The sequence below is a fragment of the Pectobacterium araliae genome (assembly GCF_037076465.1).
GTDB lineage: Bacteria > Pseudomonadota > Gammaproteobacteria > Enterobacterales > Enterobacteriaceae > Pectobacterium > Pectobacterium araliae.
Map to the genome: position 1 here is coordinate 2,304,763 of NZ_AP028908.1, position 57,671 is coordinate 2,362,433.

General features: G+C 49.6%; 50 protein-coding genes and 4 pseudogenes (2 of these 54 only partly in view). 22 read left to right on the forward strand and 32 right to left on the reverse strand.

Features of this window, described 5'->3' with window-relative positions; genetic code table 11:
- Both AACH44_RS10435 and AACH44_RS10440 read right to left on the reverse strand, forming a co-directional pair.
- Nucleotides 1–418 carry the 5' portion of a mannosyl-3-phosphoglycerate phosphatase-related protein gene (locus AACH44_RS10435; RefSeq protein ID WP_338659588.1) on the reverse strand. 407 nt of this gene lie to the left of the window's left edge, so 418 of the gene's 825 nt are visible here — the first part of the coding sequence; the start codon lies at nucleotides 416–418; the stop codon falls past the left edge of the window.
- A gap of 202 nt (nucleotides 419–620) precedes the next feature.
- A pseudogene (locus AACH44_RS10440) lies at nucleotides 621–959 on the reverse strand (helix-turn-helix domain-containing protein); the annotation flags it as partial.
- A 227-nt stretch (nucleotides 960–1,186) separates the two neighbouring features.
- Here AACH44_RS10440 and pptA point away from each other — a divergent pair.
- Nucleotides 1,187–1,417: a tautomerase PptA gene (gene pptA / locus AACH44_RS10445; RefSeq protein ID WP_261849746.1), complete on the forward strand. Its 231-nt coding sequence runs from the start codon at nucleotides 1,187–1,189 to the stop codon at nucleotides 1,415–1,417.
- Between the two features lie 69 nt (nucleotides 1,418–1,486).
- Here the strand turns inward: pptA and AACH44_RS10450 are convergent, their stop codons facing one another.
- The 4 genes from AACH44_RS10450 to AACH44_RS10465 form a co-directional block, all read right to left on the reverse strand.
- Nucleotides 1,487–2,998, reverse strand: coding sequence for an aspartate aminotransferase family protein (locus AACH44_RS10450; protein ID WP_338659589.1), 1,512 nt, complete (start codon nucleotides 2,996–2,998; stop codon nucleotides 1,487–1,489).
- 9 nt (nucleotides 2,999–3,007) lie between these two features.
- Nucleotides 3,008–4,390 carry a diaminobutyrate--2-oxoglutarate transaminase gene (locus tag AACH44_RS10455; protein WP_261849775.1) on the reverse strand — a complete coding sequence of 461 codons (1,383 nt, stop codon included), beginning with the start codon at nucleotides 4,388–4,390 and terminating at the stop codon, nucleotides 3,008–3,010.
- A gap of 401 nt (nucleotides 4,391–4,791) precedes the next feature.
- The gene (locus AACH44_RS10460; RefSeq protein ID WP_338659590.1) at nucleotides 4,792–6,087 is read right to left on the reverse strand and encodes a glycoside hydrolase family 10 protein; all 1,296 of its coding nucleotides are present in this window, start codon (nucleotides 6,085–6,087) and stop codon (nucleotides 4,792–4,794) included.
- 5 nt (nucleotides 6,088–6,092) lie between these two features.
- On the reverse strand, nucleotides 6,093–6,380 hold the full coding sequence (locus AACH44_RS10465) for a VF530 family protein (RefSeq protein ID WP_338659591.1): 288 nt from the start codon (nucleotides 6,378–6,380) through the stop codon (nucleotides 6,093–6,095).
- A 272-nt stretch (nucleotides 6,381–6,652) separates the two neighbouring features.
- Here AACH44_RS10465 and AACH44_RS10470 point away from each other — a divergent pair, with 272 nt between their 5' ends.
- The 4 genes from AACH44_RS10470 (at nucleotide 6,653) to AACH44_RS10485 (ending at nucleotide 8,259) form a co-directional block, all read left to right on the forward strand.
- Nucleotides 6,653–6,937, forward strand: coding sequence for a DUF1778 domain-containing protein (locus AACH44_RS10470; RefSeq protein ID WP_261849750.1), 285 nt, complete (start codon nucleotides 6,653–6,655; stop codon nucleotides 6,935–6,937).
- Complete coding sequence (locus AACH44_RS10475) at nucleotides 6,928–7,410, forward strand: GNAT family N-acetyltransferase (protein ID WP_261849751.1); 483 nt, start codon at nucleotides 6,928–6,930, stop codon at nucleotides 7,408–7,410. The genes AACH44_RS10470 and AACH44_RS10475 overlap by 10 nt, the downstream gene beginning before the upstream one ends.
- A 179-nt stretch (nucleotides 7,411–7,589) precedes the next feature.
- Entirely contained in the window at nucleotides 7,590–7,808 is a 219-nt protein-coding gene (locus AACH44_RS10480) for a DUF7661 family protein (RefSeq protein WP_261849752.1), read from the forward strand.
- A gap of 184 nt (nucleotides 7,809–7,992) precedes the next feature.
- The gene (locus AACH44_RS10485) at nucleotides 7,993–8,259 is read left to right on the forward strand and encodes a DUF3811 domain-containing protein (protein ID WP_425606639.1); all 267 of its coding nucleotides are present in this window, start codon (nucleotides 7,993–7,995) and stop codon (nucleotides 8,257–8,259) included.
- Between the two features lie 133 nt (nucleotides 8,260–8,392).
- On the opposite strand, the gene AACH44_RS10490 is transcribed toward AACH44_RS10485, so the two are convergent.
- The 3 genes from AACH44_RS10490 to AACH44_RS10500 form a co-directional block, all read right to left on the reverse strand.
- Entirely contained in the window at nucleotides 8,393–8,869 is a 477-nt protein-coding gene (locus AACH44_RS10490) for a GNAT family N-acetyltransferase (RefSeq protein WP_261849753.1), read from the reverse strand.
- 269 nt (nucleotides 8,870–9,138) lie between these two features.
- Nucleotides 9,139–9,534 carry a cytochrome b562 gene (locus AACH44_RS10495; RefSeq protein WP_338659592.1) on the reverse strand — a complete coding sequence of 132 codons (396 nt, stop codon included), beginning with the start codon at nucleotides 9,532–9,534 and terminating at the stop codon, nucleotides 9,139–9,141.
- A gap of 275 nt (nucleotides 9,535–9,809) precedes the next feature.
- Entirely contained in the window at nucleotides 9,810–10,238 is a 429-nt protein-coding gene (locus AACH44_RS10500) for an OsmC family protein (protein WP_261849755.1), read from the reverse strand.
- 336 nt (nucleotides 10,239–10,574) lie between these two features.
- Between AACH44_RS10500 and AACH44_RS10505 the strand changes: the two genes are divergently transcribed.
- The 4 genes from AACH44_RS10505 (at nucleotide 10,575) to AACH44_RS10520 (ending at nucleotide 18,356) form a co-directional block, all read left to right on the forward strand.
- Nucleotides 10,575–11,264, forward strand: a complete 690-nt coding sequence (locus AACH44_RS10505; protein ID WP_261849756.1) for an expansin EXLX1 family cellulose-binding protein — start codon at nucleotides 10,575–10,577, stop codon at nucleotides 11,262–11,264.
- 266 nt (nucleotides 11,265–11,530) lie between these two features.
- Nucleotides 11,531–12,907, forward strand: a complete 1,377-nt coding sequence (locus AACH44_RS10510) for an SrfA family protein (RefSeq protein WP_261849757.1) — start codon at nucleotides 11,531–11,533, stop codon at nucleotides 12,905–12,907.
- 2 nt (nucleotides 12,908–12,909) lie between these two features.
- A complete protein-coding gene (locus tag AACH44_RS10515) occupies nucleotides 12,910–15,897 on the forward strand; it encodes a virulence factor SrfB (protein ID WP_338659593.1) in 2,988 nt (995 codons plus the stop codon).
- A complete protein-coding gene (locus AACH44_RS10520; protein WP_338659594.1) occupies nucleotides 15,894–18,356 on the forward strand; it encodes a putative virulence factor in 2,463 nt (820 codons plus the stop codon). Before AACH44_RS10515 ends, AACH44_RS10520 begins: the two co-directional genes overlap by 4 nt.
- A gap of 330 nt (nucleotides 18,357–18,686) precedes the next feature.
- On the opposite strand, the gene AACH44_RS10525 is transcribed toward AACH44_RS10520, so the two are convergent.
- Both AACH44_RS10525 and AACH44_RS10530 read right to left on the reverse strand, forming a co-directional pair.
- A complete protein-coding gene (locus AACH44_RS10525; RefSeq protein WP_261849760.1) occupies nucleotides 18,687–20,006 on the reverse strand; it encodes an ABC transporter substrate-binding protein in 1,320 nt (439 codons plus the stop codon).
- Nucleotides 20,007–20,115: 109 nt separating this feature from the next.
- Nucleotides 20,116–21,411, reverse strand: a complete 1,296-nt coding sequence (locus tag AACH44_RS10530; protein ID WP_261849761.1) for a Gfo/Idh/MocA family oxidoreductase — start codon at nucleotides 21,409–21,411, stop codon at nucleotides 20,116–20,118.
- A gap of 496 nt (nucleotides 21,412–21,907) precedes the next feature.
- Between AACH44_RS10530 and ogt the strand changes: the two genes are divergently transcribed.
- From ogt to uspE, 3 genes are all read left to right on the forward strand, one after another.
- Nucleotides 21,908–22,441, forward strand: a complete 534-nt coding sequence (ogt, locus tag AACH44_RS10535; RefSeq protein WP_261849762.1) for a methylated-DNA--[protein]-cysteine S-methyltransferase — start codon at nucleotides 21,908–21,910, stop codon at nucleotides 22,439–22,441.
- 266 nt (nucleotides 22,442–22,707) lie between these two features.
- On the forward strand, nucleotides 22,708–23,454 hold the full coding sequence (gene fnr, locus AACH44_RS10540) for a fumarate/nitrate reduction transcriptional regulator Fnr (protein WP_005968491.1): 747 nt from the start codon (nucleotides 22,708–22,710) through the stop codon (nucleotides 23,452–23,454).
- A 189-nt stretch (nucleotides 23,455–23,643) separates the two neighbouring features.
- Nucleotides 23,644–24,594, forward strand: a complete 951-nt coding sequence (gene uspE / locus AACH44_RS10545; protein WP_261849763.1) for a universal stress protein UspE — start codon at nucleotides 23,644–23,646, stop codon at nucleotides 24,592–24,594.
- Nucleotides 24,595–24,731: 137 nt separating this feature from the next.
- On the opposite strand, the gene pntB is transcribed toward uspE, so the two are convergent.
- Nucleotides 24,732–26,120, reverse strand: coding sequence for a Re/Si-specific NAD(P)(+) transhydrogenase subunit beta (pntB, locus tag AACH44_RS10550; protein ID WP_103860658.1), 1,389 nt, complete (start codon nucleotides 26,118–26,120; stop codon nucleotides 24,732–24,734).
- Nucleotides 26,121–26,130: 10 nt separating this feature from the next.
- Nucleotides 26,131–27,660, reverse strand: coding sequence for a Re/Si-specific NAD(P)(+) transhydrogenase subunit alpha (gene pntA / locus AACH44_RS10555; RefSeq protein WP_261849764.1), 1,530 nt, complete (start codon nucleotides 27,658–27,660; stop codon nucleotides 26,131–26,133).
- Between the two features lie 580 nt (nucleotides 27,661–28,240).
- Between pntA and ydgH the strand changes: the two genes are divergently transcribed.
- The gene (ydgH, locus tag AACH44_RS10560) at nucleotides 28,241–29,194 is read left to right on the forward strand and encodes a DUF1471 family protein YdgH (RefSeq protein WP_261849765.1); all 954 of its coding nucleotides are present in this window, start codon (nucleotides 28,241–28,243) and stop codon (nucleotides 29,192–29,194) included.
- 79 nt (nucleotides 29,195–29,273) lie between these two features.
- On the opposite strand, the gene kdsA is transcribed toward ydgH, so the two are convergent.
- The 6 genes from kdsA to hemA all read right to left on the reverse strand — a co-directional run bounded on the left by kdsA (nucleotide 29,274) and on the right by hemA (nucleotide 34,640).
- On the reverse strand, nucleotides 29,274–30,128 hold the full coding sequence (kdsA, locus tag AACH44_RS10565; RefSeq protein WP_261849766.1) for a 3-deoxy-8-phosphooctulonate synthase: 855 nt from the start codon (nucleotides 30,126–30,128) through the stop codon (nucleotides 29,274–29,276).
- A 75-nt stretch (nucleotides 30,129–30,203) separates the two neighbouring features.
- On the reverse strand, nucleotides 30,204–31,013 hold the full coding sequence (gene sirB1, locus AACH44_RS10570) for an invasion regulator SirB1 (RefSeq protein ID WP_261849767.1): 810 nt from the start codon (nucleotides 31,011–31,013) through the stop codon (nucleotides 30,204–30,206).
- Nucleotides 31,014–31,015: 2 nt separating this feature from the next.
- Nucleotides 31,016–31,417, reverse strand: a complete 402-nt coding sequence (locus AACH44_RS10575; RefSeq protein ID WP_338659227.1) for a SirB2 family protein — start codon at nucleotides 31,415–31,417, stop codon at nucleotides 31,016–31,018.
- 5 nt (nucleotides 31,418–31,422) lie between these two features.
- Entirely contained in the window at nucleotides 31,423–32,268 is an 846-nt protein-coding gene (prmC, locus tag AACH44_RS10580; RefSeq protein ID WP_261849769.1) for a peptide chain release factor N(5)-glutamine methyltransferase, read from the reverse strand.
- Entirely contained in the window at nucleotides 32,268–33,350 is a 1,083-nt protein-coding gene (gene prfA / locus AACH44_RS10585) for a peptide chain release factor 1 (RefSeq protein ID WP_261849770.1), read from the reverse strand. Before prfA ends, prmC begins: the two co-directional genes overlap by 1 nt.
- A gap of 33 nt (nucleotides 33,351–33,383) precedes the next feature.
- A complete protein-coding gene (hemA, locus tag AACH44_RS10590) occupies nucleotides 33,384–34,640 on the reverse strand; it encodes a glutamyl-tRNA reductase (RefSeq protein WP_261849771.1) in 1,257 nt (418 codons plus the stop codon).
- 232 nt (nucleotides 34,641–34,872) lie between these two features.
- Here hemA and lolB point away from each other — a divergent pair, with 232 nt between their 5' ends.
- The 3 genes from lolB (at nucleotide 34,873) to prs (ending at nucleotide 37,457) form a co-directional block, all read left to right on the forward strand.
- Entirely contained in the window at nucleotides 34,873–35,496 is a 624-nt protein-coding gene (gene lolB, locus AACH44_RS10595) for a lipoprotein insertase outer membrane protein LolB (protein WP_261849772.1), read from the forward strand.
- Between the two features lie 3 nt (nucleotides 35,497–35,499).
- Nucleotides 35,500–36,372 (forward strand): 4-(cytidine 5'-diphospho)-2-C-methyl-D-erythritol kinase, encoded by an 873-nt coding sequence (gene ispE, locus AACH44_RS10600; protein WP_261849773.1) that lies wholly within the window; start codon nucleotides 35,500–35,502, stop codon nucleotides 36,370–36,372.
- A gap of 137 nt (nucleotides 36,373–36,509) precedes the next feature.
- Entirely contained in the window at nucleotides 36,510–37,457 is a 948-nt protein-coding gene (gene prs, locus AACH44_RS10605; RefSeq protein ID WP_005968468.1) for a ribose-phosphate diphosphokinase, read from the forward strand.
- A 149-nt stretch (nucleotides 37,458–37,606) separates the two neighbouring features.
- Here the strand turns inward: prs and ltrA are convergent, their stop codons facing one another.
- Nucleotides 37,607–38,995, reverse strand: a complete 1,389-nt coding sequence (gene ltrA, locus AACH44_RS10610) for a group II intron reverse transcriptase/maturase (protein ID WP_338659228.1) — start codon at nucleotides 38,993–38,995, stop codon at nucleotides 37,607–37,609.
- Between the two features lie 533 nt (nucleotides 38,996–39,528).
- Nucleotides 39,529–39,798: a stress-induced protein YchH gene (ychH, locus tag AACH44_RS10615; protein WP_261850207.1), complete on the reverse strand. Its 270-nt coding sequence runs from the start codon at nucleotides 39,796–39,798 to the stop codon at nucleotides 39,529–39,531.
- A gap of 318 nt (nucleotides 39,799–40,116) precedes the next feature.
- Here ychH and pth point away from each other — a divergent pair, with 318 nt between their 5' ends.
- The 3 genes from pth to AACH44_RS10630 all read left to right on the forward strand — a co-directional run bounded on the left by pth (nucleotide 40,117) and on the right by AACH44_RS10630 (nucleotide 43,333).
- A complete protein-coding gene (pth, locus tag AACH44_RS10620) occupies nucleotides 40,117–40,704 on the forward strand; it encodes an aminoacyl-tRNA hydrolase (RefSeq protein WP_261850206.1) in 588 nt (195 codons plus the stop codon).
- Nucleotides 40,705–40,833: 129 nt separating this feature from the next.
- Nucleotides 40,834–41,925, forward strand: coding sequence for a redox-regulated ATPase YchF (ychF, locus tag AACH44_RS10625; RefSeq protein WP_261850205.1), 1,092 nt, complete (start codon nucleotides 40,834–40,836; stop codon nucleotides 41,923–41,925).
- A gap of 214 nt (nucleotides 41,926–42,139) precedes the next feature.
- Nucleotides 42,140–43,333, forward strand: a complete 1,194-nt coding sequence (locus AACH44_RS10630; protein WP_261850204.1) for a tyrosine-type recombinase/integrase — start codon at nucleotides 42,140–42,142, stop codon at nucleotides 43,331–43,333.
- A 220-nt stretch (nucleotides 43,334–43,553) separates the two neighbouring features.
- On the opposite strand, the pseudogene AACH44_RS10635 reads toward AACH44_RS10630, so the two are convergent.
- Nucleotides 43,554–44,584, reverse strand: a pseudogene (locus AACH44_RS10635) (IS630 family transposase).
- Nucleotides 44,585–44,738: 154 nt separating this feature from the next.
- Here AACH44_RS10635 and AACH44_RS10640 point away from each other — a divergent pair.
- Entirely contained in the window at nucleotides 44,739–45,773 is a 1,035-nt protein-coding gene (locus AACH44_RS10640; protein ID WP_261850241.1) for an IS110 family transposase, read from the forward strand.
- Nucleotides 45,774–46,296: 523 nt separating this feature from the next.
- Here the strand turns inward: AACH44_RS10640 and AACH44_RS10645 are convergent.
- The 10 genes and pseudogenes from AACH44_RS10645 to AACH44_RS10690 all read right to left on the reverse strand — a co-directional run bounded on the left by AACH44_RS10645 (nucleotide 46,297) and on the right by AACH44_RS10690 (nucleotide 55,859).
- Entirely contained in the window at nucleotides 46,297–47,625 is a 1,329-nt protein-coding gene (locus AACH44_RS10645) for an aspartate aminotransferase family protein (RefSeq protein ID WP_261849552.1), read from the reverse strand.
- Between the two features lie 17 nt (nucleotides 47,626–47,642).
- Entirely contained in the window at nucleotides 47,643–48,404 is a 762-nt protein-coding gene (locus AACH44_RS10650; RefSeq protein ID WP_261849553.1) for an ABC transporter ATP-binding protein, read from the reverse strand.
- Nucleotides 48,401–49,198, reverse strand: coding sequence for an ABC transporter ATP-binding protein (locus AACH44_RS10655; RefSeq protein ID WP_261849554.1), 798 nt, complete (start codon nucleotides 49,196–49,198; stop codon nucleotides 48,401–48,403). Before AACH44_RS10655 ends, AACH44_RS10650 begins: the two co-directional genes overlap by 4 nt.
- Nucleotides 49,195–50,070 (reverse strand): ABC transporter permease, encoded by an 876-nt coding sequence (locus AACH44_RS10660; RefSeq protein WP_261849555.1) that lies wholly within the window; start codon nucleotides 50,068–50,070, stop codon nucleotides 49,195–49,197. The genes AACH44_RS10655 and AACH44_RS10660 overlap by 4 nt, the downstream gene beginning before the upstream one ends.
- Nucleotides 50,067–51,023, reverse strand: a complete 957-nt coding sequence (locus tag AACH44_RS10665) for an ABC transporter permease (RefSeq protein ID WP_261849556.1) — start codon at nucleotides 51,021–51,023, stop codon at nucleotides 50,067–50,069. Before AACH44_RS10665 ends, AACH44_RS10660 begins: the two co-directional genes overlap by 4 nt.
- Nucleotides 51,024–52,556, reverse strand: a complete 1,533-nt coding sequence (locus AACH44_RS10670; protein ID WP_261849557.1) for an ABC transporter substrate-binding protein — start codon at nucleotides 52,554–52,556, stop codon at nucleotides 51,024–51,026.
- Nucleotides 52,557–52,821: 265 nt separating this feature from the next.
- Nucleotides 52,822–53,046, reverse strand: a pseudogene (locus AACH44_RS10675) (Tn3 family transposase); the annotation flags it as partial.
- Nucleotides 53,047–53,050: 4 nt separating this feature from the next.
- Nucleotides 53,051–53,842: pseudogene (locus AACH44_RS10680) on the reverse strand (Tn3 family transposase); the annotation flags it as partial.
- 121 nt (nucleotides 53,843–53,963) lie between these two features.
- Entirely contained in the window at nucleotides 53,964–55,028 is a 1,065-nt protein-coding gene (locus AACH44_RS10685; protein ID WP_261849559.1) for an MBL fold metallo-hydrolase, read from the reverse strand.
- A gap of 237 nt (nucleotides 55,029–55,265) precedes the next feature.
- Nucleotides 55,266–55,859 carry a hypothetical protein gene (locus AACH44_RS10690; protein WP_261849560.1) on the reverse strand — a complete coding sequence of 198 codons (594 nt, stop codon included), beginning with the start codon at nucleotides 55,857–55,859 and terminating at the stop codon, nucleotides 55,266–55,268.
- A gap of 498 nt (nucleotides 55,860–56,357) precedes the next feature.
- Between AACH44_RS10690 and AACH44_RS10695 the strand changes: the two genes are divergently transcribed.
- Both AACH44_RS10695 and AACH44_RS10700 read left to right on the forward strand, forming a co-directional pair.
- A complete protein-coding gene (locus AACH44_RS10695; RefSeq protein ID WP_261849561.1) occupies nucleotides 56,358–57,239 on the forward strand; it encodes an RNA ligase family protein in 882 nt (293 codons plus the stop codon).
- Nucleotides 57,240–57,244: 5 nt separating this feature from the next.
- Nucleotides 57,245–57,671: the 5' end (the start) of an AAA family ATPase gene (locus AACH44_RS10700; RefSeq protein ID WP_338659230.1), read on the forward strand. It continues 719 nt past the right edge of the window; only the first 427 of its 1,146 coding nucleotides appear in the window; its start codon is at nucleotides 57,245–57,247; its stop codon lies beyond the right edge, outside the window.

Here is a 57,671-nt window from a genome sequence, read left to right on the forward strand (position 1 = left end):
GCGCACGTCGGGCATCTTGCTCGCTTAACCCTGTGGCATCGGCTATTTCTGCGTGGCTCATATCGCCAAATCCTTTGAAGCGAAAACCGGATGTACGCAGTTGCTCTAACTGAGTACGGATGACGGAATATCCTGAGCCGATCCTTTTTCTTGGATAATCAGGATGCGCTTGCCATGCCTGCGGTAGCACCACAACGGCACCGTTTTCCGCAATATAGGGATACTCATCCAGCCCTAACGCCCGCTGTAAACGTTCAACTTCCGCCGCTGTTTTACTGGTGGTGATAATCAGCGGTATTGCCTCGTTTGCCAGTCGCATCAGCCACGGTTGTGCGGCATCCCATCGGTAAGTTTCATGGTCGAGCAGTGACCCATCGAGGTCGCTGAAAATAATCAGCGTCGTATTGCACTTTTTCATAAGTTCTCCATGTTTTATCTTGGATAAACAGAGAGTAACGATGGATGAGTAACGTTAATCAGAAAGGGCGTGTGTCTGTCAGTGAGGTGTTGTGTTTGCAGTATCGATGAGTGTGATCATAATCACATTTTAAGGATAGGTGGCGATCTGTATCTTCACCAATAGCATAATGATCTGGCTATTTCTTTGTACAAGACAGGGATTAGCGGAAGCTGCTTTTATCCTGAAACGTTTTGCGCCAGTCGGTCGGACTAACGCTAAAACGCTGTTTAAACTGCTGGCGAAATGTCACCACTGACTGAAACCCTGCACTATCGGCAATTGCTTCGATTGAATGGGACGTCGATTCCAACAATACCTGACTATGGCGAAGTCGTTCCGCGGTTAACCAGTCGCTGACCGTCATGCCCGTAGCACGGAAAAAATGTCGGGTAAATGTCCTGCGACTCATCTGCACTTGGTACGCCAGTGCATCCAAAGAGTAAGGGGAACGGAGATGGCCTCGTAGATAATCCAGCAGCTGATTGATTTTGCTATCTCTTATTGTTCCTATATCAGGGTAACGGGTCGCGCTGTTACGCGCCGAATAGGAGCAGTATAAGAATCAGGCAGATCGCTAACAGTGGCCTGAATGACACACTTCGATGGGTTTAGGCCAATTTATCTCAAATGGATTGTTTATCATCAGGCGGAGCATCCTATTGCTGTCTTCACGCACAATGGCTATCTTAACCAACGTACTGTTTCATCACTGAAAAGGACTCTCCCATGCCCCATATTGATGTCAAACACTTCCCAAGAAACTTATCTGAAGAAGAGAAGAAAGTCATCGCTGAAGATCTCGCGGCGGTTTTGAAGACGCATTTCGGCTCTTCTGACGACTCGCTTTCTGTGGCGTTTAACGAAATTCAGCGCGAACGCTGGAAGGATGACGTTTACGATCCGCTTATCAAGCCACATTTAGATACGCTGGCGAAAAAACCGGGATATTCGTATTAAAAAACACGGAGTAAAAAGCCGATAACACATTGAGTATTATCGGCTTTAATGATGCAGTAGAGCAGGGGATTACGCTGTCAGCAGTTGCTGGGCTGTACTTTCAACCAGAGCCAGCAGGACTTTGACATCATCCAGATTGACCGTTGGGTTCAGTAACGTCAGCTTCAGGCAGGTAACGCCGTTAAATTCGGTGACGCCTACGTTGGCTCGCCCTGACGCTAGCAGAGCATCGCCAATGCGTTGGTTAAGCAACGCAATCGCCGCATCGGCCGCTGTCGCCAACGGCTGTGGGCGGAAACGGAACAGCACACTTGCCAGCTGTGGCTGCATCACCAATTCCAGCGAGGCATGTTCATCCACATACTGTGCAACCTGTTGTGCCAGCGTGACGCCGTGATCGATGATCGCCGCGTACTGCTGTTGGCCTAGTGCTTCCAGACCCATCCACAGTTTCAGCGCATCAAAACGGCGCGTCGTCTGCAATGATTTTGACACCAGATTCGGTACGCCCTGTGCTTCGTCGAACTCAGAGTTCAGGTAAGCCGCTTGATAGCGCATCAGCTCATAATGGCGTGCTTCTTTCAGCAAGAATGCGCCACAGCTGATGGTCTGGAAGAATTGTTTATGGAAATCTAACGTAATGGAATCCACTAGCTCAATGCCGTCCAGATAATCACGATACTTCTCTGACAGCAGCAGTGCGCCGCCCCAGGCTGCATCAACGTGTACCCAAATTTGGTGTTCCGCTGCCAGTGTTGCAATCGCCCGCAGAGGGTCGATCGCGCCTGCGTCGGTCGTACCGGCTGTCGCGACAATGGCCAGAATCTGCTCGCCGTTAGCCTTGGACTGCGCCACTTTCTCTGCTAAATCGTTCAGATCCATCCGCGCGAAGCGATCGGTTTTCACCAGCGTAACGCATTGATAACCCAAACCCAGTAAAGCCATGTTCTTTTGCACCGAGAAATGGGCATTTTCAGAACAGAACACTTTAATTTTCTTCAGGTTACCAACCAATCCATCTTGCTGGATCGAATGACCCTGACGGGCAAAGAAGGCATCACGCGCCAGCATCAGCCCCATCAGGTTACTTTGGGTGCCGCCGCTGGTGAATACGCCAGCATCGCCAGACTGATAGCCGACCTGAGTACGCAGCCACTCAATCAGCTTCATCTCAATGATGGTCGCTGACGGGCTTTGATCCCAAGAATCCATGCTCTGGTTGGTGGCGTTAATTAACACTTCAGCTGCCTGACTAACCACCAGACTCGGGCAGTGCAGGTGAGCGACACACTGTGGATGATGTACCGACAGGCTGTCTTTCAAAAAGTACTCAATCGCACGCTCGATAGCGGCCTGGTTACCCAGCCCCTGAGGATTAAAATCCAGCACGATGCGTTCACGCAGTTCAGCAACGCTTTTCCCCTGATACATCTCAGGCTGTTGCAACCACTGCATGACGGCCTGGCTACTCTGCGCGATCGCGTCCTGATAGGCTTCGATACTCTGTGCAGAAGCGGCCAGAATCGGGTTGATTTTTGTTTCCACTGCTTCTGTTTTCACTAATTGGGACATCGTGGTCATTCGCTCCACTTAGACTGGCTTCACGCCAGCAGACAGCAGGGCGTTTTCAAATTTATCCAGGAAGATTTCCAACTCAGCATTACTGATCAGCAGGGATGGCAATAGACGCAGAACGCAACCATTACGGCCACCGCGCTCCAGAATCAGGCCTGATTCAAAGCATTTTTTCTGTAACAGAGCAGACAATTCGCCATCAGATGGGTAGCACCCCATGTGATCCTGCGCTTCGTCAGGCTTAACCATCTCAATCCCGATCATCAAACCCAGACCGCGAACGTGGCCGATCACGGGATAACGTTTTTGCAGTTCAGCCAGTTTAGCCTTCAGCCATTCACCTTGCTCGGCGACTTTATTGGCTACCTGATTGTCTTTGAGGTATTTCAGCGTCGTCAGACCCGTTGCCATCGCCAGTTGGTTACCGCGGAAGGTGCCAGTATGGTGACCCGGCGCCCAGGCGTCGAACTGCTTTTTGATACCCAATACAGCTAATGGCAGGCCGCCACCGACTGCTTTAGACATCACGATAATATCTGGCTCAATACCCGCGTGTTCAAAGGCGAAGAATTTACCGGTACGTGCAAAGCCCGCCTGAACTTCGTCGATGATCAGCAGGATACCGTGTTCCTGCGTTACTTTACGGATGCGCTGCAACCACTCGGCAGGCGCAGGATTAACGCCGCCTTCACCTTGAACGGCTTCCAAAATGACCGCCGCGGGTTTGCGTACGCCACTCTCAACGTCGTTGATCAGGTTTTCAAAATAGTAGGTTAATGCTTTAACGCCAGCATCACCGCCAATACCCAGCGGGCAGCGGTACTGATGTGGATAAGGCATAAACTGGACTTCAGGCATCATGCCATCGACCGCTTCTTTCGGTGAAAGGTTACCGGTTACTGACAGCGCACCATGCGTCATGCCGTGGTAGCCACCGGAGAAGCTGATCACACCAGCACGACCGGTGTATTTCTTGGCCAGCTTCAGCGCGGCTTCGACCGCATCGGCGCCAGAAGGGCCGGTAAACTGGAGGCAATACTCTTTGCCCTGACCAGGTAATAAGGAAAGCAGATATTCGGAGAACTGATCTTTCAACGGCGTTGTCAGATCTAGTGTATGTAACGGCAAGCCGCTAGTAATGACACGTTGGATGCTTTGCAGCACGTCAGGATGATTATGCCCAAGCGCCAGCGTTCCCGCTCCGGCCAGACAATCAAGATATTGATTATTCTCAACATCGGTGATCCACACACCTTCGGCTTTCGCAATTGCCAGAGGCAATTTGCGTGGATAACTCCTCACGTTCGATTCAAATTCAGCTTGTCTTGCCAAATAGGTTTCATTGTTTCCGTTTAATGAATTCGCACCTAAACTGTCAATACGGACTTTATCCGTCATCATATCTCTCCTACAACCGTGTGCTCGCTGGCAATCACAGTTGAATAAATGAATTAAACATGTAACTGCTATAAGAAAAACGCGGCCAATATAGGGTTTTTCAGTCACCGACTCAATGATTTATTTCGTTTCGAAACCTTTATTTTTTTACATAAAAATCAACTGGTTGAATAATTAATGACTATTCATGATGCCATGGTTATCTTACATGCTTATTAAATACGCAAAAAAATCCGCCTGCCGCGGAATTTTTGAGCCGAAAAGGTGGTAACGAGTGGAGTAAACAACACTTTTAGCGAGGAAAAACGGTGTGAAAACCACAGGCGAGGGGGAACGATATGTTGCTTTCTGTCTATATAAAGACTGATGCAGAGATTTTGGATGCCTCTGCACCCGTTCCGTTAAATAGGATTCCAGCGATTTCTAAGATAATTAACCGCTTCCTGAGTCTGTGGCTGATTCAGGTAGTTCTCCCTGAACAAAATCGTGCCATTAATATGTGGCGTAGACTCGTTCAAATCGAGCTGCTTTTTCAGCTCTGGCACACCGCCCTTTATCATCCAGTCTGGTTCATTCTTTGACGGTTCACCGACTTTATACAAGGCAACGCCAATATAGAGGCGCGTGCTCGTGGGTTTCACCACATCCACCCACCATTTTGCCAATACATCATAGCGAGCCGCATCGCGTGCGAAAGGCCAATACAGCTGCGGGGCAATATAATCCAGCAACCCTTGCTGCACCCACTGGCGAGTATCGGCATAAGCTTCATCATAGGCGGCAGCGCCTCGCGTGTCGGAGCCGGCTGCATCGTGTGACCGGTTGCGCCATACGCCAGCGGGACTGACGCCGAACTCAACTTCAGGCTTCAACTGTTTGATAGTGCGCGAAACCTGCTCGATCAGTTGTTGAGTATTGTGCCGACGCCAGTCTGCTTTTGAGCCAAATCCCTGACCATATCGTTGAAAGGTTTCGCTATCGTTAAGCATTGAGGTCGATGATTCAGCATAGAAGTAGTCATCAAACTGCACGCCGTCAATAGCGTAGTGCGCCACAACTTCGGCCACGATACTGGTGATCCAGCTTCGTGCTTCGGGAATGCCGGGGTCGAGTACAAAGCGATCGCCCGCCGTGCGAATCCAGTCGCGATGCAACACAAATACGCTGGCCGGATTCTGTGACAATGTACGATTTAGTTCCGTCACGGTTCCTTGCTTGGTATTAACGGATACACGATAGGGATTAAACCAGGCATGGACTTTCATACCACGTTTGTGCGCTTCATCCAGAATGAATTGAAGCGGATCGTAGCCAGGATCTTCACCAATATTGCCGGTCAACATATCTGACCAAGGCAATATTTTAGATGACCAAAGCGCAGTGCCATCGGGTTTAACCTGAAAAAATACGGTGTTGATGCCGAGGCTTTTCAATTTATCCAGCTTGCCTTTCAGCGCTTCCTGCTGCTGAGTCATGCGGATAGTAGGGCTGCTGGCATTGACTGACGCCACTGGCGGCCAATCGAGACGGGAAACGGTCGCCAGCCAGACACCACGTACGGGTTCCTGATTCTGCTGAGCTGTGGCTGGGAGTGGTTGTTTAACTGGGGGGAGCGGGGTGACAAGCGAGCTCGGCGGCTTGGAGGCGCAACTGACAAGTAGAAGCGCAGCAGCAATAAGTACAACTGGCTTTTTCACGTGGGTTAGCTCTTACTTTTGCGACTATTAGCCCACGGGTCAACAATGTCATCATTCGGTTTCGCGGGCGCCACATCATCCAGAGAATCAAGATACAGTGCTTCAACCTCGGCGCGAGCCCACGGTGTCCGACGCAGAAATTTTAAACTGGATTTCACACTTGGATCGCTTTTAAAGCAATTGATGTTGATCTGTCGACCTAGCTCAACCCAACCAAAACGGGCAACCAACGCATTGATTTGCATTTCAAGCGTTACGCCATGTAAAGGATCTTTAGAAATATGAGCAGTCATGTGGTCGAAGTCCGGTAGTTTCAGATTTTGCGTCGAGGGAAGGTTACAAGAAAGCAGAGCGGGCGGCAATGTTATGCGCTATCTGGATGCAGTTCTACGCATACAGGATACGGGAGGGATGCCCAAGATCATTAAGATATTAATTTATTATTTAGGTACATGCCGAATCGTTCAGACTCTTCAGCGATGGAAGATTAAGTTTTGTATAGCAATCCGTTACCAATTGAGCTAAGGTCTGTGTATAGCAATTTGTTACCAACTGGAGAACTCCCATGCAAACCAGCGTCCGTAAGCCGACTCGTGATAAGCAAATTAATATCCGCGCTACTGATGAGGAACGCGCAGTGATTGATTATGCCGCAAGTTTGGTTAATAAAAACCGCACTGATTTCATCATTGAGAAAGCCGTACATGAGGCCCAGAATATCATTCTGGATCAGCGTGTGTTCGTCTTGGAGGATGCCAATTATCAGTCTTTTATTGAACAGCTTGAAGCGCCGGTACAAAATGTTGAAGGGCGTCAGCGCCTGATGGATGTGAAGCCTGAATGGAAATAAATGTTACGACGCCGACGTTGCTGACCGAAGGGCATGATCTTCAGTTATTCGATTGCGGTAATGAGGTGTTAAATGATTGGCTACGTCGCCGGGCGATTAAAAATCAGTACCTCAACGCATCGCGCACATTCGTCATTTGTCTTGAGTACACTCAGCGTGTAGTGGGTTACTATTCTATTGCAACTGGCTCCGTGAGCCACGCTGACTTAGGCCGTAGTTTACGTCAGAATATGCCCGATCCCGTTCCAGTTGTTCTGCTGGGGCGTCTTGCTGTCGATGTCTGTACTCAAGGTCATAGTTTCGGAAAATGGTTACTTAATGATGCTGTACTGCGTATTTCTAACTTAGCCGACCAAGTGGGCATCAAGGCTATCATGGTACATGCTATTGATAGCAAGGCTAGGGAGTTCTATGAATATTTTGGTTTCGTTCAATCCCCAATAGCAGCGAATACGTTGTTCTATAAAGTTTAAGTCTGCTACATGTTGATTTGCTGGAAAGAGTGATGGTGGGATATGAAGTTATTTATCACTGCCATAATCAATTTAACATAATATACATTATGCGAACCAATAGAGACACAGGCAGGAACTGGCCGTTCCGCTGAGTAATTATGTCCTGACGTATGTATCAGCATGATCGGAGATTGCATATGCTGATATATAACGTTTTTGGGCGGCATATTGGCGTTCAACGTAAGAATGATCGGTGGCTGGTATTTCGTGCCGACCTGACGGAGAGAAAGTTTTCTCGACTCTATGACATCGCTATTCCAGACGATATGACAGAAAGCGAGATTGCCGGCTGGCTGGGTGACATTTTCCATGAAGCCGCAACCGAGCGTCATCCAAATGTGGAACGCATCGAATAAAGATTTTCTGATGCGCTGCTGAAGCATATCGCCAGCAGGCTAAAGCAGAACTGGTTTACAGCATGTGGCATCAATTTTGGCCTGACCAAAATTTTCGATATCCAAACTGACCCCTTATTTATCTGAGCCTCGGTGCATTTTCCTCTACAATGTGTTTTCCAGCCCGCTTATCAGGTCAATTCCCATGCCCAGACTGACTCAGAAAGACATGACAGAAAATGAACAGCGTCAGCTTAAAACGTTACTCGATCAGGCTAGAAAAAAACAGAGCCGTCCGCTGACCAACTCTGAAAGTAATCATATTAAAGACGACTACATCGATAAGCTGATGAAGGAACGTGAAGCCGTGGCAAAACAAACACGGGCAGAGAAGAAGAAAGCGAAGTTTAAACCTGATACTTCCACAACTTATGAATGGTCCGCGAATACAAATTTACGCGGTCGTCGCTAGCCTCGCTGTACCATTAGACGTGTTGCCCGGCAACGCCTTAGGGTCGCCGGGTGATCGTGTTTGAACTTTAGCGGCGCAGGAATGAACAAGAATAAGGGGCGAAGGCTAGAGATCGTTTTTTTATCTCATAGACTTAGCTACCCTCTGACTCCAGACTTTTGTGCATGTTAAAACCCGTAATCTGGAACCCCTGCTTTTCATATAACGCTTTGGCGACCGGGTTATGCGTAGCGACTCTCAGTCCGATTTCTCGAATACCTACCGCCGCGACTGCCACGTCCAGCGCTGCCAATGAGGCTTTACCGAAACCGCGCCCCCGCCACGCGGGTAGAAGGTAAAAATCAGAGACCCAAGCCGAATTTCCGTTCAGAACCACCCACAAATAGCCGATGATGACACCGTCGTCATGTGAAGACTGAATGGACCATAATTTATTGGCTGGCGTATGACTGCCCTGTGGTAGCGCAATATCGATTGATTGCGTGGCAATTGCCCTCGCCTTTTCCGCATCATATCCTCGGGACTCTTGTAGATCCTGAGCATATTCAAGAATAAAAAACTGGCGATAGCCAGGGTAATCCCCCTCAGCCATATCCATTAAATTTATCATGGTGTTTATTCCCCACATTTGAGTGATGGTCAGCCGCGTATTGAGAATGTCTTCGCGGCTGACGGCTTCATTATTGAGATAGTAATGGACGTATATCCTTCAATCACCGTATCCAGCGAACACGCGGTCGCAATACTGAAATGAAGATGAAGTGATTTTCTGCTGCGCGTCATCCATACCGCAATATCAGCCGATCATCATCTTTATAATAAAAAAAGCCGCCAGTGAGATCGCTTCCCACTGGCGGCTTATGGTAAACGAAAAGCGATTTAGCCTCTCAATTTACTGTGATATTCACCTTTCAAGGTGTTGATTTCCGCGAGTGCTGCTTTAGCTTCACTCAGTTTACCGGCATCCGCGAGAGCCTGCGCGCTGTCGACTTTTTGCAAAATCTTATCCAGACCTTCCACATAGGCTTTTCTATCTGGACCATCTGCAGGCTGCTTGGCGAAATCAGGCGGCACCTGTGTTTTGGCATTCACAACATACTCACGGAATGTGCTCAGCGCCGTTTTCAACGCTGTAGCATCGTCCGCTTTAGTCGCGGCAGTATAACTTTTTTGCATACCGCGCATGTCTTCCGACACGGTCGCATTTACTAAAACAGGTGTCAGCAAACTACCGGCCAACAGCACAGAAAAACAGATCTTGGTCATTCTATTCATCTTGAACTCTCGCTTGTGTTCCACAGCACGACATACTCAGAGAATCTGGCCACCACAGCCGACCAGCCCAATATTGCTTTTATTCTTTATAGTGCGTCCTACGCCATGACCAGATTACTCCGTAATGGCAATTCTGATTTTATGGTTATAATCGTAAAGATGTTAAATTATTTTTAATCGTTTCGCTGTTTTTGATTGGACAAATGTAAAAAAGCTCGCCAATGTCGCTTGGCAAGCCCTTTTATCGAAAAAATCTGTAGGATTACGGCAGGTCGTTAGTTCAGTTGATAGTCCAACGTAATGTCGGCTTTGAGCACTTTTGAGACGGGGCAACCCGCTTTCGCTTTTTGGATAATCTTATCGAACGCGGCTTCATCAATCCCTGGTAGCTTCACCGTGCTGTGAAGCGCGATTTTAGTGATCGCAAATCCCCCCTCGACTTTATCCAACGATACATCTGCCGTGGTATCAATTGACTCGGGTTTATGGCCTTCTTCGCCGAGCATCAGCGATAGCGCCATAGAGAAACAGGCCGCATGCGCCGCGCCAAGCAGTTCTTCCGGATTGGTACCCGTTTTGCCCTCAAAGCGGGTATTGAAGCCATAAGGTTGCTGCTGCAATGCACCGCTTTCCGTTGAAACCGTGCCCTTTCCCTGCTTGATATCACCTTCCCAATGCGCTTGTCCTTTCTTATGAATAGTCATGCAATCTCCTCGTTATAGATTAGCCAGTGGCAGCTATCTGAGTTGAAGCGTAAGTCACGTCCTTTAAACCGTAGAACATATTTGGAATAAATCCAAATCTATTATTCTATTCACATAATTATTTTACCATATATAAATAAACCCAGTGATATATTCACTGCTTATTACCTTAAGATAAAACCGATTTACTTATTTATAAAAAAGCCTGATTATCGGTGTACCAAAACGATAGGTTTTCAACGTAGTGGATTCTCAAAACATGGATTCCTGTTTTGGTTTTTTATTTTTTTACCACTCATCTATGTTATTACTCTTGAATCATATTGGATGTGAAACATGAATAAAATAACGTCGTTAACACTGTCTGCATTATGCTTTATCCCGCTAATCAATACCGCTCATGCCCAATGGGAACTGGACGATATTTGTTACGGCTACGCAACCGCAACGGGTTCTGGGTATCAGGGCGGCGCGCTCTTGTTGGATCCGATTCCACAGGACATGGAGATCACCGCGTTAAACCGGAGCCAACTGGATTATCGCGGTATTAAAGCGTCATTGGCAGGGGCTTACCTGAAAGTGAATGGCCCAAAAGGCAGCACGGTGGTTTATGTCACGGATCTTTATCCAGAAGGTGGCGATTGCGCATTAGATTTATCGTTTAATGCATTCGAGAAAATAGGCGACCTACAAGATGGGAAAATTAATATCGACTGGACGCTGATCGAAGCGCCGGTCAATGGCAACGTTATTTATCGTATAAAGGAGGGTTCAAACCCTTATTGGGCTGCGGTGCAATTCAGAAATGTAAAATATCCGGTTATTGAAATGAAATATAGGCGCGACAATCAATGGATCGCGGCACAAAAAACCGATTACAACCACTTTATTGTGGAGCATGTAGGAATGAATGATATCCCCATTGAATTTACCGATGTAAAAGGTAACGTCCTCAGTGATACGCTGCCGCCGATGTCACAAAGCACTTCATCTGCATATCTGATCACGGGCAACGTCCAACTGTAATCGCTCACAACGTCGAGGGAAGCTGACACGACGCAGCATCCCTCATTTCTGCCAACTTTTTTGTCAGCATTTTCATTGCATTATCTGGATATTGTCCACTGTTTGTGAGTACACGTCGCGCTTCCCACTTTTTCTATTGCTCAAATATTTGTTAGTTTTATCACTTCTTTAAGCGTTTGATTCGCCATCATTCGCACTACAGTATACCCTGTCGCAGATTAATTCTATTTTCTGCTTTAGGCATCATTACAAAAGGTCTCTTTTGCGTGGCAAAATTATTTTTACGTAGTGGAAGTTTGGATGATTTTCTGGCGCTGGGTGAGAACGGGCAGCCAGTTTACGCATCGGCACTTCAATTGCGGGAAACGTTACGTCTCAGAAAACAGCAGCAAATTGCCGATTGTCTGGCGATTCCCCAACCCAACGAGCATGGCGACCGCATTGACTGGTATGCGCCAATTGACGGTAAAGTTACCTCCTGGATTGCTGCCAGCGAAGAAGAACGAGAAAAGGCGCTGTCGTTACTGGAAACCTATCAAACTGCGGTTGCCGACATCAGCCTGCGTACGCAAAATGCAGAGAAAGCAGGGCAGAAACTTTTCGGTGTCCTGCTGGCAAAAGCAATACAGTTTCCCGGCGCAAACCACGTCTATCTAGTTGATGGTAAGCCAGTCTTAACATTCTGGGGCTTCGTCAATCTCGATAAGAAATCCCGTCTTGATGCGTTAGACTGCCTGCGACCGGTCATCAAGGACGCTGAGCCGCTTGCGGTCACACCGACTCCCGCCCCACCGCTTCCATTGGTTGACCCTGAACCCGTGCCAGAACCACAGCCTATCGTTCAGCCTGAGTCTGTCGAGCCAACACCAGCGCTTGCCGCTGCGGCAGCATTGCCTGCTCGTCCGCCGTTCTTCCGTCTATGGTGGCTGTTACCTGCCGCCGCGCTGTTAGCTATTTTGGCATTGCAAATACGTGGCTGCGTGTCAGGACAAGACGACAAACCGACATCCGAACAGGTTGCAACGGTCAAGCAGGAAAAACGCGCATTGCCTTCCTCTACGCCGGCTGAGCCCACACCGCCACCCGCTCCACCTGTCGTAGAAAAAGAGAGCGTAAAAGCCGTTGAGCCACCCGTTTCAGCACCGCCGATTGTAGAGGCAGTCAAACCAGAAGCCCCTGCGGTTGTTGAACCCAAAGAGCCTGTTGCACCACCGATTGAACCGGTTATCGACCCAGTGCCAGCACTTCCTGCGGGCAAAGATGATTTAGTGATGCCTGCCGATGCAGTGAAAATCGGTTCCATCAAATTCCTGAATGGCAACTGGCGCGTCATTGTTGATGGGAAAGCCCCGATTACCGGCAGACCACCTAGCCTGCGCTACCAAATCCAAAATGGTAAAGGGACGGCGCGTATTACTCATGGTGACGGTGTCACGTGTCGCGCCAATGTTGAGGCAGGATTAATGAGCTCCGGCAATTTGATCATCAACAGTCGTTCTGGTGCCCGCTGTTCCGATAATTCACGTTTCCAAATGCCAGAACTGGTCTGTAAACAAGGTGCCTCCGGCGCTGCGGCGGAGTGTATTGGTCGCTATGACGAAAACACCGTTTTCCCGATGACGATAAAGCGCGAGAGTAAATAATCATGCTGGCGACGATTACCGATTATAAACAACGCATTACGTTGATTCAGGACAGCGGAATTCAGTTTTTGGATTTTGCCTTAAAGCCGCAGTTTTTAGCTGAACAGCCTAACTGCTATGTGCGTAAAAGTGCCAACGGCCCCTTACTGCACCTGCTTTACGATGAACACATGGACAAATATCTACTCCCTTCTGCCACCGGTATGGCACCAGAAGTCGTGAAACCTGAGTTGAGTATTTCGCTTGAGCAATCGCTGAAGCTGTTGGAGAAAGTCTGGCTGCCACTGCCCTTCTTCCGTTTCAATCCGCCGCGTACTTTTATGGGCGGTCCAGACAACTGGGCGCGGATGCAGATCCTCACTTTAGATACGCCCGATCAGGACGGCAACACGCATCGCATTTGTCTGGCGTTCGATACTAAAACCTATCCCGAAGGTCACGAATACGAGTCACTGGCGCCGAATGCCAATGACATCAAAACGGGTGGAAATTTTGCGTTGGCTTATCACAGCGATGAACTGGGTGAATTCCTCGATGAAACTTGGGTCGACGGCTGGCTGCGTGAGGTCTTTACTCAGCAGGTTAAAGTGCAGGAAAACCGCGATAGTCATGATGTGAAAGTGGCGCTCAGGGGATTTGAATATCAGGCACATTATTTGAATGTGTTGGATATGCTGGGCAACCAGCTCGAAATACCCGAAATACGCATCAATACCAGCACGTTACAGGAACCCGCGGTCAACGTTGACCTGATTTTGGATGTTGGCAACTCGCACACCTGTGGCATTCTGGTGGAAGATCATGCCGATGAAAGCAACGGCCTGAAGCAGACCTATGAGCTGCAACTGCGCGATCTGAGTGAACCGCATTATCTGTATAACGAACTGTTTGAGAGTCGCGTTGAGTTTTCACAGGCAAAGTTTGGCAAGGAAAACTTCTCCGTAGAAAGCGGCCGTGATGACGCCTTCATCTGGCCGTCGATCACCCGCGTCGGGCGTGAGGCTAGCCACATGGCGCTGCTGCGTCAGGGAACGGAAGGGTCGAGCGGTATTTCCAGCCCGCGTCGTTACCTGTGGGATGAAGAAAGCTATGCACCAGGCTGGCGCTTCAGCCAGACGGACGCCCATTCGCAGACCGAACCGTTAGCGACTGCCATGCCGCTGACCATCATGCTGAATGATGAAGGTCAACCTCTCTACAATCAGCCGCTGGATGAGCGTTTACCGGTATTTTCACCGCACTACAGTCGCAGCTCGATCATGTCCTTCATGCTCTCTGAACTGCTGGCACAGGCACTCATGCAGATGAATAGCGCCGCTCAGCGGTTGAAGATGATCCACAGCAGTGCACCGCGCCAGTTGCGTAATATCATTCTGACGTTGCCTTCCGCAATGCCGAAGCCTGAACGTGAAATTTTTCGACGCCGCATGCATGAAGCGATTGCGCTGGTCTGGAAAGCGATGGACTGGCACCCGATGGATGACGATTTCACTACCCCAGCCGACAAGCAACAGAGCCGGATTCCGGTGCCTGACGTACAAATCGAATGGGATGAAGCGACCTGCGGGCAGATGGTTTACCTGTATAACGAAGCGCAGGTGAATTTTGGCGGTCGGGCGGAAGATTTCTTCGCCAGCATGGCGCGGCCGGATAAAGAACTCGACGAAGGCGAACCCGTAGGAAAAACGCTGCGCATTGCCTCAATCGACATCGGTGGCGGCACCACCGACCTCGCCATTACGCAATATCTGCTCGATGACGGTGTGGGCAACAACGTTAAAATCATCCCACGCCTGCTGTTTCGCGAAGGATTTAAGGTCGCGGGTGACGATATCCTGCTGGACGTGATTCAGCTCTATATCCTTCCCGCGCTCCAGGCTGCGCTGAAAACCGCAGGGCTGGCCAGCCCGGATGCGTTGATGGCGAAACTGTTCGGCAATGAAGGGCGTATGGATGCGCAGCTTACGCTACGCCAGCAGGTGACATTGCAGGTCTTTATTCCGATCGGTCGCGCGATTCTGGAAGCGTATGAGCGCTTTGATCCGCTGGACACCAGCGCCGAGATCGAATCCACCTTCGGCGAATTGTTGGAACAGGCACCGACAGATAAAGTGCTGGAATACATCAATACGGAAGTGCAGCGCGAGCTGCCAGTTAGCGATAGCGTATTCGATATTTTGCAGGTGCCACTCATCCTCAAACTGAACAAGCTGCACGGCGAATTCCTGTCTAACAAAATGAATATCACGCAGAATCTGCGCCTGATGTCTGAAGTAGTGTCGCTGTATTCGTGCGATGTGCTGCTGCTCACTGGCCGTCCTTCGCGTTTCCCTGGGATTCAGGCGCTGTTCCGCCACCTGCAACCGCTGCCGATTAACCGGATGCTGTCACTGGATGGCTATCACACTAACGACTGGTATCCATTTAACAAACGTGGGCGTATTGATAACCCGAAATCCACCGCGGCCGTCGGCGCAATGTTGTGCCTGCTGGCGCTCGATCTGCGTTTGCCGGGCTTTTACTTTAAGGTCGGTGATTTTCAGCCATACTCTACGGTCCGCTACCTCGGCATGATGGACAGCAATAACGCACTGACGCTGGATAATGTGTATTACAGCGATATCGATCTGGATGCCCCGGATTTCGTGCTTGACCCGCAACATCGCTTCCAGGTACGCGGTTCACTCTGCCTCGGTTTCCGTCAGTTAGACAATGAGCGCTGGCCCGCCTCCTCGCTCTATATGCTGTCGATCGTCGATCAGGATTTAGCCCGCAAGGTTGTTGGCGACAGTAAACTACGCGTCCGGTTGGCCGTGACAAAAAGCGACGATCAGGACAGCCCCGAGCGCTTTGAAATTGCCGATGCGGTGCTGGAAGATGGCACCCACGTGCCGCCCCATCATTTACGACTTAAATTGAACACATTATCCGCTAACGGTTCTGGCGCGACCCATTATTGGATCGATAGTGGGAGTGTATTTAAAAAATGAAACGATTAACGCCTAAACAACTTTCCACCCGACTTCACGGCCAGCTACAGGCCGTTACAGAAGGTGTTGAACAAGCCATCGACTGGGTTGAAAGCACGCGACAGAACGCCCCGCGTCTGGATATTGAAGCCGACCGTCTGATCGTCAAATTGCGCCGTAATTACAATAAAGCGCAGCATCTGTCCAATGTCGCGCAGAAAGAGATTGCCATTGGCTTTTTTGGCCTGTCTCAGGCGGGGAAAAACTATCTGATCGCGTCACTGGCTGGGGGAGAAAACGGCAAGCTGGAAACCTCGTTTGAAGGGCAACAGCTGGATTATATTGATCATATTAACCCGTCTGACCGGGCGGCAGCGCTCGTTACGCGCTTTAGCCGACAGTCTGGCGTGAAGAACAAATCGTTTCCCGTTCAGTTACAACTCCTCAGCGAGTTGGACATCGGCAAGATCATGGCCAACGCGTTTTTGAACGATCTCAATCAAGAGACAACGTTCGAAGAATTAGATGAACGCCATATCGCCGAGCACATTAAAACGCTGTTGATGCACCGCCAGCCAGAACCCGTCGAAGGGATGAGCCGCGACGAGGTGGTCGAACTCTGGGATTATCTCGCGCGTCACGATGTCAAACGGCAGAAACAGCTGGAGGCACACTTCTGGCCAGTTGCAATCGAATTAGCCCCCTTTCTTACCATTGATGACCGTGCCCAACTCTTTTCCGTGTTGTGGGGTGAATTGAATTCGTTGACCACTGCATATCGCCATTTCAGCCACACGCTGCAACATCTGTCCGGTACAAGTAAGCTGTTAGCCCCGTTACGAACGCTGATAGATGATGATTTGAATCCAGCGGACAGTCTGATCGACGGTTCCGCACTGGAGCGTCTGCACAGCGCCGACGATCCCGGCGTGTTGGTGCGCCCGGTTCAGAATGGTCGTGCAGGGAAAACAACCGAGCTCTCGCTGGCTGAATTAACGATGCTGACCGCAGAGTTGCTTGTCCCGCTGCACTTGCCTCCCAAAGAAGCGTTGTTCGAGCAGGTCGATGTGTTGGATTTTCCCGGCTTTGGTGAAATCCGCGAAACGCGGGACGAACCACCAGCAAAACGCCAACCTATACCGTATCCGCTGGCTCACACGTTATTGCGTGCAAAACGCGCCTATCTACTAGAGCGCTATACCGATAATCAGGAAATGAACGTACTGATGGTATGCAGCGCCGCTGGCGATCGTGGCAATGTTAAAGTGGTCGGTAAGGCGTTGGATCACTGGGTTAAACAAACGCAGGGCGAAAACGCGCAGGTTCGTAGCCACCGTAAACCGGGACTGATTTGGGCGGTCACTCGCCACGATCGTCGTATTACGCACGGGCAAAACTACGATGCTGCGGTACAGCGCTATGTGGGTAACCCAGGCGATGTCTGGGGAACGATGCTGGCGATGGATAAGCGCGGTGTGGCGCGTATGGCAACGTGGTTAGGTGCTGAAGTCCACCGGGAAGTGAAACTCGGGCGCATAGGTGAACAGCTCAACGAACTTCAGCGTGAACTCAGCGATAACCTGCTGGGGAACTGGTATCTGCCCGTTGATGTTGACGATCCCGCGGAAAAACAGCGCGTCGCAGAAACCTTGCTTAAATCGCTCCAGACCCGCACTGGCGTACACGGCGAGTTGCTAGAACGTCTTTTACCTTCACGTGATGAGCTACGCCGTCTGTATCTGCAACAGCAGGGCGCAAGCTATGGCAGTTTTCTCACCGATGCCGAAGACCCTTCAGCCCCCTTGATCAATAGCGATCCGTTTGGTGTTGGGATCGAGATCGATCTGTTTGCCGATGAGCCGATCGCGCTTGACCAACCTGCTGCGCCCGCCATTACCGTCGATTATGGCTATGAGGCGGACTATGCACACGGCGTTTATCGTTACTGGATTAACTACCTGCGTGGTCTGCCGGAAAATGCCCCGCTCCTTGAACTACTGAATGTGCCGAAATCAACAATTGAAATGCTAGTCGAAGAATTGATTACCGGCAGCATTCGCTTGCGGATCGAAGAAGCATTGGTCGATATGTTGGTCGATGGTGAATCGTTGGGCATCAACCGCGAGAATAAAGCTGACCGTCAGGTTTCGCGCGTGCTCACTATTCTCGGGGACTTTGTCGCCTGGCTTGGCTTCCAGCAGCTTGATGAATCCCTGCGCCCTGCCAGCCGGATTAATCGCGGCCATAAAATTTTCGCCAAGCCGGAAAAACAGGCGGTCAGCTTTGGCGCTTCACAGCGCCTCACCAAGCTGTCGCTAACGCCCACCAACAATACGGCGTTTTATATCTATGACTGGCTAGTTGGCCTGAATGAGATGATTATCCAGAATGCAGGCTATTCCGCCGCACGAGAAGTCAGTGCTGAACAACGCGAACAGTTGGGCACGATTCTGGCGTTAATTAAGCCCGAAGAGAAATAATTTCCAGGCTATCGCTATTGATGTAGGAAACATGACGTGACGTTGTCACCATTATTCATGTCATGTTTCCTTTCTCTGCCACATCCGCCCTCCTATGTGTTTATCGCTCCCTTGTTATCCCTAAAATCTTATTTGACGAATGGTGGATTCAATCTATACCTAAGTCGATGACTTTCAATTAATAAGCGTTGATGTTCCCCTATCTGTTAGCCATTTCCACTGCGTGGGAGTGGATGACCTTAACAGGAGTGGTTATGACGATAAAGTGGGTAAACGACGCGTGCGATGCCATAGCCTTTGCAACACGGCATCGCACACTAACCGCGGTGGTTATCGGATTGCGCGTTTTAAAATGCGATTAGCGCTACTCAGGAAATCATCGGCGACTTTATTCACCTCACCATTGCCGTAGTCCAGTTTTTGCAGACTTGTGGTCCACAGCTGTACCAACTCCTGATTTTCCATAAACGGTGAAACGGGCACCTTAGATGCAGGTTGCTCCTCGGCGGCACGATAAGCATTTGCTAACAGGTTACTGGCGTTGATCACACCAATATCTTCCAGCAGTTTTTGTGCTTTCAGGTTAGCAGGTATCCCGTTTTGCAACCCAACCGCCTTCACGCCCTCTGGGTTGCTCAGCATAAAACTCATCAACATCGCCGCTTCCTTCGGATGTTTACTGTTCTTACTGATTGCAAACAGTGAAGACGGCTTGCTTGTGAGCCCGGAATCTTTAGCATCCGGCATCGTGATAAATGGCCCGGTTTCTAAGACAGTCTCTTTCGGCATATTGCTGGAATAGGTATAGATGGCTGAATCCCACAGATACATACCGGCTAATTCGCCGTTAATCCACGGACGAATTTCATAAACGTTAGTACGCCCGAACGAGGAAAAATAGCGCTGATCGGGTATCACATGGGAATCAACCAGCTTCTTATAAAAGCTGAAGAGTTCCCTGACCTGATCGCGGCTATAGGCGATGCTTTGCTTCTTCTCATCAATGAGATCAATACCGTATTTCTGTGCCATGTAGCTACGGCCAAGTGTGAGAATATCCAGCACATCGCTTGCCCCCTGGGCAACGCCGAGTGGATAATAGTTGTCACCCAGTTTTTGTTTAAACACCGGGCCTGCGGCAAACAGTTCATCCCAGGTTTTCGGGTAAGCGACACCCGCATTATCCCAAATGGTTTTGTTGTAAATCATGCTGCGGGACGTCATCGAAATCGGGAGACCTTGCAGCTTCCCTTTCACGTCTGACGTTTTCAGATAGTTAGGCGGAAAATCTCCCAGCCCTAAAATATCCTTCTGCTTATTCAAATCATAAAAGCCGTCGCCGTTGCGGGAAAACTGTGGCAACCAGTTCCAGTCAATACGCATAACATCTGGTTCTTGCCCCCCAGCCATCTGCGTTGATAGTCGGGAAAGATAACCATCCCAGCCAGCATACTCTGCTTTGACGGTAATCGTCGGGTTGGCTTTTTGAAACGCGTTAATCGCCGCTAGTGTGGCTTCGTGCCGTTGATTTCCCCCCCACCAAGAGATGCGAATCTCCGTGGCGTCAGCAGAGTGAGAGAAAGCAGCCCCAACGGGAAGAGCAGCACAGAGTAAGAGCAGGTGAGGTAATGTGTTCCGTGTTTTCGCCATAATAAAACCCTTATAATAGTATTTGGAGGTTTCCACCCTTCCCCTCGTTACAGGCAGACGGGTACTACGGATGCGGACGCGCTTACTGCCAAAATAGCAGGTACTTTGATTAATTCCCTCTTTTCAGGTTAACGGCCAGTTCGCTTATTTTCACTGGCAGTTCGGTGCGTAGCGATCGATTGGCGGCAATACCGGTTAAAATAGACATCGCCCCATCACGATAATCTGCTGCACGATGTAATGGATCAGGTTCCGGTATACCAAACAGATCGTTTAACATGACCTGATCGCCACCGCCGTGCCCACCCGATTTAAATTCAACTGGCACGACATAAGGCATGTCAAACATCGGATAGACCTTTATTTCACATTCATCCAGCGCACCTTCATCCTCTTTTTTTCCGCCTCCGTTTACATAAGATTTTTCTACCAGTTTCATTTCTAACCGGCCCTTGCTGCCATTAAACACCACATTCAACCCTTCCCAGGGTAAATAGGCGTTTAATGAGTACGTCATAATGGCTTTGTTCTTATAACGCACCATGACACCCAGCACATCTTCAATATTAATACCGTCATCGAACACGCTTTTATCGCGGTAATAACCATCTTCATGTTCGGCATCTAAATATAAAGCGGTCAATTGTTCGCTTTGATTCATATGCAGTGCAAACGGGTCATTCTCTGCTGCAACGCTATTATGTGAACGTGCATAGAATGCAGTAACACCACGCGCTTCGGCATTCGCCTTACCATAAAAACGCAAATCACCTTGCGCGTAGACCGTTTCTGGCTCGCTGTTCAGCCAGAAATTCACCAGGTCGAAATGGTGGGTGGATTTGTGCACCAACAGCCCGCCGCTATTGCGTTTGTCACGGTGCCAACGACGGAAGTAATCTGCCCCATGTTCGGTATTCAACAACCACTCAAAATGGACGGAATAGACGTCACCAATGACGCCTGCGGCAATTAATTCACGGACTTTGCTGTGATGAGGGGCATAGCGGTAATTAAAGGTCACGCGTAATTTACGGCCGGTGCGGTTAATCGCATCGATAATCGCCTGACATTTTTCTTCGTCGATCGTCATCGGTTTTTCGCTGATAACATCGCACCCTAATTCCATTGCCCGAATAATATAGTGATGGTGCGTCCGATCTATCGATGCCACAATAACAATATCTGGTGTGGTTTCTGCGATCATCTGCTCAAATTGGTCGGCATGATACGTTGCCACATTATCGTGCCCAAATTTATGGACAATCTGGTTGGCGTAATCCATCCGCGTCTGGTTGGTATCGCAAAATGCAACAAAGTGCCCTTGATCCTGATAATCTCTGGCGATCGATTCCAGGTAAAGCCCCGCTCGGCCACCGGTTCCCACTACAGCATATTTCTTTTTCATTCTGCGCATATCCTCCAAATAACGTAGATCACATAGCTATTCGTACATAAAACGCCTTCGCCATAAAAAATAGAACATACCCACATCGTTCACCTTCATGTTATTGCCATGCGATAGCGTTATCTGGCAGTAGCATAAAGATTGACATGCTCCATCTCTCATAAATACAAATTGAGCATTTACTATATTACCGTTTGATTTTATTGGTAATGTTAGATGCGATTTATCCCACAGACCTCACACTGAATGTATGATGTTTCTCTTAACGGTTCATGCACCAACGGGATTCCCTCTCAAACAGTGTTCCGTTCTTCTATTTTTGTCTGACTCAGAATGCACCGAGGCGACACAGGTTACGATCGTGATGGCCTTCTCTCTTTTCACCTCACGGCGTGACACCTCTCTCATTTTATTTTCAATCCATCTGGTGATGCAGGATAATCGACGTGCAACTAATGAGAGGTGCAAGAAAGCGACAAGCGCGTAAGGAATCACTATGCAGATTTTTTTCCAGGACATCATGGCAACGCCACTTGGGGAGTTATTGATTATTGCTGATGAAAATAATCATTTGCGAGCCGTTGAGTGGCGCGAATATGAAGACGATTTATTTCGCTCACTCAATCGCAGTTATCGAAATGATCCCTTTTCGTTACAGCCACGTCATAATCCCGGTGGTTTGACAGACAGCCTGCAACGCTATTTTGATGGCGAATTAACGATTATTGATACGCTGCCCGTCGCTTCCGTAGGAACCGAATTTCAACAGCAGGTTTGGCGGGAATTACGAAAAATCCCCTGCGGAGAAATTACCACGTATGGCGAGCTTGCCGCGCTACTAGGGCGCACTGGTGCAGCACGTGCGGTTGGTATGGCAAACGGCTCAAACCCTGTCAGCATCGTGGTTCCGTGTCATCGTGTTATCGGTGCTGGCGGGGCGATGACCGGCTACGCAGGGGGCGTACACCGTAAGCAGTGGTTGCTAAAGCACGAAGGTTATTTGGCTCGCCAAAATAGTTTACCATTATAATTATAACGCGTCCGACAGGTAAGAAATTCACGCCGAATTGCTTATCATCGTTACCGAACGATTAACCCATACGTTAACCGTTCGGTAACGCGATCGGCGAAAATATTATTGCCACGCAAAGTTTATATATCAGAATATTTTCAGCAAAATCGGAAATTTATAGTTAGTTCACTATTTATCAGTCTATTCCTGTGATTGCCGCTCTTATCACGGCCGATAAAAGCTGTTAAAATTGACCAATATCAATTATTGCCTGAGCAAAGCCTATGATCCCGGAAAAGCGAATTATCCGACGCATCCAGTCTGGCGGTTGTGCAATCCACTGTCAGGATTGCAGTATCAGTCAGCTATGCATCCCTTTCACCTTGAATGAACACGAGCTCGATCAACTCGACAACATCATTGAAAGGAAGAAGCCTATCCAGAAGGGGCAAGCGCTATTCAAAGCAGGTGATGAACTCAGATCGCTGTACGCGATTCGTTCCGGTACGATAAAGAGCTACACCATCACAGAGCAAGGCGATGAGCAAATTACCGGCTTTCATCTGGCAGGCGATTTAGTTGGTTTTGACGCGATTGGCACGGCTCAACACCCGAGTTTCGCTCAGGCGCTGGAAACCTCAATGGTCTGTGAAATCCCGTTCGAAACGCTGGACGATCTTTCCGGGAAAATGCCAAACCTCCGCCAACAGATGATGCGCTTGATGAGCGGCGAAATCCGTGGCGATCAGGACATGATTCTGCTGTTGTCGAAGAAGAATGCTGAAGAACGTCTGGCGGCGTTTGTTTACAACCTCTCCCGCCGTTTTGCCCAACGTGGTTTCTCGCCGCGTGAATTCCGCCTGACCATGACGCGCGGTGACATTGGTAACTATCTGGGGCTGACCGTTGAAACCATCAGCCGTCTGCTGGGGCGTTTCCAGAAGAGCGGTACGCTGGCAGTAAAAGGGAAATACATTACGATCGAGAATATCGATGCGCTTTCCGAATTAGCGGGATCTTCACGTAAATAATCTTTCCCGCCTAACTCGTTGACGCTGCCACTTTTTTTCTGTGGCAGCGTCAGTGTTTTTCCTCCTTCCCTGCCTCATCCGTGATATTTCCTATTTTGTTATTCTGCGGCTCATCTCTGTTGTTCAAAACGATTCCATTGCGGTACTCTTAATTTACGGGCTGTGGAGTAACAGCTGTTTGGAGGAGCTATGGCAAAGTATCAGAATTTACTGGTAGCTATTGACCCAAATCAGGATGACCAACCAGCGCTGCGTCGGGCGGTTTATCTGGTTCAGCGACTTGGCGGCCATATTAAGGCATTTCTGCCGATTTATGATTTCTCTTATGAAATGACAACCCTACTTTCCCCCGATGAAAGGGTGGAGATGCGTCAAGGTGTTATTCAGCAACGGACCGAGTGGATTGAGGAGCAGTGTAAACACTATCTTGAGGCTGGCGTTTCGATTGAGATCAAAGTGGTCTGGCACAATAAGCCCTTTGAAGCCATCATTCGGGAAGTGATTTCCGGGCAACATGACCTGTTGTTGAAAATGGCCCATCAGCACGATCGGCTGGAAGCCGTTATCTTTACGCCAACAGACTGGCAGTTGCTGCGAAAATGTCCTTGCCCCGTGTGGATGGTAAAAGATCAGCCTTGGCCAGTCGAAGGCCGTGCGTTGGTTGCCGTCAATCTGGCCAGTGAAGACCCGTATCACGATCCGCTCAATATCAAACTGGTATCAGAAACGCTGGAACTGGCGCAGCAGGTTGACCAAACCGAGGTTCACTTGGTTGGTGCTTACCCGGTTACCCCCATCAATATCGCCATTGAATTGCCTGATTTCGATCCCAGCGTCTACAACGATGCGATTCGAGGGCAGCATTTGATTGCCATGAAATCGCTACGGCAGAAGTTCAGCCTGGATGAACGCGTGACGCACGTAGAAAAAGGGCTGCCAGAAGAAGTGATTCCCGATCTGGCGGAGCATTTGCAGGCGGGTGTCGTGGTCTTGGGGTCGTTGGGCAGAACCGGCCTTTCCGCTGCTTTTATCGGCAACACCGTCGAACATGTGATTGATCACCTGAAATGCGACCTGCTGGCGATCAAGCCCGATGATTTCGTTTCGCCGATTACGCAGGAAGATAGCGAAAACAGCTGATCGCTCATGGCATCACTTTCAACATCAGATAACGCCAGCCTTTGTGCTGGCATTATTTTTAGCAATATCATAGCGATAAGCAGCGATATAAAAAAGGGGCGATATTCGCCCCTTCCGTTTTCTACGCCTTACCACGCTTACAGCGCTTTCAGAATTGCCTCAACGCTGTCCTTGGCATCGCCAAACAGCATCTGCGTGTTCTCTTTAAAGAACAGTGGGTTCTGTACGCCAGCGTAGCCGGTATTCATGGAACGCTTGAACACGATAACATTTTGCGCTTTCCACACTTCCAGCACTGGCATACCCGCAATTGGGCTATGTGGATCTTCTTGTGCCGCTGGGTTAACCGTATCGTTCGCACCAATGACCAGCACGGTGTCGGTATCGGTGAAATCATCATTAATTTCATCCATTTCCAACACAATGTCGTAAGGCACTTTCGCTTCAGCCAACAGCACGTTCATATGTCCAGGTAAACGCCCTGCAACCGGGTGAATACCAAAGCGGACATTGATGCCACGTGCGCGCAGTTTTGCAGTGATGTCATGCACGGGGTATTGCGCCTGTGCGACAGCCATACCGTATCCCGGTGTGATGATGACCGAGGTTGAATTTTTGAGCAAATCAGCAACATCTTCCGCTGAAGCCTCACGATACTCGCCTACCTCTTCGCTTTCGCTGGAGGAAACACCGTCCGTACCAAAACCACCGGCAATCACGCTGATAAAGGAACGGTTCATCGCTTTACACATGATGTAAGACAGAATCGCACCAGAAGAACCCACCAACGCACCAGTCACGATCAGCAAGTCATTGCTCAGCATGAAACCTGCCGCTGCGGCCGCCCAACCGGAGTAGGAGTTCAGCATGGAAACGACAACCGGCATGTCCGCACCACCAATCGATGCAACCAAGTGCCAGCCAAACACCAGTGCAATCGCCGTCATCAGAATCAGCGCCAGTACCTGCAACGCCACGCTGCCGGTATTGACGAAAACCAACAGCAGCAGGAAGGATACAACCAGCGCCGCCAGATTCATTTTATGGCGATGAGGCAGCATCAATGGCTTGGAAGAAATATTGCCACGCAGTTTACCGAACGCGATAACCGAGCCCGTGAAGGTCACGGCACCGATGAAGATACCCAAAAAGACTTCCGTCAAATGGATATTCACCATCACCGGATCGGTAATTTCACCGTGATCGAGGAAGCTATTAAAGCCAACCAGCACCGCGGCCAACCCCACAAAGCTGTGAAGAATCGCGACCAGTTCTGGCATTTCGGTCATTTCAACCTTACGCGCCAGATAAATACCGATTGACCCACCGATCGCCATTGCCACGATGATCCAACCCACGTTACCAGAGTCAGGCCCCAGAATCGTCGCGATCAGCGCAAGCGCCATCCCGCTGATCCCAAAGATGTTCCCTTGCTGCGACGTTTCGTGCTTGGACAATCCAGCCAAACTGAAAATAAAGAGAATTGCGGCAACAATGTATGCAGCAGTTACTAATCCACCAGACATGTGTTACCCCTTAGTTTTTACGGAACATTTTCAGCATGCGCTGAGTCACGGTGAAACCACCGAAAATATTGATGCTGGCAATCAATACGGCAATGAATGAGAAGAATGACACCCACCCGCCGTGACCGATTTGCAACAATGCTCCGACAACGATAATGCCTGATATCGCGTTAGTGACTGACATCAATGGCGTGTGCAATGCGTGGCTGACATTCCAGACCACGTAATAGCCCACCACGCAGGACAGCGCAAAAACGGTAAAGTGAGACAAGAATTCTTTTGGCGCCACATCGGCCAACCAACCAAACAGCAGGATGGCGATCACGAGGAACGCGTATTTCTTCCACGGCGAGGTCGATTTGGCTTCAGCCTTCACAGGTGCAGCGGCCGGTTTTGCCTGCTGTGGCTGCGCTGAAACCTGAATTGGCGGCGCTGGCCAGGTAATTTCACCTTCTTTAATAACGGTCACACCGCGAATTACGGTGTCGTCAAAATCGACATCGATTTCACCGTTTTTCTCTTTGCAGAGTAATTTCAGCAGGTTAACCAGATTGGTGCCGTAAAGCTGTGAGGATTGTGTCGGCAGACGGCTGGGTAAATCGGTATAACCGATAATTTTGACGCCGTTTTCTGTCACGGTAACGCGGTCAGCAACGGTTAATTCGCAGTTTCCGCCCGTTTGCGCGGCTAAATCGACGATCACACTGCCGGGCTTCATGCTCAGCACCATCTCTTTGGTGATCAAGCGTGGCGCCGGTTTCCCGGGGATCAGTGCGGTAGTGACGATAATGTCGACTTCTTTCGCCTGTGCAGCAAACAGTTCCATTTCGGCTTTGATAAAGGCTTCAGACATGACTTTAGCATAGCCATCACCGCTGCCCGCTTCTTCTTCAAAGTCGAGTTCGAGGAACTCGGCACCCATGCTCTTAACCTGTTCTTTTACTTCAGGCCGGGTGTCAAAAGCACGAACGATAGCACCCAGGCTACCTGCTGCGCCGATCGCGGCCAAACCGGCCACACCTGCACCGATAATCATGACCTTGGCAGGCGGAACTTTACCCGCAGCGGTAATCTGTCCAGTAAAGAAACGGCCAAATTCGTGGGCAGCTTCAACAATGGCGCGATAGCCCGCAATGTTGGCCATCGAACTGAGTGCATCCAGTGACTGCGCGCGCGAAATACGCGGCACAGAATCCATTGCCATCACCGTCACTTGACGGGCAGCCAGTTTTTCCAGCAGTGCCGGGTTTTGCGCCGGCCAAATGAAACTGACAACTGAACTGCCCGCACGGGTCAGTTCGATTTCATCATCCTGGGGTGCATTCACCTTCAGGACAATATCGGATTGCCAGACTTCTGAACTGTCAACAATCGACGCACCGGCTTCTTCGTATGCCGCATCGTCAAAACTTGCCAGTTTTCCTGCCTCACGTTCTATCGAGACCGTAAAACCCAGTTTCAGCAGCTGTTCAACCGTTTTCGGCGTAGCTGCTACACGGGCTTCATTGGCCAACCGCTCTCTTGGTACACCAATACGCATGCTGATACCCTTTTCGCTTATTTTTAACGAAGGTTATTATTCTCACCCTACTCTGTTATACGAATTCGCTGAGACCTGCTGCACCCTGTATCCCCGCATTCACGCGGCAGGAAGAGGGTCTACTCATCTTCTGCCACACGCTTTTTTGGGGCGTCTCACTGTAGGCGAATTCATTTATAACGTACTGAAAATGTGATCGATGATCCATAAATAAAATGAATTTCACAGAAAAGCCGAGTTATCACAGGTTCTGCCAGCCTTTCTTGGTCGAAAATCATGCTCTTCTCTGCCTTTTGTAGCATTATTATAGAAGTATTTTTCTGTGCTGTTTCACAAAAACGATGTGTTACAAGGTTGTTAATGTGATAAATCACATAAATATCCCTTATGATGGTAAAACAATCATTAACCGTTATTATTAGCACTTTTCTTGTTCTTAACCGAAGCGTCACGGCTTTTCCGCCCCATTGAAAATGCTAAAGCACAAGAATTTATTCCGTGCGATAATCAGCCTCATTCCGTTACAGGTTGATTGCTATACCTTAAATAATTCGAATGCAGGAAGGCGAAAGGATTTTTTATGAAGCTGAAGACTACTGTTATTGCATCCACATTATTGTTATCACTCTCTGCATTTTCAGCGCAGGCGGCACAGGAACTAACACCTGAGCAGGCAGAATCCCTGCAACCCTTTGAGCGGATTACGTTTAAAGGACGTTTTAACGCAATCGGTGAAGCGGTAGCCGCAGCATCAAAACGCGCGGACAAGGCGGGCGCGGCGTCGTTTTATGTGCAATCCATGACGGATGCTAATTCAAACGATTCCTGGAATGTTACTGTCGATCTGTATCGTAAAGATGCAGCCAAAGCGAAACAAGATGTGCAATATCGCACCATCTACGGCGTGAAAGAACTGCCAAAAGATGCGGCTTATGTGCTGGAGCCTTATGATACGGTAACGGTGAGCGGTTTATTCAGCACTCAACCCGATCTGATCGAGGCGATAGCCAAAGCGGCAAAAGAGAAAAATGCCGATTCGTTTTACATCGTACGTCAGATTGATGTGAACTCGAATAGCGCTAACCAAAGAGCTACGGCATTTATTTATAAAGCCGATGCACCAAAACGCCAGCTTCAGAAACCTGATGCGATCCCTGCCGATTCTGACGCGGGTCGTGCAGCGCTGGCTGCCGGTGGTGCAGAAGCCGCTAAGGTAGAAATTCCAGGGGTAGCTTACTCCGATAGCCCCAGCCGCAGTGTGGGTAACTTCTTTGAAACGCAGTCATCGAAAGGTGGGCGTTACACGGTAACGTTGTCTGATGGCACGCAAATTCAGGAACTTAACAATGCTACGGCGGCACAGATGGTGCCTTTCGACTCTATTCAGTTCCGCGGTAACTATACCAACATGACCCAAATTTCCGAAGCCGTTGCTAAACGCGCAGGCGAAAAAGGCGCTAAGTACTACCACATCACCAGGCAGTGGGAAGGTAAAGGTAACAATCTTACGATTAGCGCCGATCTCTATAAATAACGGACGCCGTGTAGCCACTAAACCTTATAAAAAACCCGCGATATCGCGGGTTTTTGCTATCAGTAATCAATACGACAGATTACTTGCTGGTATCCAGTTCTGGGAAATTTTTCACCAGATCGTCAATCGCTTTGATCTGTTGTAGGAACGGTTCTAGTTTATCCAGCGGCAGCGCGGATGGACCATCACACTTCGCATTAGCAGGATCGGGGTGAGCTTCAATAAACAGCCCCGCCAAACCTACTGCCATCCCAGCACGCGCCAGTTCAGTCACCTGCCCACGGCGACCACCGGATGCTGCACCAAACGGGTCACGGCACTGTAACGCATGCGTAACGTCAAAAATGACCGGCGCACCATGAGAAGCCTGTTTCATGACATTGAAGCCCAGCATATCGACAACCAGATTGTCGTAACCGAAGTTGCTACCACGATCGCACAGAATTACCTGATCGTTACCGCCTTCGATGAATTTATCGACGATATTACCCATTTGACCCGGGCTGACGAACTGCGGTTTTTTCACATTGATCACTGCGCCGGTTTTTGCCATCGCTTCTACCAGATCGGTTTGGCGTGCTAAAAACGCAGGTAACTGGATCACATCAACCACATCAGCAACAGGCTGCGCCTGATGCGATTCATGCACGTCAGTAATAATTTTTACACCAAAGGTCTGCTTCAGTTCCTGGAAGATCTTCATTCCTTCTTCCAGACCAGGACCACGGTAAGAGTGAATTGAGGAGCGGTTAGCCTTATCGAATGACGCCTTGAACACGTAAGGAATACCCAACTTCTGCGTGACCGTGACGTAATGTTCACAAATGCGCATCGCCAGATCGCGTGATTCAAGAACATTCATGCCGCCAAACAGCACAAAAGGCAGATCGTTGGCAACGGGGATATCCCCTATCTTGACCACTTTATTCGTCATACTTTTACCTTCATGTCGGGAAATAAATTAACGCTGCATTACTGCAAAACGGTTTCTTAATGTAAGACTGTTTTTTTAATGCAAGACAATCTGTTTCTGCTCTATCGAGTGAATCTGTACTTTTATCATTTCACTCACCGGATCTTCCGGGCACTGTTCAACGAAATAGTTAAGGTCGGACAGCGCAATGTGGTCGCAATCCAACTGCGCATAAATCAGACCGCGATCGCGAATCTCATACGGATCATCTGGGTCAAATTGCAACACCGCTTCGCTGGCTCGCAACGCCAATTCCATCTGTTTTTCTTCCATCAGCGCAACTTTCAACGTATCGAGCATTTTACGCACGATCATGACATTTTCCGCTTCATCCAGATCTTCATCCAGCAAACGGGTTGACGGGCCGATGTTACCTTTCAGCCACACTTCCAGCACATGCTCACTCAGCGTATCGCCATTGAGCGGGTTGATCAGCCACATCTCTTCGTCGAGCCAGTCGGCACGTAAAATCAGCTGAGTCGGGAAAATCACTGGCATCAACGGCAGGCCGAGTTCGTTTGCGATATGCAGGAAGATGATGCCAAGTGACACGGGCATACCCTGACGAGATTCCAGCACCTGATCCAGCCATAGCGCATCAGACAGGCGATAAACGCCGCCAGCGCCGCCAAATCCCCACGTGTGATAAAACAGCTCAATCAGTTTTTCAAGCTGAAGATCTTGCTCAAGGTCGTCAGGAATAACCGCCCGGGCGTTCTCAACCAGCTGTTGCAGATTTTGCCGCACATCCTGAGCGGGAAAGTCGCGGCGAATCGCCTGTGAAACCAACACGACACCATCACTTAGCAGTGACTGGTTGAATTCAAAATCAGCAATAGCACTCATAATTATTCCATCAGCAACGGTGACTGAGTCAGTGCCAGCAGCACGACCACACCAAAGCATATTAAAGCAGATACAAACGCCAGCCAGCGAACACTCTGGCTACGGGGGCGTTTCCCCAAGGCGATAGCGCCAAGAAGGATATAAATGATAACGCCAAACAGTTTTTCCGTCAGCCAGCTTTGCTCAGGCGTAAACGGATAGGTGTGGCTCTGAATGATTAAACCAATACCGCTGATCAATAACAAGGTATCGTTAATATGCGGCAGAATTTTAACCCAGCGCTGTTGCAGCAGGGACGATTGCCGACACAGCCAGAAAAAACGGACGACAAACAGAGAAATGCTGATGCCAACCGTTGCCAGATGCAGATATATCGTGGCTGGGTAAAGAGTTATCACGTCCATTGCTCCTAATAATTGATGGTATCCAACCAGCGCCCTAACGACACGCGATCATTGCCACCATAATCCTGACAAGTTTCTATTTGTGTAAATCCTCGCGCCTGCAATAGCTGGCGCACCGCGTCACCCTGCTGCCAGCCATGTTCCAACAGCAGCCAGCCACCAACGTCTAAATAGTGTGGCGCGGATTCAATAATGGTGTGTAAATCTGCCAACCCGTTGTCAGCAGCAATCAGTGCGCTGGCAGGTTCAAAGCGAACATCTCCCAGTGAGAGATGCACATCATCGGCATCGATATACGGTGGATTACTGACGATAAGTGCAAAACGCATGTGATCGAGCGGTGAATACCAGCTTCCAGATAAGAAATGGGCATTGTCGAGCCCCAATTGCTGCGCGTTTTTTGTCGCTAACGCAACGGCATCGGGTTGAACATCAACGCCAGTCACCCGGCAATCACGCCGTTCACTCGCCAGCGCCAGCGCGATCGCACCGGTTCCGGTGCCTAAATCCAGCACATCACACGGCGTTTGAGGCAGGCGTAACAACGCTTGTTCGACTAGGCATTCGGTATCAGGGCGAGGAATCAGCGTGGCAGGCGAGACGGCCAGCGGCAACGACCAAAATTCTCGCACGCCGATCAAATAGGCGATCGGTTCACCCTGTTCACGGCGCGCCAGCAGTTCAGTTAACTGCTGCTGTTCAGCGGCGCTTAGCGTAGTTTCACCAAACGCCAACACGAATGTACGAGACTTGCCAGTTACAAAACCCAGCAGAATTTCCGCATCTCGCTTCGGGCTTTCTCCCGCTGCGAGTTGCGCCGTCGCAGAGACTAACCAATCCTGATACGTCATTATTCCTGCTCGGACAACGCAGCAAGCTGATCGGCTTGATATTCCTGCACGACCGGTTGAATCAACGTATCCAGTTTCCCTTCCATCACTTCATCCAAACGGTAAAGCGTCAGGTTAATACGGTGATCGGTCACCCTTCCCTGCGGGAAGTTGTAAGTACGGATACGGTCGGAACGGTCGCCGCTGCCGAGCAGGTTACGGCGCGTTGACGCTTCTTCCAACTGCCGTTTTTGCACTTCAGCTGCACGGATACGCGCACCCAACACCGACAGCGCTTTAGCTTTGTTTTTGTGCTGTGAACGCTCGTCCTGACACTCCACGACAATACCGGTTGGCAAGTGGATAATACGGATGGCGGAATCGGTGGTGTTAACGTGCTGACCGCCTGCGCCAGAGGAGCGGAAAGTATCGATGCGTAAATCAGCAGGGTTGATATCTGGCATCTCCGCTTCCGGCACTTCCGCCATGACGGCGACGGTACAAGCTGACGTATGAATACGCCCCTGAGATTCAGTAGCAGGAACGCGCTGCACGCGATGGCCGCCAGATTCAAACTTAAGCTGGCCGTACACACCGTCACCAGCGATTTTGGCAATGACTTCTTTATAGCCGCCATGTTCACCCTCGCTGGCGCTCACCACCTCAACGCGCCAGCGGCGTGACTCGGCATAACGGCTGTACATACGGAACAGGTCGCCTGCAAAGATCGCGGCTTCATCACCACCGGTTCCCGCGCGCACTTCAAGAAAACAGCCACGTTCATCGTCAGGATCTTTCGGCAACAATAGGACTTGAAGCTGCTGCTCCAGAGCTTCAATCGTCGCTTTACCCTCTTTCAGTTCTTCCTGCGCCATATCGCGCATTTCGGGATCGTCCAACATCATTTCTGCGGTCTGCTGATCCTCTTGCGCCTGCTGCCATTGCTGGAAACAGCGGGTAATGTCCGTAAGCTGCGCATATTCTCGCGACAACGCGCGAAAGCGATCCATATCAGCGATGACGCTGGGCTCACCGAGTAACGCCTGGACTTCTTCATGGCGTTCTTGTAACGCTTCCAGTTTAGCTACAATAGAAGGCTTCATGCGGGCGGTTAAATCCTGTAATAGAGATGAATGCTAGTCCAGCCCAAGGCTGTCACGTAAAATTTGTAATCGGTTTTGGTCGCCGTCACGAGCGGCTTGCTGAAGGGATTTGGTCGGCGCGTGAATCAGACGGTTGGTTAAACGGTGTGTCAATTCTTGAATCACCGCTTCAACGTCATTGCCTTGTTGGATGGCAGCCAACGCCTTAGCAGTCATTTCCGCACGCAGCTCGTCGGCTTGAGCGCGATAATCGCGGATCGTTTCCACCGCTGACTGCGCACGCAGCCACGCCATGAAATCGGCACTTTCTTGCTGCACGATGGATTCAGCCTGTACCGCCGCCGCCTTGCGCTGCGCGAGATTATTCTGAATGATCGCGTGCAGATCGTCCACGCTGTAGAGATAAACGTTCGGCAGTTTGCCGACTTCCGGCTCAATATCACGTGGAACCGCAATATCCACCATCAGCATTGGCTGATTCCGTCTCGCTTTCAGCGTCCGTTCCATCATTCCTTTTCCGATAATCGGCAACGTACTTGCCGTTGAGCTGATCACGATATCGGCATGAACGAGTTGTTCATCCAATTCTGCCAGCGTGATGACCTCAGCCCCCACTTCCGTTGCCAGCGCTTGTGCGCGTTCCCGGGTGCGGTTCGCAATCACCATCTTTTGTACGTTGTGCTCACGAAGATAACGAGCAACCAGCTCAATGGTTTCTCCCGCCCCCACCAACAGCACCGTGACATCCGCCAGTGACTCAAAAATCTGCCGCGCGAGCGTACACGCAGCAAATGCGACCGACACCGCACTGGCGCCAATATCCGTTTCCGTTCGAACGCGCTTGGCGACGGTAAAGGATTTCTGGAATAGCCGCTCCAGTTCGCTGGACAGAGAATGCCCGCGCTGTGATTCGGCAAACGCCTTCTTCACCTGCCCTAAAATCTGCGGCTCGCCTAACACCAGAGAATCCAGACCGCTGGCAACGCGCATGAGATGGCTCACTGCCGCGTTACCCTGATGCCAGTACAGGCTGTCGTTAACCTCTTCCGGACGCAATTGATGATACTCACACAGCCAGCGAATCAATTGCTCACGCTGGTTTTCCTGTTCGTCAACGCTAAGATAGAGTTCCGTGCGATTGCAGGTAGACAACACAACGCCGCCCTGCACCAGCGGTTGCTGTAACAGACTGTCGAGAGCCACGCCGAGTTTATCTGATGAGAACACAACGCGTTCACGCAGAGAAACGGGGGCGGTTTTGTGATTAATACCAAGCGCAAGCAGGGTCATTAGGCTGTTTCTGAGTAATACCGGTCTTAGTATGGATTTCGTTTGAGTCGCATTCTACTTGATGCAGGGGTGCAAGAAAAGCGACAGCACGTGATACACCTCGTCCGAGGTAGTCACTTTTTGACAAAGAACAATAAACGCCATTAATCAATAACAATCATTGACGCTGAGAGGTAAGCCCGTTAGCGTGACGTATTTCACGAACTGCGTTCATTTACAGGATACGACCGACATGCCAATCCAAACTGTCCGATGCCTGCGTTTACTGCCTTTAGCCAGCGTATTGCTCGCCGCCTGTAGCGTTAATCAACCCACTCAAACGGGTACAAGTCCAACGTCGCCAGAGTGGCAACAGCATCAGCAAAAAGTACAGCAACTCAGCCAATATCAGACTCGCGGCGCTTTTGCCTATATCTCCGATAGCAAAAGAGTATCGGCTAATTTTTTCTGGCAGGACACACCGCCACAGCGTTATCGACTGCTGCTGACCAATCCACTCGGTAGCACTGAATTAGAACTACGAGCCCAACCCGACAATGTGCAAATCACTGACAATCAAGGCAAGCGCTACGTGGGTAAAGATGCCGAATACATGATCCAGCAACTGACTGGTATGGCAATCCCACTGAATAATCTGCGCCAATGGATTCTCGGCATCCCCGGTGATGCGGCCGAATTCACACTGGATGAACGTTATCTGCTGAAAACCATCACCTATCGGCAGGGTAATCAAAACTGGAACGTCAGCTATCAGAGCTACAACACCGAGTTAACCCCCCCGCTCCCGACCAGCCTGGAACTCGTCCAGGGGGAACAGCGTATTAAGCTGAAAATGAATAACTGGATGGTTAAATAAGCGATGCAACCGACGGTTATTGATACATGGCCTGCCCCCGCCAAATTGAACCTGTTTCTTTATATTACGGGTCAGCGCAAGGATGGGTATCACCTATTGCAAACGCTATTTCAGTTTCTGGATTACGGTGACACGCTGACGATTCGGCCGCGTGATGACGATCGGATTAACCTGCTTACACCCGTTGATGGTGTAGATAACGAGCAAAACCTCATCGTGCGTGCAGCACGCTTATTACAGCAACACTGCGAACGCCATCATATTCACCCTATCCCGTTCGGCGCAGACATCAGTATCAATAAATGCCTGCCAATGGGCGGCGGGCTGGGTGGAGGTTCATCCAATGCTGCCACTGTTTTGGTCGCTCTCAACCACCTGTGGCAAAGCGGGCTGAACGTTGATACGTTGGCCGAACTGGGTCTGCAATTAGGTGCAGATGTTCCCGTCTTTGTTCGTGGGCATGCCGCCTTTGCCGAGGGTATTGGTGAACAGTTAACACCCGCGAATCCGCCAGAAAAATGGTATCTGGTCGCCCACCCTGGCGTAAGTATCGCCACACCGTTAATTTTCGGCGACCCTGAGCTGACGCGAAATTCGCCAATTCGTGATTTAGACACTTTATTAAACCAGACCTTCGTCAATGATTGTGAAGCTATCGCAAGAAAACGTTTTCGTGAGGTTGAACAGCTACTTTCATGGCTGCTAGAATATGCCCCGGCGCGCCTGACTGGAACGGGGGCTTGTGTGTTTGCAGAGTTTGACACCGAGTTCGCAGCCCGTCAGGTGCTTGACCAGGCCCCGGAATGGTTAAACGGTTTCGTCGCAAGAGGTGTTAATATCTCTCCGCTACAACGTACGCTTTCTGGGCAACGTTAGGTTTTGCCACACACCGGCTGCCACGCGGCCAGTCTGTAGCAAACTTAATTCATACACCCGTATGCATATTGTACCTGTTGTTTTTCCTTGCTTGGCAGGTGCAATATTTCTCTGGACGCAAGCCTGAGGTTCTTCTCGTGCCTGATATGAAGCTTTTTGCTGGTAACGCCATCCCGGAACTAGCACAACGTATTGCCAACCGTTTGTACACTAGCCTTGGCGACGCCGCTGTCGGTCGTTTTAGCGATGGCGAAGTCAGCGTGCAAATCAATGAAAATGTACGCGGTGGTGATATTTTCATCATCCAGTCCACCTGTGCACCCACCAATGACAATCTGATGGAACTGGTTGTGATGGTCGATGCTCTGCGTCGCGCTTCCGCGGGACGTATTACCGCCGTTATCCCCTACTTCGGCTATGCCCGCCAGGATCGTCGTGTGCGTTCCGCACGTGTGCCAATCACCGCGAAAGTTGTTGCTGACTTCCTATCCAGCGTCGGTGTTGACCGCGTTCTGACCGTTGATCTGCATGCTGAGCAGATTCAAGGGTTCTTCGATGTGCCAGTAGACAACGTATTCGGTAGCCCGATCCTGCTAGAAGATATGCTGCAACAGAATCTGGAAAACCCAATCGTGGTTTCTCCTGACATCGGTGGCGTTGTACGTGCCCGTGCAATCGCTAAGCTGCTGAACGATACCGACATGGCGATTATCGACAAACGCCGTCCACGTGCCAACGTTTCTCAGGTGATGCACATCATCGGGGATGTCGCAGGTCGTGACTGTGTGCTGGTTGACGATATGATCGACACGGGTGGCACGCTGTGCAAAGCGGCGGAAGCACTGAAAGAACGTGGGGCTAAACGTGTATTCGCGTATGCCACACACCCAATTTTCTCAGGCAATGCTTACGAGAACATCAAAAACTCTGTCATTGATGAAGTGATTGTCTGCGATACCATTCCGCTAGCGGAAAACATCCGCGCACTGCCGAATGTTCGTACATTGACGCTGTCTGGTATGTTGGCCGAAGCGATTCGTCGTATCAGCAACGAAGAATCCATTTCTGCGATGTTTGAACATTAATCACTGCTGATCGGGTAACCGATCGCAGAAGATGATGATGAAGCCACCTGTAACAGGGTGGCTTTCTTATAAAATCGAGTAGGAGGCGAGATTACTCCCGCCGTCCTCTCACACCACCGTACGTGCGGTTCCGCATACGGCGGTTCATGTTAACTCTGGAACTGCCGTTGCTGCTCCACTAGTGATATCAAGCCGAGTCGTCTGAACTGCGCCGTCTTTATCGCATCATTCATGTGACTCGACCCCGCGTTCCACCACGCTCCTCGCTGGTTACTCGCCGACCTCCACGCTCGCTTTTCACACAAGCCCGCTCGCATTAGCATTCGGGCTCGCGTATACGTTCGTTTCCATTGCCGCCACAGTAGACTGCGCAGTTTACGCCTGACCCAGCCGTCAATCTTCTCCAGAACTCCTTTTACTTCCGTGTATCTGAAGTAGCTCATCCAGCCTCGCAGTATCGGTGTGAGTTCATTGATTACGCCTTTCACTGATTTCGTCGCGTGCCCTGTCGTCAGGCTACGGATCTTCTCCTTCAGCCTCTCGACACTGCTCCCTGCGATCTTCAGTCGGGTCTGTTTGTGCCGTGTCACGCTGTATCCCAGGAACTTACGCTCCCACGGTCGCGCCACCGCACTCTTCTGCTCATTGACCTTTAGCTTCAGTATGTCTCTCAGGTACACCCTGATTGCCCTAAAGATATGCTCGCCTGCTTTGCGACTGCTCACGTAAATGTTGCAGTCATCCGCATAGCGACAGAAGCTGTGACCTCGACGCTCCAGTTCTTTATCCAGTTCATCCAGCAGAATGTTCGACAGTAGCGGCGACAACGGTCCGCCCTGCGGCATTCCCTTACCTCGCTTCTCTGTCTCGCACCCGTTCGTCATTTCCGCTTCAAGGTAGCGACGTATCAGTTTCAACAGCCGTTTATCCCTGACATGCCTCGCCAGACGTGACATCAAAATGTCATGATCCACCCGGTCAAAGAACTTTTCCAGATCCAGATCGACCACCCAGCGTTTCCCGCTTTGTATGTAGCGCTGTGCCTGTTGCACTGCCTGCCACGCATTGCGGTTACTTCTGAACCCGTAACTCGATTCGCAGAAGTGCGGCTCCACGACCGGACTGAGTTGTTGTGCTATCGCCTGCTGGATAAGCCTGTCCACTACCGTCGGGATACCCAGGGTTCTCACGCCGCCGTCCGGCTTTGGGATATCCACTCTGCGTATCGCCTGCGGCTGGTAGGCGCCCGTAATCAATGCCTGCCTGATACTCGCCCAGTTCTGTTTCAGCCACGGCTTCAACTCCGTCACTTTCAGGTTATCTACCCCTGCCGCGCCGTTGTTTTCCACCACGCGCTGATAGGCCAGCATCAGGTTCTCTCTCGTTATCACCGTTTCCATCGTCAACGGCATTTCCGCTTTCGTTTGCCCACCGACCGCCGTGGGGATTTCAGCACCCTCATGCAGCACTGACGGATACTGTCCGTCTCCTCTGCCGCTGGCCGCAGTGCTCTGCGCTTGTGCCTCATTAATTCCCATCGAGTATCGGTGTCCTAATCACGGTTAATCATGTTCAGCCCTTCATGCTGCCAGTTATGCAGCACTACTACGGCTTCGGCTGACTGCTGCACGTTCATCCCGTCGCCTCTCGACGCTCGGTAGCCCTGAAGCAAACGTGCAGCCCTCCCGGGGTAATTCGCGCGACCTTCCTGCTTATGCCTGTCAGCTTTACGTCACAGCGTTCTGTGCAAGTATTGGGCTTTGATGATATTTGCCACCTTACCCCGCTGTGCCGCCTAAACTGCTTCCTGTTCGTCAGGCCAGCATTTTGCCTTCAGCTTCCTTCAGATCCCACCTCGCGGTGGGCACCCTTGCCGTTCGGCTAACACTTCCCCTTGCCGGGTGTGTAGAGGACTTTCACCGCCAAGTCGCCCCTTGACCACTACAGTCAACGGACAGCGCCCGTCAAGGCGCTACGCGCCATGCCCGGCGCACAAACAAAAAACCGCCATAGCGAGGCTACAGCGGCTCTATTGTTCAATGTACATTAACGCCCATGACTTCATTAACGGCTATGGGTGATGCTGACGGCGGCAGCGCTTATCAAAGTGCTTAACCCACCAATAACGGTCTGAAACTTCTTCGCGCCCGCTAATACGCGCGCCGACCAACCAAAATATTGCGCCAGAAAAGATACCGACCAGGTCAATGTAAGTCATATATTCAGGGACATTCAGCTTAGGAAACTGACTGGCGATGGAGAAACCAATACTACCAATCATCAGAACCATACCCAGCCCCATCAACACATTACCCAATACTGCCACGTTCTTGCGTTTCATCTGCCACCTCCAGATTAATTCTGTGGATGAATCGGAGTGCCATTACAGGTTACTTCTTTATATTGGTGTAATTATAGACAATAACGCGGTTATATGATTGCGGGAGAGATCACAGATAAAAGGAATAATTAATATTTTTTTACGTTTAAACAAATAAATAGACAAAAATACGAATAATCACCCCATCCAACCCAATAAATAACATTGCATTTACATTCCAACACCGATATTTGGCTATCAACCACACGGTGTGTAAACTAGCGCTTTCGTTTATCACGCTACCCTGCGTAAGCTTAAGCACGTAATCTGGAATATACCGTGAGCAGCATTAAATTAATTGTCGGCCTGGAGAATCCCGGCGCTGAATACGCCGCCACACGCCATAATGCGGGCGCTTGGTTTGTCGATCGTCTGGCAGAGTCTTATCGTCAGTCGCTAAAAGAAGAAAGCAAATTTTTCGGTTACACCGCCCGTCTGAATCTGGCAGGGCAAGATGTACGTCTGCTGGTTCCTACTACATTCATGAACCTGAGTGGAAAAGCTGTCGCGGCAATGGCCACCTTCTACCGCATTCAGCCTGATGAAATCCTGGTTGCACACGATGAACTGGATTTATTACCGGGGATTGCCAAACTTAAACTAGGCGGTGGGCACGGTGGTCACAACGGACTGAAAGATATCATCAGTAAATTAGGTAATAACCCTAATTTCCATCGTTTACGCATTGGTATCGGTCATCCGGGTGATAAAAGTAAAGTGACCGGTTTTGTATTGGGTAAGCCGCCGATGAGCGAGCAGACACTGATCGACAGTGCCATTGACGAGGCTGTGCGCTGCACAGAAATCCTGATGAAAGAAGACATGATAAAAGCGATGAACCGCCTGCATGCCTTCAAAGCGGCATAATCTGGTCATAATGCGGATGGCAGATCGAGATAAATCGCCATTCCGTGTATAATCGGCCGAAATATTTCCATTCTGACAGGCAAGAGATAGTAATTGCCTGATTAATAAGTTATTTAAGGTGATATAAACATGGGATTCAAATGCGGTATCGTTGGGCTGCCTAACGTCGGTAAATCCACTCTGTTCAATGCGTTGACCAAAGCTGGCATAGAAGCGGCCAACTTCCCGTTTTGTACCATCGAGCCGAACACTGGCGTAGTGCCGATGCCTGACCCACGTCTGGACAAGCTGGCTGAAATCGTTAAGCCACAGCGTATCCTTCCAACCACCATGGAATTTGTTGATATCGCCGGTTTGGTGAAAGGCGCGTCTAAAGGTGAAGGCTTGGGTAACCAGTTCTTGACCAACATTCGTGAAACGGAAGCCATCGGCCACGTTGTACGCTGCTTCGAAAACGACAACATCATCCACGTCAACAATAAAGTTGATCCGGCCGATGACATCGAAGTCATCAACACTGAACTCGCATTGTCTGACCTTGACACCTGTGAGCGCGCCATGCATCGCGTGCAAAAAAGAGCTAAAGGTGGCGATAAAGATGCTAAAGCTGAACTGGCTGCGCTGGAGAAATGTTTACCGCAGTTGGAAAACGCTGGCATGCTGCGTTCGCTGGATTTAAGCGATGAAGATAAAGCAGCCATCCGCTACCTGAGCTTCCTGACGTTAAAACCAACGATGTACATCGCCAACGTTAACGAAGATGGTTTCGAAAACAATCCATATCTCGATAAAGTACGCGAAATCGCAGCCGCTGAAGGTTCTGTCGTCGTCGCTGTGTGCGCCGCCGTTGAATCGGATATTGCCGAACTGGATGATGCCGACCGTGAAGAATTCATGGCTGAGTTAGGCATAGAAGAACCAGGCTTGAATCGCGTGATCCGTGCGGGCTATGAACTGCTGAATCTGCAAACCTACTTCACTGCTGGCGTGAAAGAAGTTCGTGCATGGACCATCCCTGTCGGTGCTACCGCCCCACAGGCCGCAGGAAAAATTCATACTGACTTCGAAAAAGGCTTCATCCGCGCGCAGACTATCGCCTATGACGACTTCATCACCTACAAAGGTGAGCAAGGCGCAAAAGAAGCTGGGAAAATGCGCTCAGAAGGCAAAGAATACATCGTAAAAGATGGCGACGTAATGAACTTCCTGTTCAACGTCTAAATAAAATCTGCTGTCTCATGAGGTTTCACTGAATCTCATAACAACGGCAAAACACTATAAAATCCACGCAATTGCGTGGATTTTTCATTTCACAAAGTCTCAACTTATCTCGTAACAACGCAGTCAAAAATGAGTACATAGATGAGTACAACATTCTTCCATCTTCATTTTAAGTGAGTACAATAACGGTATATTAAATAAACAAGGCCCCGTTATGCTCACCGATACGCAATGCCGTACTGCCAAACCGAAAGAAAAAATCTATCGGATCAATGATTTCAATGGTCTCTACCTAGAAGTGAAACCCAATGGCAAAAAGGCATGGCGCTATCGGTTTAAACTCAACGGCAAATCCAGCATGTTCGCGTTGGGTGAGTACCCGACGGTCAAACTTGCCGAAGCTCGCGAGAAATGTGAGCAAGCGCGTAAACAAGTCGCAGATGGAGTTAGCCCGACACAGGCTCGCCAGTTAGATAAGATCCGCAAGGTCAACGATGCCTCCAACACCTTTGAGCTTATCGCCAAAGAGTGGTTGCAGATGAAAGACTGGGCCGACATCACCAAAACACGCCGCCTTGATATGCTTGAGCGTGTAGTTTTCCCCGCCATCGGCAAACTTCCTATCAGGGAAATCACCCCGCATCACATTCTTAAAATTCTTCAGGAAACCACTAAACGCGGCGCTCCGACCGTTGCCGCTGAAGCCCGCCGCACCATTTCATCGGTTTTTGAGTTGGCAGTCGCGACGCTCAGAGCTGATAGCGATCCTGTATGGCCGGTGCGCAAGGCCCTTCCCGCCAATAAGACACAGCACAAACAGGCACTGAATCCTCAGCAAATCGGAAAGTTATTAAGCTGTTTTGACAACAGTCGCGGCTCATACCAGGTTAACTATTGCATGTGGCTAATGTGGTGGACGCTGGCGCGGCCAGCCGAAGTAACCGAAGCAGAATGGGCAGAATTCGACCTTGATAACGGACTGTGGACCATTCCGGCAACGCGCATGAAAGCCCGCAGAGAACACGTTATTCCCCTTCCCTCACAAGCGGTCAAAACTCTTAGAATGCTACAAGGATTAACCGGACATCGGCAGCACCTTTTCCCGGGCAGGGATAATCCGAAAGGTCCAATGACATCACACTCCCTGCGTCAGCTACTAAAAAGCCTCGGCTGGAGTGGTACATATAGCCCACATGCAACCCGAACCACAGGAAGTACCCGTTTAAACGAGATGGGCTATCGACCTGATGCTATTGAGGCCCAACTTGCGCACGCTGATACCAACAATGTTCGTCGCACGTACAACCATGCAACTTATCTTGATGAGCGTAAAGTGATGATGCAGGAATGGGCGGATAAGCTTGAGGGATGGGTAAAAAGCACTGACAATAGTACTGATGTGTCGTAAACGATGATGCATTGGTGTGTTAATACTGATTAATAACGATTATTTCCCACCAGAGAATAAAAACCACATTTTAACCTACAATTTTGTAACCATATGATTTCACTAACATTGTTTGCCGTACTCATCCAGCGTTCAAATCCCTCTGTTTTTCTTCCCTCCATTAACACAGGACATCTCCATGAGCCGATACCATGTCTCTAAATAGCTTTTCATAATACTGCTACACCCTTGCCTTTCCCGGTGCATTTCCAGGGAAAGGCGAAGCAGCCTCCATGAACTGGGCTACGTTCTGCAATAACTGCCACATGTAATGACAGTGATGATTTCGTGTTACCGTTTCATGCAACTTATGCCAGAGCCCTTCTATTCTGTTCAGCCAGGGCGAGTAAGTCGGCAAAAACAGCAGGTTGAACTTCGGATTCTCTACCAGCCAGCGCTGGGTTTCCTTACTTTTATGAATGATGTAGTTATCTACTATCAGTGTGATAATGCTGGCGTGCCGGTATGTGCGTTTCAGTTTAACCAACAGATTTATAAACAATTTTGATGTCTTCTTTATTCCGCCTATATAGGTCACCTTTCCTGTGTCCGCGTGCAGTGCGCCAGCCAGATAATGTTTCTGATTCTGGCCCGGCGTCACTATCCGTTTTTGGTTACCTTTCTGGCTCCAGTCAGCGCCGATTTTCGGGTTGAGGGCAATATCAACCTCATCCTGATAAAACACGGGATGTTCCGAACTGTTGACAGCCAGCGCGGCCTGAATAGCGGTCATTTTTTCATCGTAATCTGGGTCGGAGAGCTTCAGTGTGGGGCAGCCCGACGCCAGACAAGACCGGCCATCTTAACCCAGCGATACAGGGTACTTCGTGAGGCATTAATGTTGAAAAAACCATTTATCTCCATGGTCAGCAATTCCAGACTCCAGCGCGAGCGTAGCCATCCGACATCCTGTGGCGAGTAATCAACCAGATGAGATAGCAGCGGCAATACAGGCTCTGGCGACCATTTCGGCGGTCGTCCTGCGGGTCGGCTTTCCAGTCCTTCGGCGCCACTTTGGGTAAACCAGTTTATCCAGCGTCCGACGGTGGAACGAGCAGCCTGAAGGTGTTTAGCCACATCGGAAACGGAGATGCCATCATCAAGCATTAGTAGAGCGGCAAGCCTGCGATAATGGTTCTTGTCGCGTGTCGTCTGCATGGTTTTCTGCATCAATTGACGCTCGTCGGGTTGGATAGGTGTTATGATCGGCATGACTCAGTCCGGTTGGTGATTTGGGATATTCAGCGATTGATCAGATCGCTCAACTTGGACTGAGTTCCCCCCCAAGTGATGTGATGGACGTCCCTCCTCAACATAATCCTGCCACACTTATGTTGAGCCGTCCCATTTATAGAGGAACAACATCATGAACACGATAAAAGTCGTCGGTATCGATCTGGCTAAATCCGTTTTTCAGCTTTGTGTCTGGATGAATGATGGGACCGTTGCCTGGAATCGAAAAGTTTCTCGCAGCAAGCTGTTAGATACTGTTCGTCAATTCCCGCCGGATACACTTATCGCAATGGAAGCTTGTGCAACCTCGCATTACTGGGGGCGGACTTTCCAATCCATGGGATACGCCATCCGGCTCATTCCAACCCAACATGTAAAGGCGTTAACTCGTCATCAGAAAAATGATGCCAATGATGCTCTAGCAATATGTGAGACGGCATTTCGTCCGGGGATTCACTTTGTTGCTGTAAAAACTCTTGAGCAGCAAGATATCAAAGCGCTGCGTTGTGCCCGTCAGTTGATGGTCGAACAGCGCACCGCCGCCGCCAATCAAATTCGTGCTCTGGCCGCTGAGCAGGGCTTCGAGTTCCCGGTTGGGATACACACTTTGCAACAGCGATTACCCGATTTGATTGAAGATGCGGAAAAGCCTGTGTCTCCGGTATTACGCCATTTGCTTTCCACTTTATTGGAAAACATCCACACACTGAATGAATATATTCGTTCAACAGAATATGAAATCGCAGCATTGTGTCAACAGCAACCCCGGTATCGAGCACTGATGACTATACCGGGTGTTGGCCCGCTCATCGCCGCCGCTTTTTTAAGTGAGGTTGATGCAGAACAATTTGCTAACGGAAGACAACTTTCCGCCTGGTGTGGTCTGGTTCCCCGGCAACATAGTTCCGGCGGGAAACACATCCTCACTTCGATGACTAAAAATGGTAACTGCGACCTTCGGACACTCATCATTCATGGAGCCAGAGCGGTCATGCGCTGTGCCCAAAAGCGGGATGACCGTCTTGGAAGATGGCTTAATCATGTCACTGAGCGACGGGGAAAAATGAAAGCCACCGTGGCGCTGGCAAATAAGTTAACACGTATTGTCTGGCGGTTGCTGTCTGAACCGGTTGATTTCAATATGGATAAGGCATTTGCGATGAAGTAATGATTTAGTTCGGCACAAAGTAAAAGATTTCCTGAGTTTGCAGGCACTGATGAGAAAACGGTAAACCAACCCTGTAATAACCTGAAGTAGATCCAGGTAGAAAATACCGGTCAAGTGATAAGGAAACAGGGTGCGGATGACATCATGGCGCGGGAAAATTTTCCCAAAAAGACGCCGGATATATGACAGCAAACCGTATCACGTCAGTACTTGTACGCCACGGGACGTCCATATATGATCTATTATTTCGGAAAGCTATTTAGTATGTTTACGCAATGAAAAACACCTCTCAATGTCTTCTCAAGAAAGTATTAAACAGCATCACTCTTAATTGCAGGTGATAAAAACACGAAAAGTTTACGAGCGGAAAAATATCACCCATAAAAATGTGGGTATTTTTATTTTCCATTGGATATTAACGAATGTAATAATGAGCCATAATTTACCGAGCGATAGAAAGATATTTTCTGTCACCCGGTAAGCTCATCATGACTTAATCTCAGCAAAGAATATGGCTGATTATTTATCTGATGAGACCCTTAATGTTATTAACATGTGTGACCACATCAGCAACGATATTACTGACTTTACTTACATCCTCTTTGCTGATGACCAACGGAGGTGCCAATGTGATAGCCCCACCATGTACACCGAGAATGACACCTTTTTGTCTGGCGTAACGACGAATAATGGCAGGCAAATCCGGATTGCTGGCGCAGAGCGGAGCACGACTTGTTTTGTCAGTGACTAACTCAAGCGCAACCAGTGCGCCGCGACTACGGATTTCACCAATAACAGGAACATCCAGCAGTGGAGCCAGCTCATCATGGAACTGTCTACCACGCGCACGCCCCTGCACAATGAGATCTTCACGCGTGAGAATATCAATACTGGCAGATGCCACGGCAGCAGCAACCAGATGCCCGGCAAATGACCCTCCGCTGTCCGTACCCGCAACCACCTCAGCCAGGTCTTTGTCCAGCAATAAGGCCGCAAGTGGCATGTATCCGCTTGCAATCCCTTTCCCCAGCACAATGATATCCGGTCTGAGGTTAAAATCATGGGATGAGAACCACGCCCCCGCCCGGCCAAAGGCCGTAACCACTTCGTCGGCAACCAGAAGTATACCGTGTCGCCTGAGCACTCTGTTCATACGCGGCCAGTAATCATCTGGCGGGGAAATAACCCCGCCCGGTCCAACGATTAATTCTGCAAACATTGCTGCAATATTTTCGGCCCCATGCTCACGAATAGCCTCTTCCAACTCCTGAACACAAAAATCTGTCAGCGGCTGACCGTGATACAACTCCGGATGATAAGGACGAACAGGAGTAAGCTGGATTATTTCCGGCTCTCCCCCTCCAATACCCAGCCGCCCTCCGGCAAGCTCAGCGCCTGCATAAGTACGCCCATGGAAGGCCCCTTTATGCACCAGAATCTTCCGTCGCTCAGGCTCACCCCGTCGGTAATGATAAAGGCGTGATAACTGTAATGCTTCATCATCAGCTTCGGAACCTGAGCTCATCAGCCTGACTTTACCGATATTATCGGGAGCTCTCGCAATGAGACGCTCAGCCAGTTCAATAGTCGGTAAGTTAGAAAAATCCCAGGCAATGGTAAAATGTGCCAGTGTACTCATTTGCTGGGCGGCAATATCCGCGATCTCCTGCCTGCCATGCCCAATTTGTGCAAGCCAGGCTCCAGCATGAGCATCAATATATTGCTTTCCGGTACCATCCCAAAGATGTGCACCGTCACCTTTAACCAACAGTATTTTTTCTCCACTGCGATACTGACTTGGATGTTGCAAAACCTGGCTATCACGTATTTGCCAATTATTATTTCCTGCCATTTTTAGCCAGCCTTTATTTATTCTATGCCGTTAAAATTCAATCGCGGTATGTTGGAAATCAAATGTTTTCCCGCCTGAGATGCCGGATGAGTAAAAAGTTGATCTGCATTATTTCGCTCAACACATACGCCTTGATCCATGACAATGATGTCATTACACACATAACGTAGCGCCAGCAGATCATGCGAAATAAATAAGATAGTTAACCCAAGGGTGTCCCGTAGTTCTTTGAAAAGATCCAGTATGGAGGTCCTGATCGACACATCCAGACTGGAGGTTGGCTCGTCGGCAACAAGCAACAAAGGCTTGACCGCCAGCGCCCTGGCAATGGCCACTCTTTGCCGCTGCCCCCCAGAAAGCTGCCCCGGCAAAGCGGGAATGAAGTCCTTGCTTAGGTGCACCAGACTGAGCAGTTTTTCAACCTCCCCTATCAGCGCATTTTTTTCAACGCCCTGTATACAGGTCAACAATTCCGCCAGCATCTTACCCACAGTTATACGGGGGTTTAATGAAACATAAGGATCCTGGTACACCATCTGGATCTGACGACGATGCTCTCGGGCGCGGGAGTTATTCAGTTGCTTTCCGTGCCATACTAAACGCCCCGATGAAAAAGGAATCTCTCCTGTAATTACACGCGCTAACGTCGTTTTTCCTGACCCCGAACTCCCGACAATCCCTGTTATTGTTGCTTCCGGCAGATCAAAGTTAATATTTTTTAAAATCAACGTTTGCTGGTATTTTACAGACAAGGCCTGAGCACTTAATAACGGCGTCACCACCTATCTCCTTCAAGCAATCTTTGTGAATCAATCAGCTTTCGCGTGTAATGTTGTTGCGGGTTGTTCAGCACATTTTTCGTTTGGCCGCTCTCAATTAACTCCCCATCTTTCATCACACAAATACGTTCACAGAGCTGACTGACCACGCTGAGATCATGACTGACAAAAATCACGGCTATATTTCTTTCCCGGCACAGGGATTTTATAAGCTGTACGATTTGCGTTTGAGTGAATGTATCGAGCGCTGTTGTCGGCTCGTCACACAGCAATATACGAGGGTTTTTAGCCAGTGCCGCAGCCAAAACAATACGCTGACGTTGTCCGCCAGAGAGTTGATGTGGAAAAAACTCACAGGAGCGTCTTGCATCAGAAATCCCCACCATTTGGAGAAGTTCAACGGCTTTCTCTTTTGACGCTGCTTTACTCTCGCCGGTATTGACACGATGTATTTCAGCAAGTAATGCTCCTGTGCGCATGAGTGGATTCAAAGCATTCATCGGGTTTTGAAAAACCATTCCTATCTCACGACTCTCCGCTTTTTTGAGCGCCCTGCCATTTTTGATGGTGTGAATCCCATTTATCTTGATATCTCCGGAAGCAATATTTATTCCCCTGGGTAATGCGCTTGTAAGTGCACGTAAAGTCAGACTCTTACCCGACCCTGATTCACCCACAATACCCAGCGTAGCGCCTGCCGATAACGAAAACGTAATATCTGAAACAAGAGAAGAGTCAGGATTTTGTTTACTGCAAAGATGTAGCCCGCGAACGTCCAGTAAGGGAGTGTTCATACTTCAGGCCTCAATAATTGCGTCATCCCATCGGCCAGAAAAGACAGGCCAATCCCGGTGATAATAACGGCAGTTCCTGGAATAACCGGAATCCACCACTGAGTGGTCACAAAAGCTTGCCCGTCTGCAATCATCGCCCCCCAGTCAGGAACAGGCGGCTGTATGCCTAAGCCTAAATACCCTAGCGTTATGATAGCGACGATAACGTAGACCATATCCACCACAAACATAGTGATGGGCTGCGCAACGATATTAGGAAAAATATGCACGAAAATGACCCGTAACTGGCTTAGTCCCGCAGCTCGTGCTGCGAGTGCCCATTCCTGTCGTTTTGCTGCTTCAGTTGCTGCGCTCATTACACGCACATATGGGATCCAACCTACAGTGGCAAATGCCACATAGATGCCCGTTTCACCGGAGCCAAACGCAAAAACAACGATCAACACCACCAGATAAAATGGAAACGCAATCAGGCAGTCAGCAATACGTAGCAATAACCACTGGAAAACCCCTCCGATAAAACCAACGATGCACCCCATCAACGTGCCGATGACTGCAGGCAATAACGCGGCGAAAAAGGCGATTCTCAAATCCGTTCTTGCCCCGAAAATCAGCCGAGACCAGATATCCCGACCTAAATAATCGGTCCCCAGCCAGTGTTTCACTGAAGGAACCGACAACTGATTCGATAAATTTTGTGCAATAGGATCGTGCGTAGCCAGTATTGGGGCCATTACAGCCATGACCACCACGATGGAAGTGATGACTGCACCGATGATAAGAGTGGATGGGAGTTGTTTGTCGACATATTGTCGCGCCTGTCGAGCCTCTGGCACATGCTTTTCCACTGAGAAGTGAGCAAAGTTCGTCATTGTGATAGCCTCGCTCGTGGGTCCAGCATGCGAACGGCAATATCAGTCAGAAGGCTGACCACCACCACGCCAAATGCAGAAAACAGCGCAATCGTTTGTATTAATGGAAAATCTCGCTTAGCGATGGCATCAAATAATAATGAGCCGATGCCTGGCAGCGCGAAAACTCTTTCAAGAATAATCGAACCGCCCAGCATTCCACTGATATTAATGCCAAGTAAAATTAATGTTGGGATGGCGGCATTAGGCAGAATGTGTCTGAACATGATACGAGCAGTGGAAAGTCCATTGATACGCAACATCGTGACAAACTCGGCATTAATAACCTCCAGAAGTTGTGTTCTCAGGCTTCGCACTAATAAAGGAGCGGTTACGATCGCAGACGTTATCGCGGGCAAAATAAGGCTATTTAAAAAGCCATGACGCCCAATGCCCCCCACCGGAAACCAACGAAGGTTAACAGAGAAAAGAGTAATTAAAATAATTGCCAGCCAAAAAACAGGCATGGCCGCACCGATTGTTGAAAGCGTACGAATAATATGGTCAGTGGTTTTTCCTTCATTCAGCGCGGCGACGGTGGCCAGTATGCATACTGCGATCGTAGTGAATAACGTGGATAACAAGACTAATGCCCCCGTTACCGATAATCGACTTAATACCAGTTCATTGGATGGTACCCGGTAGACCAGAGAATAACCGGCATCAGCATGCCTGAAAATACCAACGAGGAACGCCGTAAATTGTTCCAGCATGGGGCGATCAAGCCCCAGAGTCTCTCTCAATGCCTGAACGGCATTGTTGCTTGCATGTTCACCCAGAATCATAAGTACCGGGTCACCAGGCACAATATGCAGGATAAAGAACGTTGCAATAACCACGCCACCAATCGTCAGAAATGCACGTAACGCCGACTCAATGAGCCGGCGAAATAATATGCTGCGAGTACCCGTCATTTACTTATCCCGGGCAGAGTCGAAACGAGTGGCTCCGTTAGGAATGGCCTCTATCCCGGTGAGATTACTACGTGTCGCAACTAAGCGGCTTTGATATACCAGCGGGATAATAGGTACGTCGGAAGCCACGATTTCCTGCGCCTCGTGGTATAACGCGCCACGAACTTTTACGTCCTGTTCAACACTAGCCTGACGCAATACTGAGGTAAGATGTGGGTTGTTATAAAATGTCCAGTAGCTGTCAGACCCGCCGTCATCAGGGCTAAAGTGGTAGGTGAGGAAAATATTCGGATCGCTGACATCGCTGATGGATTCCTGAAGTCTAAGAGCATAATCTCCTGCATGCGTTTTCTCACGAACGACCGCAGGATCCAGTGAAATAATGGATACCTCGATACCTATTTTGCCTAGCTGGCTCTGAATGATCTGCGCCTGCTGCGCCCTAACCTGATCACCACCTGGGGTTAAAATTGTGGTAGAGAAGCCATGAGGATAGGCACTGAGAGCCAGCTCTTTTTTCGCAGCTTCAATATTTGCATCTACAGCCGCGGTTGTTGGGTCATAAAACGCCACAGTAGGCGGAATAATGGTGCTCGCGGCATCAGAGGTTTTGAAGCTGGTTGCATCAGCTAATGCCTTACGATCAATAGCCAAATTCACTGCGCGACGCACATGAACGTCTGAAAATTGCGGGTTTTTCGTATTAAACTGCAATATCTGAATAACCCAGCTTTCACTTCGCGTTACGGAAATATCGGGATTTTTTGATAATTCAGCAAAACGTACTGGAGGCAGATTATCGATGACGTCGATTTGCCCAGCCAGTAATTGCTGAACACGCTGATTTTCATCCGGAAGCACGGTAAACGCCAGCTCATCATACCTGGGTTTATTCGTCTGCCAGTAATGGCTGTTTTTCTTTAAAGTTACGGTACCGCCAGGAACCCAGGACTCCAGGACAAAGGGACCAGTACCAATCGGATGTTGGAAAAATGCCGCTTCGGTCTGCCCTGCAAAGTTAGCAGGCATAATGCCATTGGATACAGCACTAATGTCTGATAAAAGTGCAGGGTAAGCGCCTTTGAGTTTGATAATAACCGTATCCCGGTCTGGCGCAGTAATGGATGTAATCGGTGCCAGTAACGGTATCCCACCCGCATTTTTGATATGGCGGGTAAGGCTAAAAACGACATCTTCAGCTTTTAACGTACTGCCATCTGAAAACTTCACCCCCGGTCGAAGTTTAAACGTCCAGGTTGTTCCATCACTATCTGGCGTGGCAGACACGGCTAACCACGGCTGCGGTTGCCCATTTTTACCGACGATATATAGCGGTTCAAAAATTTGATCTGCGGTATACACGCTAACATCCCACACGTTAGCAATATCCAGAGATTCTACCGGTGCGTAGCGTCCGACAATTAATGATTTTTCTGTTGCAGCGGCAACATAAGCAGAGGATGAAAAAAAAGTAGCCTGGGCAACCAGAATTGCGGATACAACTTTACTGATGTGGCTCTTATTTAAGCGCATATACGATTCCTGGATCGTGATGAATAACATCACATCTTGTGATTAGGTGTAATCTGGCTTCGACAAGAAGGAAGTTTAATCCAGGTCTATTTATGCAATAAGCAACATTATTGAATGTATATTGTCTATCCTTTCTAATTTCCAGAGCTCATGCTAGAAGAGATCAATGGCAACGTTAACAAATAAAAACGGCATTACTTTTCCGAAAAAAGTATATAGATAATTCCAACATCAATCGTTTAGGGGTCAGTTTGGATATCGAAAATTATTGTACGTCAAGGCTGTTTTTTGACCTTTCGACTTTAGCTGGTCTCAGCCGACGAAACTTACCGGAAGCCGGTATCCGGTTGCTTTTCCAGATATAATCGCCTGTCGGATTGATGTGTTCCCAGCCAAGCGGGGACAGATGCGACAGCAGTTGCTCGTTGATCTTCACCCCTTTACGCTTCAGGGCATCGACCGCTCTTTCCATATAGACGGTATTCCACAGCGATTTCGGGAATGAGGTAATCATCAAAATTTTTGTAGCGGCGTGAACCTTTAACCCAGATGTCTCCGGAGCGCAACGACCCCTTAAGCTCGCTGAGCGCACAAAATTCATAGTACTGCCGGTCAATACCCGCAGGTGTAATTACCACCTTGCGCAGCTTTCGGGGACAAACTCAAGCGGAGCTGTCGCCGGAACTTTACGTGACTGCTTCCGGTACATATCTTTGATCACAACCAGAGCATCGGCCAGAGATTGTGCCGCCGGAGTTGCGACTAACTGTAAAGCTGACAACATGCGCGGGGCATATTTCCGTAATGTGCTGTATTTCTCAGTAATAATATGCAGCGGGTCAAAATTATTTTTTCTGGCGAGATGGCGTGTTTCCTCCAGACTGGCGACAAATTCAGGCCATGGGAGGATGTTTTCTATTGCGAGCCATGGATCGCCACCGGAATCACGGGCCCTGACCGACATCGATGTACTGCCTCAGTTTTGACTGGATCAGCTTTCCGGTCTGCTGAAGGCGCTCGGCCTGTGTTCTTTTGGCTTTGCTGAAAAGACTGTTCAGCATGCGCTCGTGCAGCTCAATCACTTCGTCTGTCAGTGTGGCCCTGGCTTCTTCCAGCACGCACACTAGGATCGCATGACGCCGGTCTGCTGAAAATCGGGTTAAATCCCGGCTGCTCATCTTTCTGCCTTCCCGCGCCAGTTTCAGCAACCGGTTCTGGTGAATGGTACGATCTATACCTTCCGGTAATGCCAGCGATTCAATGCTACTGAGCCGATCAAGATGCCGCTGGTGGCAACACAGAGATATTATCTTGGCCAGTGTGGATGAAAAAACGCAGATTTAAGCCGCACATACTCTTCTGGGTAAACGCTTGTCAATCAACGCGCTTCACTCTTGTTCCGCCCCGCTACCACCACTGACTAAACGTCTGCTGCGGATTATCAACCTGAACGCGTTCGCCAATGCGGGGCGTCATCAGTCGCCAGTCTTGATTTTCGCTGGCCTGTGTAATCCGCTCCAGCGGATCGTTCCAGCGGTGGTGCGCCAGCTTAAATTTGCTGTTATGGCTCGGTAATACCGCTTTGGCCTGCAAATCACTGGCTGCCTGTGCGCTCTCTTCCGGCGTCATATGAACGTGGGGCCAGTCCCGATCGTATTGCCCGCATTCTAGTATTGCGATATCGAACCCGCCCAGACGCGCAGCAATCTCTTTGTAATGCGCGCCATAGCCGCTATCCCCACCGAGATACAGACGATACTGTGGCGTGATCAGCGCAAATGAGCCCCACAGCGTTTGATTATGCTTAAGAAGTCGACCAGAAAAATGCTGTGTAGGAAGCACATGGATTTCCACACCGTTCTCTTTCAGGCAGTTGAACCAATCGCCTTCGGTAATGCTTTCTTGAGGAAAACCCCATTTTACAAAATAGGAACCTACGCCGGTTAACGTGACGATACGGCGGATTTTTCTGCGTAGTGCGTTCAAGGTCGGATAATCCAGATGATCCCAGTGATCGTGGGTGATCAGCAGATAGTCGATTTCGGGAACATCTTCTGGTGAATACACATTACTGCCCTTGAAAGCGACATTGGTACGCGGCACTGGCGAGGCATTGTCGCTAAATACCGGATCCAGCAGAAAAGTTTTCCCTTCCAGTTGAATAAAATAGCTGGAGTGTCCCATCCAAATGATGACGTTATCCGTTTTACTCAACTGATGCAGATTGGTTTTTTCCGACGGCAAGCGGGTATCCGGTAGCGCGCCCACATCTTTACCAAAAAGAAAGCGATACAGCAGTGCAATTCGGTTTTGGCTACCTGTAGCTGGGCGAGCAACGGGATTATGAAACGCACCATCGCGAAAGAGCGGGTTTTCCGGTTGAGGTTTTACCTCTGGTGAAACATATTGCGGCTGCTTTGACCATCCATAGATGGCTACGGCAATGACAACCAAAACGAGTAACAAAAGCATAGGGTTTATCCGGTGTCGTTTTGTGATGAATATAATGAATCGTGTTTCGTAATGATAATTTCAGGCATCGACTCTCTGGCTCTGGCAGTTATGCACGAACGCTGAGAATCTGGCAAGGGAGAACCGGGGGATTTTTGGCACAAAAAAAGCGAAGGTACTCGCCTTCGCTCAGGAATGTCGATGAGAAGCCGTGGCAGTCTGTCACTGCTGACGTCTGCACTGCAGCGTCAGTACGGATTACTTTTTAAGCGCCAGCAGCGTTTTCCCCATCTCGACAACGAATTCATTCTGTTGCCCGATGACCTTATTCAACCCGGCTTCATCCTGAATACTTTCAACCGTGTTGATCGCCTGCACTTCCAGCACGCGCCCTTTAATCAGCGTCGAACACAGCGAATGTAGAACTTTGTTATTTAGAATCGTTTGTAAGCAGCGAAAAGGCGTCACATCGTCGATTTTTCCCGCGCGCTGGTCGGGTTTAATGCGCTGGCGCAGCATCTCTTTTTCGGTACTGGCGATCACCGCATCCAGATCGCTGGGCTTGGAGGCAATCGGGACGTTACCATCTCTATCTGGCGGCAACATGAACAATGAAACCAGCGCCTTATTGCCTGTCGTAGGGTCAACATACTCGGTCTGCACCATGTGGTTTGCCGCATCGACGACTTTTTCTCGCTGAATCATGTTCAACAGCTGCGCAGGTAATGCATCGGTAAGATCCTGCGTGGTATAGCCGACGAACAAATCTGGATCTTTTGTCTCGGCAAACCCGTGCAGCGGCAGCAGCAGTAACAGACCCGCAATCCCTTTCTTTATCACACTGATTTTCATTATATTCCTCGACTCTTCATTATGTACATTCCCCTATCTCACCACTCGCTATTCTTATCACGCTGACGTCGATAGTCTCAGGCCTTTTTACCCCGTTTACACGCGACAGTGCATTCTACAACGACAGGAAAGAATAGCATTTTTTATACAAAAACTTGTTGTCGGAGAATTCCTTCGCTAGAATCGCGCCGTTTACTCACCCCAATGTGCCATGTGGAGCCCTAAAGTGCCCTTTACGTCAGCCCCCCTCTAACCGCCGACGACTGCATTAAGCAGCCTCGATTCGGCGCAGTCTGCGCCAGCGTTGGCTGCGGTACGAGTTCCCTGTTTTCCCGCTATTGTGCGGAGCAGAAAACGAACCTCCCGCTTCCTCCCCCGCGACCCTGACCTCTGGAATGCCAGTGGACAGCTTATAGACTCGCGCTAGAACACGTTCGTCGGCCCTCTTTTTTACCGTAGATGGGCCTGGCTGCGCCAATAACGCAGCAGGCGAAAAACATGTATTTACATTCAATACCGTTATTAAAATACCCGCGTACCCCTCATCTGGAAGGGTCGCGTTTACAGCCCGGCGATGATGCGTCGAATCAAATTGCACTGAAAGCGCTGGCAGGCCGTTACGTCGTGATTGAAGAAAAGATCGACGGCGCGAACAGCGGTGTGTCCTTCAATGAAACGGCGGAACTCCTGCTCCAGTCACGCGGCCACTATCTGGCTGGCGGTTCGCGGGAACGGCAGTTCAATCAGTTCAAGCTCTGGGCCACCGCGCACGAAATGCGTTTTCTTGAGTTGCTAGAAGATCGCTTCGTGATGTACGGCGAATGGGCGTACAGCAAACATTCCGTGTTTTATGATCGGTTGCCGCACTATTTTCACGAATTTGATCTTTACGATCGTCGTGACGGCATTTTTTTATCGACCGCACGCCGACACGCGATGCTGGCCAGTTCACCCGTATTGTCCGTTCCGGTGCTCTATGCTGGGGAGATGCCAACTACCCCGGCATTACTGTGGAAACTGGTGTACCGCTCACTGGCAAAAAGTCAGAGCTGGAAGACGGCGTTTGAATCCACCGTGCAGCGTGAAGGTTTACCGCTCGCGTTGTGCTGGCAGCAAACCGATAAATCGGACCGTTCGGAAGGCCTGTACCTGAAAGTGGAAGATGATGAACAGGTACTGGCACGTTACAAGCTGGTACGCCATGACTTCATTCAGACTATTTTGGACAGCGGCTCGCATCATTCCCAACGCCCTATTCTGCCGAACCAACTGGCTGACGGCGTTGACCTGTACGCGCCTTGTCCACACGTATCCTGGGAAATGTTGGGGCTGAATACGCTGCGTTCTTTAGACGCACTCGCCGCCATGCCCGATAAGTAAGGAGTATGACTATCATGGAGTGGAATACCATCAGGGGATTAGTCCCCGTCTCTGGCGCACAGCCAGATTTTGCTGATTGTCTGGATGCGTTCCCAGTGCTTCAGCGTGCCAAAGAGACGCCACAGGAGCCGCGCTATCACGGCGAAGGCGACGTCTGGACACACACCATCATGGTTGTCGAGTCGCTATTGCAGCTTCCCGATTTCCAGACTGCCGCACGCGAGCAGCAGGAAATTTTGTTTTTTGCTGCGTTACTGCATGACGTAGCAAAATACCGCACGACGGTGATTGACCCGGTGACGGGGCAAATCGGTCAACCGGGACACTCGCGCAAAGGCGCCATCGACGCCCGCGTGCTGCTGTGGGATGCCGGCGTTCCGTTTGCGATTCGGGAAGCGATTTGCCGATTAATTGCAGTGCATCAGGTGCCGT

Coding starts and splice junctions, on each gene's coding strand:
- pptA (WP_261849746.1), top strand. CDS start 1,187: ATGCCCCATATTGATGTCAAACACTTCCCAAGAAACTTATCTGAAGAA.
- AACH44_RS10450 (WP_338659589.1), bottom strand. CDS start 2,998: ATGACCACGATGTCCCAATTAGTGAAAACAGAAGCAGTGGAAACAAAA.
- AACH44_RS10455 (WP_261849775.1), bottom strand. CDS start 4,390: ATGACGGATAAAGTCCGTATTGACAGTTTAGGTGCGAATTCATTAAAC.
- AACH44_RS10465 (WP_338659591.1), bottom strand. CDS start 6,380: ATGACTGCTCATATTTCTAAAGATCCTTTACATGGCGTAACGCTTGAA.
- AACH44_RS10470 (WP_261849750.1), top strand. CDS start 6,653: ATGCAAACCAGCGTCCGTAAGCCGACTCGTGATAAGCAAATTAATATC.
- AACH44_RS10475 (WP_261849751.1), top strand. CDS start 6,928: ATGGAAATAAATGTTACGACGCCGACGTTGCTGACCGAAGGGCATGAT.
- AACH44_RS10480 (WP_261849752.1), top strand. CDS start 7,590: ATGCTGATATATAACGTTTTTGGGCGGCATATTGGCGTTCAACGTAAG.
- AACH44_RS10485 (WP_425606639.1), top strand. CDS start 7,993: ATGCCCAGACTGACTCAGAAAGACATGACAGAAAATGAACAGCGTCAG.
- AACH44_RS10490 (WP_261849753.1), bottom strand. CDS start 8,869: ATGATAAATTTAATGGATATGGCTGAGGGGGATTACCCTGGCTATCGC.
- AACH44_RS10495 (WP_338659592.1), bottom strand. CDS start 9,534: ATGAATAGAATGACCAAGATCTGTTTTTCTGTGCTGTTGGCCGGTAGT.
- AACH44_RS10500 (WP_261849755.1), bottom strand. CDS start 10,238: ATGACTATTCATAAGAAAGGACAAGCGCATTGGGAAGGTGATATCAAG.
- AACH44_RS10505 (WP_261849756.1), top strand. CDS start 10,575: ATGAATAAAATAACGTCGTTAACACTGTCTGCATTATGCTTTATCCCG.
- AACH44_RS10515 (WP_338659593.1), top strand. CDS start 12,910: ATGCTGGCGACGATTACCGATTATAAACAACGCATTACGTTGATTCAG.
- AACH44_RS10520 (WP_338659594.1), top strand. CDS start 15,894: ATGAAACGATTAACGCCTAAACAACTTTCCACCCGACTTCACGGCCAG.
- AACH44_RS10525 (WP_261849760.1), bottom strand. CDS start 20,006: ATGGCGAAAACACGGAACACATTACCTCACCTGCTCTTACTCTGTGCT.
- AACH44_RS10530 (WP_261849761.1), bottom strand. CDS start 21,411: ATGAAAAAGAAATATGCTGTAGTGGGAACCGGTGGCCGAGCGGGGCTT.
- ogt (WP_261849762.1), top strand. CDS start 21,908: ATGCAGATTTTTTTCCAGGACATCATGGCAACGCCACTTGGGGAGTTA.
- fnr (WP_005968491.1), top strand. CDS start 22,708: ATGATCCCGGAAAAGCGAATTATCCGACGCATCCAGTCTGGCGGTTGT.
- uspE (WP_261849763.1), top strand. CDS start 23,644: ATGGCAAAGTATCAGAATTTACTGGTAGCTATTGACCCAAATCAGGAT.
- pntB (WP_103860658.1), bottom strand. CDS start 26,120: ATGTCTGGTGGATTAGTAACTGCTGCATACATTGTTGCCGCAATTCTC.
- pntA (WP_261849764.1), bottom strand. CDS start 27,660: ATGCGTATTGGTGTACCAAGAGAGCGGTTGGCCAATGAAGCCCGTGTA.
- ydgH (WP_261849765.1), top strand. CDS start 28,241: ATGAAGCTGAAGACTACTGTTATTGCATCCACATTATTGTTATCACTC.
- kdsA (WP_261849766.1), bottom strand. CDS start 30,128: ATGACGAATAAAGTGGTCAAGATAGGGGATATCCCCGTTGCCAACGAT.
- sirB1 (WP_261849767.1), bottom strand. CDS start 31,013: ATGAGTGCTATTGCTGATTTTGAATTCAACCAGTCACTGCTAAGTGAT.
- AACH44_RS10575 (WP_338659227.1), bottom strand. CDS start 31,417: ATGGACGTGATAACTCTTTACCCAGCCACGATATATCTGCATCTGGCA.
- prmC (WP_261849769.1), bottom strand. CDS start 32,268: ATGACGTATCAGGATTGGTTAGTCTCTGCGACGGCGCAACTCGCAGCG.
- prfA (WP_261849770.1), bottom strand. CDS start 33,350: ATGAAGCCTTCTATTGTAGCTAAACTGGAAGCGTTACAAGAACGCCAT.
- hemA (WP_261849771.1), bottom strand. CDS start 34,640: ATGACCCTGCTTGCGCTTGGTATTAATCACAAAACCGCCCCCGTTTCT.
- lolB (WP_261849772.1), top strand. CDS start 34,873: ATGCCAATCCAAACTGTCCGATGCCTGCGTTTACTGCCTTTAGCCAGC.
- ispE (WP_261849773.1), top strand. CDS start 35,500: ATGCAACCGACGGTTATTGATACATGGCCTGCCCCCGCCAAATTGAAC.
- ltrA (WP_338659228.1), bottom strand. CDS start 38,995: ATGGGAATTAATGAGGCACAAGCGCAGAGCACTGCGGCCAGCGGCAGA.
- ychH (WP_261850207.1), bottom strand. CDS start 39,798: ATGAAACGCAAGAACGTGGCAGTATTGGGTAATGTGTTGATGGGGCTG.
- ychF (WP_261850205.1), top strand. CDS start 40,834: ATGGGATTCAAATGCGGTATCGTTGGGCTGCCTAACGTCGGTAAATCC.
- AACH44_RS10630 (WP_261850204.1), top strand. CDS start 42,140: ATGCTCACCGATACGCAATGCCGTACTGCCAAACCGAAAGAAAAAATC.
- AACH44_RS10640 (WP_261850241.1), top strand. CDS start 44,739: ATGAACACGATAAAAGTCGTCGGTATCGATCTGGCTAAATCCGTTTTT.
- AACH44_RS10645 (WP_261849552.1), bottom strand. CDS start 47,625: ATGGCAGGAAATAATAATTGGCAAATACGTGATAGCCAGGTTTTGCAA.
- AACH44_RS10655 (WP_261849554.1), bottom strand. CDS start 49,198: ATGAACACTCCCTTACTGGACGTTCGCGGGCTACATCTTTGCAGTAAA.
- AACH44_RS10660 (WP_261849555.1), bottom strand. CDS start 50,070: ATGACGAACTTTGCTCACTTCTCAGTGGAAAAGCATGTGCCAGAGGCT.
- AACH44_RS10665 (WP_261849556.1), bottom strand. CDS start 51,023: ATGACGGGTACTCGCAGCATATTATTTCGCCGGCTCATTGAGTCGGCG.
- AACH44_RS10670 (WP_261849557.1), bottom strand. CDS start 52,556: ATGCGCTTAAATAAGAGCCACATCAGTAAAGTTGTATCCGCAATTCTG.
- AACH44_RS10685 (WP_261849559.1), bottom strand. CDS start 55,028: ATGCTTTTGTTACTCGTTTTGGTTGTCATTGCCGTAGCCATCTATGGA.
- AACH44_RS10690 (WP_261849560.1), bottom strand. CDS start 55,859: ATGAAAATCAGTGTGATAAAGAAAGGGATTGCGGGTCTGTTACTGCTG.
- AACH44_RS10695 (WP_261849561.1), top strand. CDS start 56,358: ATGTATTTACATTCAATACCGTTATTAAAATACCCGCGTACCCCTCAT.